49 protein-coding genes are annotated in these 51,262 nt (G+C 32.1%); 19 read left to right on the top strand and 30 right to left on the bottom strand.

Annotated features, from left to right (window positions below):
• Positions 1-516 precede the first annotated feature (516 nt).
• Complete coding sequence (locus tag CD111_RS08460; protein ID WP_095086171.1) at positions 517-1,278, top strand: CHAP domain-containing protein; 762 nt, start codon at positions 517-519, stop codon at positions 1,276-1,278.
• Between the two features lie 76 nt (positions 1,279-1,354).
• On the opposite strand, the gene nhaC is transcribed toward CD111_RS08460, so the two are convergent.
• Complete coding sequence (nhaC, locus tag CD111_RS08465) at positions 1,355-2,749, bottom strand: Na+/H+ antiporter NhaC (RefSeq protein WP_095086168.1); 1,395 nt, start codon at positions 2,747-2,749, stop codon at positions 1,355-1,357.
• 368 nt (positions 2,750-3,117) lie between these two features.
• Between nhaC and CD111_RS08470 the strand changes: the two genes are divergently transcribed.
• The 3 genes from CD111_RS08470 (at position 3,118) to CD111_RS08480 (ending at position 6,041) form a co-directional block, all read left to right on the top strand.
• Positions 3,118-3,678, top strand: a complete 561-nt coding sequence (locus CD111_RS08470) for a CHAP domain-containing protein (RefSeq protein ID WP_095086163.1) — start codon at positions 3,118-3,120, stop codon at positions 3,676-3,678.
• Positions 3,679-4,121: 443 nt separating this feature from the next.
• On the top strand, positions 4,122-4,514 hold the full coding sequence (locus tag CD111_RS08475) for a DUF4870 domain-containing protein (RefSeq protein ID WP_095086159.1): 393 nt from the start codon (positions 4,122-4,124) through the stop codon (positions 4,512-4,514).
• A gap of 225 nt (positions 4,515-4,739) precedes the next feature.
• Entirely contained in the window at positions 4,740-6,041 is a 1,302-nt protein-coding gene (locus tag CD111_RS08480; RefSeq protein ID WP_240610496.1) for a cation:dicarboxylate symporter family transporter, read from the top strand.
• Between the two features lie 33 nt (positions 6,042-6,074).
• Here the strand turns inward: CD111_RS08480 and gmpC are convergent, their stop codons facing one another.
• The 3 genes from gmpC to CD111_RS08495 are packed head-to-tail and all read right to left on the bottom strand — an operon-like array spanning position 6,075 to position 8,631.
• Positions 6,075-6,917, bottom strand: coding sequence for a dipeptide ABC transporter glycylmethionine-binding lipoprotein (gene gmpC, locus CD111_RS08485; protein ID WP_095086156.1), 843 nt, complete (start codon positions 6,915-6,917; stop codon positions 6,075-6,077).
• A gap of 35 nt (positions 6,918-6,952) precedes the next feature.
• Positions 6,953-7,612 carry a methionine ABC transporter permease gene (locus CD111_RS08490; protein WP_095086155.1) on the bottom strand — a complete coding sequence of 220 codons (660 nt, stop codon included), beginning with the start codon at positions 7,610-7,612 and terminating at the stop codon, positions 6,953-6,955.
• Complete coding sequence (locus tag CD111_RS08495) at positions 7,612-8,631, bottom strand: methionine ABC transporter ATP-binding protein (RefSeq protein WP_095086153.1); 1,020 nt, start codon at positions 8,629-8,631, stop codon at positions 7,612-7,614. The genes CD111_RS08490 and CD111_RS08495 overlap by 1 nt, the downstream gene beginning before the upstream one ends.
• Positions 8,632-8,871: 240 nt before the next feature.
• On the opposite strand from CD111_RS08495, the gene CD111_RS08500 reads away from it, so the two are divergent.
• Together CD111_RS08500 and CD111_RS08505 are read left to right on the top strand one after the other, a co-directional pair.
• On the top strand, positions 8,872-9,183 hold the full coding sequence (locus CD111_RS08500) for a DUF485 domain-containing protein (protein ID WP_095086152.1): 312 nt from the start codon (positions 8,872-8,874) through the stop codon (positions 9,181-9,183).
• On the top strand, positions 9,180-10,727 hold the full coding sequence (locus CD111_RS08505) for a solute symporter family protein (RefSeq protein ID WP_095086150.1): 1,548 nt from the start codon (positions 9,180-9,182) through the stop codon (positions 10,725-10,727). The genes CD111_RS08500 and CD111_RS08505 overlap by 4 nt, the downstream gene beginning before the upstream one ends.
• Positions 10,728-10,856: 129 nt before the next feature.
• Here the strand turns inward: CD111_RS08505 and CD111_RS08510 are convergent, their stop codons facing one another.
• From CD111_RS08510 to fdhF, 4 genes are all read right to left on the bottom strand, one after another.
• Positions 10,857-11,984, bottom strand: coding sequence for an FAD-dependent monooxygenase (locus CD111_RS08510; RefSeq protein ID WP_095086148.1), 1,128 nt, complete (start codon positions 11,982-11,984; stop codon positions 10,857-10,859).
• Between the two features lie 179 nt (positions 11,985-12,163).
• Positions 12,164-12,943, bottom strand: coding sequence for an N-acetylglucosaminidase (locus CD111_RS08515; protein ID WP_371868729.1), 780 nt, complete (start codon positions 12,941-12,943; stop codon positions 12,164-12,166).
• A 624-nt stretch (positions 12,944-13,567) separates the two neighbouring features.
• Entirely contained in the window at positions 13,568-14,035 is a 468-nt protein-coding gene (locus CD111_RS08520) for a helical membrane plugin domain-containing protein (protein ID WP_095086144.1), read from the bottom strand.
• Positions 14,035-16,974, bottom strand: a complete 2,940-nt coding sequence (fdhF, locus tag CD111_RS08525) for a formate dehydrogenase subunit alpha (protein WP_095086141.1) — start codon at positions 16,972-16,974, stop codon at positions 14,035-14,037. The genes CD111_RS08520 and fdhF overlap by 1 nt, the downstream gene beginning before the upstream one ends.
• Positions 16,975-17,218: 244 nt before the next feature.
• Between fdhF and CD111_RS08530 the strand changes: the two genes are divergently transcribed.
• From CD111_RS08530 to CD111_RS08550, 5 genes are all read left to right on the top strand, one after another.
• Positions 17,219-18,661, top strand: coding sequence for a carbon starvation CstA family protein (locus CD111_RS08530; protein ID WP_095086138.1), 1,443 nt, complete (start codon positions 17,219-17,221; stop codon positions 18,659-18,661).
• A gap of 180 nt (positions 18,662-18,841) precedes the next feature.
• Positions 18,842-20,131, top strand: a complete 1,290-nt coding sequence (locus tag CD111_RS08535; protein WP_095086135.1) for a D-serine ammonia-lyase — start codon at positions 18,842-18,844, stop codon at positions 20,129-20,131.
• 6 nt (positions 20,132-20,137) lie between these two features.
• Positions 20,138-21,070: a DMT family transporter gene (locus CD111_RS08540; protein ID WP_095086132.1), complete on the top strand. Its 933-nt coding sequence runs from the start codon at positions 20,138-20,140 to the stop codon at positions 21,068-21,070.
• 26 nt (positions 21,071-21,096) lie between these two features.
• Positions 21,097-21,555 (top strand): NUDIX hydrolase, encoded by a 459-nt coding sequence (locus CD111_RS08545; protein WP_095086129.1) that lies wholly within the window; start codon positions 21,097-21,099, stop codon positions 21,553-21,555.
• Between the two features lie 365 nt (positions 21,556-21,920).
• Positions 21,921-23,399 carry a catalase gene (locus tag CD111_RS08550; protein ID WP_095086125.1) on the top strand — a complete coding sequence of 493 codons (1,479 nt, stop codon included), beginning with the start codon at positions 21,921-21,923 and terminating at the stop codon, positions 23,397-23,399.
• Between the two features lie 113 nt (positions 23,400-23,512).
• On the opposite strand, the gene CD111_RS08555 is transcribed toward CD111_RS08550, so the two are convergent.
• Positions 23,513-24,694, bottom strand: a complete 1,182-nt coding sequence (locus CD111_RS08555; protein ID WP_095086122.1) for an MFS transporter — start codon at positions 24,692-24,694, stop codon at positions 23,513-23,515.
• Complete coding sequence (locus CD111_RS08560; RefSeq protein ID WP_095086120.1) at positions 24,684-25,124, bottom strand: MarR family winged helix-turn-helix transcriptional regulator; 441 nt, start codon at positions 25,122-25,124, stop codon at positions 24,684-24,686. Before CD111_RS08560 ends, CD111_RS08555 begins: the two co-directional genes overlap by 11 nt.
• 156 nt (positions 25,125-25,280) lie before the next feature.
• Here CD111_RS08560 and CD111_RS08565 point away from each other — a divergent pair, with 156 nt between their 5' ends.
• Positions 25,281-26,474: an amidohydrolase gene (locus CD111_RS08565; protein WP_095086117.1), complete on the top strand. Its 1,194-nt coding sequence runs from the start codon at positions 25,281-25,283 to the stop codon at positions 26,472-26,474.
• A 134-nt stretch (positions 26,475-26,608) separates the two neighbouring features.
• On the opposite strand, the gene CD111_RS08570 is transcribed toward CD111_RS08565, so the two are convergent.
• Entirely contained in the window at positions 26,609-27,913 is a 1,305-nt protein-coding gene (locus CD111_RS08570) for a Na+/H+ antiporter NhaC family protein (protein WP_095086116.1), read from the bottom strand.
• Between the two features lie 157 nt (positions 27,914-28,070).
• Between CD111_RS08570 and CD111_RS08575 the strand changes: the two genes are divergently transcribed.
• Positions 28,071-28,589, top strand: coding sequence for a hypothetical protein (locus tag CD111_RS08575; RefSeq protein ID WP_095086114.1), 519 nt, complete (start codon positions 28,071-28,073; stop codon positions 28,587-28,589).
• A 170-nt stretch (positions 28,590-28,759) separates the two neighbouring features.
• Here the strand turns inward: CD111_RS08575 and CD111_RS08580 are convergent, their stop codons facing one another.
• The 4 genes from CD111_RS08580 to CD111_RS08590 all read right to left on the bottom strand — a co-directional run bounded on the left by CD111_RS08580 (position 28,760) and on the right by CD111_RS08590 (position 31,920).
• Positions 28,760-29,605: a helix-turn-helix domain-containing protein gene (locus CD111_RS08580; RefSeq protein ID WP_095086113.1), complete on the bottom strand. Its 846-nt coding sequence runs from the start codon at positions 29,603-29,605 to the stop codon at positions 28,760-28,762.
• A 23-nt stretch (positions 29,606-29,628) separates the two neighbouring features.
• A complete protein-coding gene (locus CD111_RS12465) occupies positions 29,629-29,769 on the bottom strand; it encodes a hypothetical protein (RefSeq protein ID WP_158245689.1) in 141 nt (46 codons plus the stop codon).
• Between the two features lie 58 nt (positions 29,770-29,827).
• Complete coding sequence (locus tag CD111_RS08585) at positions 29,828-31,378, bottom strand: M4 family metallopeptidase (protein WP_095086111.1); 1,551 nt, start codon at positions 31,376-31,378, stop codon at positions 29,828-29,830.
• Between the two features lie 170 nt (positions 31,379-31,548).
• The gene (locus CD111_RS08590) at positions 31,549-31,920 is read right to left on the bottom strand and encodes a winged helix-turn-helix transcriptional regulator (protein ID WP_095086110.1); all 372 of its coding nucleotides are present in this window, start codon (positions 31,918-31,920) and stop codon (positions 31,549-31,551) included.
• A gap of 119 nt (positions 31,921-32,039) precedes the next feature.
• On the opposite strand from CD111_RS08590, the gene CD111_RS08595 reads away from it, so the two are divergent.
• Positions 32,040-33,230 carry an MFS transporter gene (locus CD111_RS08595; protein WP_095086108.1) on the top strand — a complete coding sequence of 397 codons (1,191 nt, stop codon included), beginning with the start codon at positions 32,040-32,042 and terminating at the stop codon, positions 33,228-33,230.
• Positions 33,231-33,338: 108 nt separating this feature from the next.
• Here the strand turns inward: CD111_RS08595 and CD111_RS08600 are convergent, their stop codons facing one another.
• Positions 33,339-34,061, bottom strand: coding sequence for a tyrosine-protein phosphatase (locus CD111_RS08600; protein ID WP_095086106.1), 723 nt, complete (start codon positions 34,059-34,061; stop codon positions 33,339-33,341).
• 182 nt (positions 34,062-34,243) lie between these two features.
• On the opposite strand from CD111_RS08600, the gene CD111_RS08605 reads away from it, so the two are divergent.
• On the top strand, positions 34,244-34,846 hold the full coding sequence (locus CD111_RS08605) for a nitroreductase family protein (protein ID WP_095086103.1): 603 nt from the start codon (positions 34,244-34,246) through the stop codon (positions 34,844-34,846).
• 26 nt (positions 34,847-34,872) lie between these two features.
• Here CD111_RS08605 and CD111_RS08610 read toward each other — a convergent pair whose 3' ends face one another.
• From CD111_RS08610 to CD111_RS08640, 7 genes are all read right to left on the bottom strand, one after another.
• Positions 34,873-35,439, bottom strand: coding sequence for a GNAT family N-acetyltransferase (locus CD111_RS08610; protein WP_095086100.1), 567 nt, complete (start codon positions 35,437-35,439; stop codon positions 34,873-34,875).
• An 18-nt stretch (positions 35,440-35,457) separates the two neighbouring features.
• Entirely contained in the window at positions 35,458-36,321 is an 864-nt protein-coding gene (locus CD111_RS08615) for an ROK family protein (protein WP_095086097.1), read from the bottom strand.
• Positions 36,322-36,369: 48 nt separating this feature from the next.
• On the bottom strand, positions 36,370-37,314 hold the full coding sequence (corA, locus tag CD111_RS08620) for a magnesium/cobalt transporter CorA (protein ID WP_095086094.1): 945 nt from the start codon (positions 37,312-37,314) through the stop codon (positions 36,370-36,372).
• Positions 37,315-37,417: 103 nt separating this feature from the next.
• Entirely contained in the window at positions 37,418-38,275 is an 858-nt protein-coding gene (locus tag CD111_RS08625) for an SDR family NAD(P)-dependent oxidoreductase (protein WP_095086091.1), read from the bottom strand.
• A 34-nt stretch (positions 38,276-38,309) separates the two neighbouring features.
• A complete protein-coding gene (locus CD111_RS08630; protein ID WP_095086088.1) occupies positions 38,310-38,624 on the bottom strand; it encodes a PTS sugar transporter subunit IIA in 315 nt (104 codons plus the stop codon).
• 9 nt (positions 38,625-38,633) lie between these two features.
• Positions 38,634-38,936 (bottom strand): PTS sugar transporter subunit IIB, encoded by a 303-nt coding sequence (locus tag CD111_RS08635; protein WP_095086086.1) that lies wholly within the window; start codon positions 38,934-38,936, stop codon positions 38,634-38,636.
• A 2-nt stretch (positions 38,937-38,938) separates the two neighbouring features.
• Positions 38,939-40,033, bottom strand: a complete 1,095-nt coding sequence (locus CD111_RS08640; protein WP_095086083.1) for a DUF871 domain-containing protein — start codon at positions 40,031-40,033, stop codon at positions 38,939-38,941.
• Between the two features lie 110 nt (positions 40,034-40,143).
• Here CD111_RS08640 and CD111_RS08645 point away from each other — a divergent pair, with 110 nt between their 5' ends.
• Positions 40,144-41,445, top strand: a complete 1,302-nt coding sequence (locus tag CD111_RS08645) for a PTS sugar transporter subunit IIC (RefSeq protein ID WP_095086080.1) — start codon at positions 40,144-40,146, stop codon at positions 41,443-41,445.
• Between the two features lie 572 nt (positions 41,446-42,017).
• On the opposite strand, the gene CD111_RS08650 is transcribed toward CD111_RS08645, so the two are convergent.
• Both CD111_RS08650 and CD111_RS08655 read right to left on the bottom strand, forming a co-directional pair.
• Positions 42,018-42,500 (bottom strand): DUF456 domain-containing protein, encoded by a 483-nt coding sequence (locus CD111_RS08650; protein ID WP_095086077.1) that lies wholly within the window; start codon positions 42,498-42,500, stop codon positions 42,018-42,020.
• 14 nt (positions 42,501-42,514) lie between these two features.
• Positions 42,515-43,720: a sugar efflux transporter gene (locus tag CD111_RS08655; protein ID WP_095086074.1), complete on the bottom strand. Its 1,206-nt coding sequence runs from the start codon at positions 43,718-43,720 to the stop codon at positions 42,515-42,517.
• A gap of 133 nt (positions 43,721-43,853) precedes the next feature.
• Here CD111_RS08655 and CD111_RS08660 point away from each other — a divergent pair, with 133 nt between their 5' ends.
• Entirely contained in the window at positions 43,854-44,501 is a 648-nt protein-coding gene (locus tag CD111_RS08660) for an MOSC domain-containing protein (protein WP_095086071.1), read from the top strand.
• 41 nt (positions 44,502-44,542) lie between these two features.
• Here the strand turns inward: CD111_RS08660 and CD111_RS08665 are convergent, their stop codons facing one another.
• A complete protein-coding gene (locus tag CD111_RS08665; protein WP_095086068.1) occupies positions 44,543-45,418 on the bottom strand; it encodes a LysR family transcriptional regulator in 876 nt (291 codons plus the stop codon).
• Between the two features lie 170 nt (positions 45,419-45,588).
• On the opposite strand from CD111_RS08665, the gene CD111_RS08670 reads away from it, so the two are divergent.
• Entirely contained in the window at positions 45,589-46,410 is an 822-nt protein-coding gene (locus CD111_RS08670; protein ID WP_095086065.1) for an undecaprenyl-diphosphate phosphatase, read from the top strand.
• Positions 46,411-46,495: 85 nt separating this feature from the next.
• Here the strand turns inward: CD111_RS08670 and CD111_RS08675 are convergent, their stop codons facing one another.
• The 3 genes from CD111_RS08675 to CD111_RS08685 form a co-directional block, all read right to left on the bottom strand.
• A complete protein-coding gene (locus CD111_RS08675; RefSeq protein WP_095086063.1) occupies positions 46,496-47,044 on the bottom strand; it encodes a ribonuclease FAU-1 family protein in 549 nt (182 codons plus the stop codon).
• Between the two features lie 148 nt (positions 47,045-47,192).
• Positions 47,193-49,085: a DHA2 family efflux MFS transporter permease subunit gene (locus CD111_RS08680; protein WP_095086060.1), complete on the bottom strand. Its 1,893-nt coding sequence runs from the start codon at positions 49,083-49,085 to the stop codon at positions 47,193-47,195.
• A gap of 12 nt (positions 49,086-49,097) precedes the next feature.
• Positions 49,098-49,745, bottom strand: a complete 648-nt coding sequence (locus CD111_RS08685; protein ID WP_095086057.1) for an HlyD family secretion protein — start codon at positions 49,743-49,745, stop codon at positions 49,098-49,100.
• A 206-nt stretch (positions 49,746-49,951) separates the two neighbouring features.
• Here CD111_RS08685 and CD111_RS08690 point away from each other — a divergent pair, with 206 nt between their 5' ends.
• Positions 49,952-50,503 carry a TetR/AcrR family transcriptional regulator gene (locus CD111_RS08690; protein ID WP_095086055.1) on the top strand — a complete coding sequence of 184 codons (552 nt, stop codon included), beginning with the start codon at positions 49,952-49,954 and terminating at the stop codon, positions 50,501-50,503.
• Positions 50,504-50,621: 118 nt separating this feature from the next.
• Here the strand turns inward: CD111_RS08690 and CD111_RS12755 are convergent.
• The coding region (locus CD111_RS12755) for a phospholipase D-like domain-containing protein (RefSeq protein WP_240610497.1) at positions 50,622-51,262 on the bottom strand (641 nt) is incomplete at its 5' end.

A 51,262-nucleotide genomic window follows, 5' to 3' on the forward strand; every position in this document is an offset into this window, starting at 1 on the left:
GAATTGTAAATCTTTAAATTACAGTCATATAGCATGTAAAAACACCTCTATTCATTCTGAAATATCTTATTTAATAGATATGGATAATTATAATTTAGTAATAAAGAACAAAAATACTTGATTCTTGACTTTTTATTATGAAATTTTGTACTTATTTATATTTTTAAAAGCATTTATTTCAAAAACTACGCCAAATGTATTTGCAAAAATTATTGTTATCAAACATTTTATTATGTCTTAAATATTACAGATGTGTAACAATAAAAAACTATTTTAGTAAATAAACAACAAAATAGCCCGTCATATAAGGTTTTTCTTTATTTGGCTTTAAGTTCAGAATTATTACATGAAATCATGTGATATTTAAATTGAATTACAAAGCCTTAACATTCAACACAAAGTAGATCATTTCTGATAAAGTAGATTTTGTTGAGAAAACAGCGGAGAAATTACATTCAATAAATAAAACATATACGAAAAAATTATTTTTAAAAATTCTAGGAGGATTTACACATTATGAAGAAAATAGCAACAGCAGCAATCGTAACAGCAGGAGTAGCAACATTTATGGCACATGACGCAGACGCGGCAGAAAATACACAAGGATATAATCCTAACGACGCTTCATCATATTCATACAGCTACACTATCGATGCAAATGGTAACTATCACTATACTTGGGAAGGTAACTGGAATCCATCAACACAAGATTACGGAAACCAAGCACAACAACAAGTTTCATATAACACAAATAATTCAAACAATACAAATTATTCACAACCTGCATTCAATGCAGCACCAAATGGTGGAGGTTTAGGAGATTCACATACTGCTTCTTCAAACCAAAATAATGTTCGTGTAACTACTACACAAGCACCATCAAACAATAACCAAGCTACACAATCAAATAATAATTCAAACTATAGTACTTCAACTACATCATCTCGTCCATCAAATGGCGGAGGATCTAACCTTTATACATCAGGTCAATGTACTTACTTTGCATTCAGTAAACGTCCTGACTTAGGTAATACTTGGGGAAATGCTAATAACTGGGCAAATGCAGCAGCACAATCTGGTTATACAGTAAACAACTCTCCAAAATCAGGTGCTATCTTACAATCAACAGCTGGTGGTTACGGTCACGTAGCATATGTTGACAAAGTAAACTCTGACGGTTCAGTACAAGTATCAGAAATGAACTACCAAGGTGTTGGTGTTGTTTCATCACGTACTATCTCAGCTTCAGCAGCTAAATCATACAACTACATTCACTAAGAATTAAGAATATAGTAAAAAACTCAAACGGTTAAACCGTTTGAGTTTTTTTGTATTATATATGATTTTGCGATTCTTATGCTTTCACTTTTTTAATTCCAATACCTGTTATTCCGTAAAATGCTGCAAATATCACACATAAATAACATGGTACTGCCCACCAGAAGAAATCTCCCAATGAAACATGTAATAAATCTCTATAATATATACCAGAAGTACCCCATGGAATAAAAGGTAATACCATCGTACCACAGTCCTCTAAAGTTCTTGATAAATTGACTCTATCTAATCCTCTTTCATTATACATATCCATCAATAATACGCCTATCATAATAATAACTACAGATGCTACCCCTGCAGCAAATACTAATAGTAAACTTCCTGCAATCGTAACTAATATTAAATGAGAATCTTTAGAAACTTTATTCGAAATTGTCTTTAATATCACCTCTAAACTTCCAGAAGTTTCTACAATTCCTGCAAATGCGTAACCACAGAAAATAGTAACGACAATTTCAGTCATACTCATGATTCCACCGCGCTTAACTAATTCTGTCATTGATTTAGATGCTTCATCACTAGATAACGTAGTCATATTTAAATCAAAGCCATTCATCGTTACATTAAAAGCATCTACTATTCCAAATCCATTGTTCAATACACCGATAAACATAGCGACTAAACTTGAAAGTAACATCATTGGAACCGTCGGCTTACCTATACTTATACCAGCTACAATGACTATAACCGGTAGCCACACCCAAAAATCAAGATTAAATGCATGATCTATATTACTTAATAACGAATTAATACGTTTACTTTCAACGTCTTTTGCATCAAATTGTAAGCCTGCTATAAACCAAACGACTAAACCGATTAATGAAGCTGGTACTGTTGTCCACATCATATGTTTAATATGTTTGAAAATATTAACTTTTGTTACGAGTGCAGCTAAATTGGTCGTATCTGATAAAGGTGACATTTTATCACCAAACACACCACCAGCAATAACAACACCAGCTACCATCCCCATTGGTATACCCATTTCATTTGCAATTGCCATCAAAGCTATCCCAGCAGTACCTACCGATCCCCATGCTGTTCCAGTTGCAACAGACGTAACAGCTGTAATGATAAATGCAGTAACTAAAAAATAAGTAGGATTTATTAATTCTAATCCATAATATATCAACGCCGGTACTGTTCCAGAAAACATCCATGTCCCGATTAATATACCTACAGCAAAAATTATGTATATGGCTGGCATAGCAGTCGCTAACCTTTTAGTGATACCATCTTGCAAATCTTCCCATGTAAGCCCTACTCTTAATGCAATAAAACTCGCGTATACTGCTGCTAAAATCAACAATGGTTGAATTGGAAAGTTCAGTATACCAAACCCTATAAATACGATTAAACCCATTACAATAATAGTTGAAAATGCTTCAAACAATGAAGGTAATCGTTTCATAAAATCCCCCTTTAAACTAAAAATGTAATAATATTTATAATAAAAAAGTAGTCGCATATAAAGACAACTACTAAATTTATAATATTTATTTTGTAAATGAATATTACAAAAAAATGACATGGATAAAACTATAAAAACACTAAAATACATCAACGGTGCATTTTTCAAATATTACAAGATGTCATAATCCACTCTAAATATTACCAAAATATTGTATACCATTATGATTAAGTAACAACTAGATGAAAATGCACACAAACATAAATTCATCTGTTAAAGTATTACTTGTCGTCGGAAAACGACTCAAACAAAAATTAATTCAATTAATAATATAAAACATATACGAAATTTATGGAGGAATATTTAAAATGAAAAAACTAACTACAATTGCAGTATTAACTACGGGATTAGCATCATCTATGATAGGAAGTGGTCAAGAAGCATCTGCCGATACTTTCGACCAAAACCAAGCACCTCAACAAACACAAACACAGAATTTTAATTATACTAGTAACTATAACCAAATTGGAAACACTTCAAACATGAGTCAATCATTTACAACATCAGTAAGTCAAACAGCAACACAAACTACAGGTTCATCTTCAGCTAATTTATATACAGCTGGACAATGTACTTACTATGTATTCGACAAAAAAATGCAAGATGGTGATCCAATAAGCGGTTCATGGGGTAATGCGAATCAATGGGCATCAAATGCTGCTGCTGACGGACACTCAGTAGATAATACACCTAAAAAAGGTTCTATTCTACAATCATCAGCTGGTGCATTCGGACACGTAGCATATGTTGAAAATGTTAATTCAGACGGAAGCATTGAAGTATCAGAAATGAACTATCAAGGTGAAGGTGTCGTATCAAATCGTTCAATTTCTGCATCAGAAGCTAGTTCTTATAACTACATTCACTAAGAATTAAATAAATAGTAGAACACCAAAATGTTCTTACTCAAAAAACGATCCCACATAACGTCTGTTATGTGGGATCATTTTATTGTTATGAAATATGATATTATAGATTTCTATACAAATACTATTTTTAACTAGAAGTTTATGCTAAATCATATTACAAAGAAGAAATGAGGATGATGTATGTTTGACTTATTATTAAAAATTATCAACTTTCTTTTCACTACATTTTCTGTATGGATTGGAACACCTTTTAAAAGAATTTTTTCAAAAAATAATTTAAAGGATAATATTAAAGAAAAAGATGACAAACAACAATCTTAGACAACATTTTAGTAATGGTATTACCTTAAATCTATATCTCTAATGTAATCAGTCGTTCTAATTGGTTAATTTTGACGCTCATTGTATAATAGAAGTAATACGTCTATTAAGGAGGATTTATGATGAGTCATGATGATCACAATCCATTTCAAGAATCTACAGTAAATGATAATCAATTCTATACACATAAACAAACAAGTGATGATGAACGTTTATACGGGATGTTAATTTACGTCACATCAATTTTTACAACACTACTTGCTCCACTATTAATATGGTTACTTAAAAGAGAACATTCGACATTTATTGATCGTATTGGTAAAGATTATTTAAATTTCTTTATTTCTTATTTTATTTGGGTAGGTATTTCTACATTATTATGTTTAGTTCTAATCGGTTTTATACTTATACCAATATTAAGTATTATGATACTTATATTCACAATTATTGGAGCTATAAAGGCTTTCAACGGAGAAACTTATTTACCACCTCTTTCTATCCGTTTCATAAAATAAATGTTTTAAAGAACACATTTTACTATAAATGTGTTCTCTTTACTTTTTATGGTAAAATATCAACGTTACTATTTAACATTAAGATGATAAAATGAAATATACTTTTAAACTCTAAGAGAAATACAAAGTATGCATCCCCTTTCTAAAAAATAGTTTGTGCAATTCCAAATGGAATCGCATTATTTTTTTATTTTTTTGCATCAACACTTTAAAGGAGGCATTTCTTTGAACGAAAAAATTAAGAAGCCAAGAAGAAGATATATAAGTCTACCTACACAAATTTTAATTGCTTTAGTATTAGGTGTAGTTGTAGGCTATTTTTTAAACGGTCAAGATCATTTAATTAAATTTATACAGCCAGTTGGAGATATATTTTTAAATCTTATTAAAATGATTGTTATTCCTATTGTATTCTGCTCATTAGCTTTATCTATTTCTAATGTAGGTGATATGCACACAGTTGGTAGATATGGTTGGAAAACAATTTTGTACTTTGAAATTATCACTACAATTGCAATTGGTTTAGGTATTATATTCGGAAACTTATTCAAACCTGGATTAGGTTTAGATCCAGACAAATTACCTAAAGGTGATATTTCTAAATATGAACAAACAGCAGATGCTGCTGAAAAATCGACTTACGGCAATCATGTGATTGATACGATTGTAAGCATCATACCTACGAATATATTTGAAGCATTAACTGCTGGTGAACTGTTACCCATTATATTCTTTGCAGTATTCTTTGGATTAGCTATAGCAGCAATCGGTGAGAAAGGACAACCTGTGAAAGATGTTTTAGGTGGTGTACTAGAAGCAGTATTCTGGATGATACATAGAATATTACGCTTAGCGCCTTATGGTGTGTTTGCATTTATTTGTGTAACAATTATGACGTTTGGTCTATCTGCACTCATTCCATTATTAAAACTATTACTTGTTGTCGTTGGGGCGATGGTATTCTTTATTGTAGTTGTATTAGGAATCGTAGCTAAAATTTGTGGTATCAATATATTCTCAATTGTACGCATACTTAAAGATGAATTATTGCTTGCGTTCTCTACATCTAGCTCTGAAACCGTTTTACCTTCAGTTATGGAGAAAATGGAAAAATTCGGTGCACCTAAAGATATCGTTTCTTTCGTTATTCCAACTGGGTATACATTCAATCTGGATGGTTCTGCATTGTATCAATCTATCGCAGCACTATTTGTAGCTCAAATGTATGGCGTCCATTTATCATTAACTCAGCAGCTCATACTTATGTTCACGTTAATGATTACCTCAAAAGGTATGGCAGCAGTTCCTGGAACATCTATTGTTGTATTAATTACTACTTTAGGTTCTATGGGATTAAACCCAGAAGGCTTAGCATTAATTATCGGTATAGATAGATTACTTGATATGTCTAGAACTTGCGTAAATGTTGTTGGTAATGCATTATCAACAGTCGTTGTTTCCAAATGGGAGAACAAATACGATTATGAAAAAGGCCAACAATATTTAGAAACCTATAAAAAAGCATAAAAAAAGATTCGGCTAAGGGGAGCCGAATCTTTTTTATTTTAATGAATCTTGTATTTCTTTAATTTCTTGTTCTTTTAAATCTACTACTATTTCTCCATCTTTAGTATCTTCTTTCAATGCTTCTTTGGCATCCTCTGAATGATATAAATCCGCTATTTTTTTATATGTTTTATTGTCTTTATCTTTAGTATTAGCAGCTATGAAATTAATATACGGTTTTGCAGCTTTCGCATCTTCATCCTCTAAATAGATTGGATCTTTCTTAGGATCTAATCCAGCTTTTGAAGCTACCCCATTGTTAATAATTGCAATATCGACCTCATCTAATGCTCTAGCAGTTTGTTGTGCATCAACAGCTTTTATATCTAAATTCTTGTTGTTCTTAATGATGTCTTTAGGTCCACCATTTAAACCGAAGTTTTTAGAAAGTTTAATGTAACCTGCCTTTTCTAATAATTTTAATGCTCTAGCTTGATTTGATACATCGTTAGGAATAACAACCTTTGCACCCTCTTTTAATTTTTTTATATCTTTTAAATTTTTAGAGTATATCCCTAACGGTGCAAATACAGTTGTTCTAATAGGTGTAATATCTGTACCTTTATTAGCTTTTTCAAATTGATCTAAAAATGCAAAGTGTTGGAAGCTATTTAAATCGATATCTCCATCTGACAATGCTTTATTTGGTACGTTATAATCAGAGAATTGTTTAATTTCTACATCAATGCCATCTTTCTTTGCTAGTTCCTTTACTTTATCCCACACTTTAGTATCATTCGATGCAATTCCTACCGTCACTTTCTTATCGTCTTTCTTGTCCCCACATGCAGCTAACAGTAACACAAGTGCCGCTAATAATGTTATTAATTTTTTCATATTTATAACTCCTTCTCTATATTCTGTTTTATTTATTAACTTCTTCTTACTAATTTTGATAATACATTACCTAATGACTGAATAACTTGAACCATTATGACCAATATAATAACGGTAATGATAATGACAATCGTATCAAAGCGTTGGTATCCATAAGCAAGTGCCAAGTCACCTATACCGCCGCCACCAACAGCACCAGCCATAGCTGTTGCACCAATCAATCCAATTATTGACGTCGTTAAAGCTAATATAAGTGAGCCTAATGCTTCAGGTAATAAGAAATAGCGTATAATTTGTATAGGTGAAGCACCCATCGCATGTGCCGCTTCTATAACACCTGAATTGACCTCTAACAATGAATTTTCAACTAGTCTAGCAATGTAAGGGGCTACATAAACTGTTAGTGGGACGATTGCAGCAGATGTCCCAATTGATGTGCCTACAATTAACTTTGTAAAAGGTACAATCGCTATTAATAAAATGATGAACGGTAGTGATCGGAATATATTTATAATAGGATTTAGCAAATAATAAATGATACTATTTGGCCAAATTCCATTTTTTCTTGTAATGACGAGTAAAATGCCTAACGGTATACCAATTAACGCACCTAATAATAATGACACTGTTACCATATATAATGTTTGATAAACAGAATCTATAAGTTGAGATGAATCTAATGACGATCCAAACATTATGCGCTCACCTCCTCAAATTCAATATTTAATTCAGTTAAATATTGATAACAGTTTTGAATTGATTGTTCCTCGCCTTGTATTCTTAATGTGAGATACCCTACAGGAATACCTTGAATATCAGACATAGATGCAAATAGTATATTTACTTTCACAGTATAGCGTGTAATTAAATCATAAATAATGGCATGAGTTACTTTGTTTCCATCTATGTATAGTTTGATATCGGTCGCTTCTTTATCTTCAGGAATTAATTTTTGTAAATGGGTAGATATATCCGTTGTAATGACAGTGGACACAAAGTTCTTGGCAGTAGTTGTTTGTGGATGACTAAAAACGTCAAGAACTGGTCCCATTTCGATAACTCTCCCTTGTTCCATAACTGCAACTTTATTACATATTTTTTGGATAACACTCATTTCATGTGTTATGAGTAATATCGTTACGCCAAACTGTTCATTTACTCTTTTTAATAATTTTAATATCGAGTCAGTTGTTGCTGGATCTAGTGCGCTCGTTGCCTCATCACATAATAATATTTTGGGATCTGTAACTAATGCTCTTGCTATTGCGACCCTTTGTTTCTGCCCGCCTGAGAGTTCATTAGGATATTGATTCCCTTTATCTTCTAAACCAACAAATTCTAAAAGTTCATTTACTTTCGATTTAATGTTTGCCTTACTTTTCCCTTGTAGTATTAATGGCATTGCTACATTATTAAAAACTGTTTTTGAATTTAATAAATTAAAATGTTGAAAAATCATCCCAATATTTTTCTTTACATTTTGCAATTTTTTCTTAGAATATTGATTGATATCATGTCCATCAACTATAATTTCGCCTGATGTTTTCTCTTCTAATACATTTACAAGTCTAATTAATGTACTCTTTCCAGCACCACTATACCCAATTACGCCAAATATATCTTGAGCCTCCACTTTAAAACTTACATCTTGAAGAGCTAATATATCTGATTTCTTTTGTTTGAATATTTTATTAACGTTTTTAAATTCAATCATAATTATTTCACTTCCGAATTCTTATTAATATGATAAGAATTATATTGATATTTTTCATTATCGTCAATACAAATAAACGAATTTTTCTAAATATTCTAATAAAATATTGTATTTTTTTCATAAATAACACCTATTCTTTATTGTAAGCGTTTCCAAATAAATATTGACAATTATGTGACAAATGAATAAGATGTTAATTAAGTTGTATATTTACGCATCTATTATTAAGGGGGAGTTTTTATGGGGGAACATGATTACAAACGAATTGCACAAGATCCACAGTTTAAAGAGCTTGTAAAAAGCAGAAATCGATTTATTTTATCAGTTTCAATATTTTTTATTTTCGCTACGCTTTTATTTCCAGTATTAACGGGTTATACAACAATACTGAATAATATTGCATTTTGGAATATTTCTTGGGCTTGGATTTATGCACTTTTACTATTTGTTATGGTTTGGACACTTGTAATGTTGTATATGCAAAAAGCCAAATCGTTTGATAAAGCATCTGATGAAATATTAAAAACATATAGAGAGGAGCAACATAGATGAACCCATTAGTAGTTATTATGTTTTTAATATTCGTGAGCATTACACTACTCATTACATATTTCGCATCAAAGAGAACACAATCAGCAAATGATTTTTATACAGCAGGCGGAGGGTTATCAGGTTGGCAAAATGGCTTAGCTATCGCGGGGGACTATTTATCTGCTGCTTCATTTCTAGGTATTGCTGGAGCAATTGCATTATGGGGATTTGATGGTTTCTTCTATAGTATTGGTTATTTAACTGCATACTTAATAGTACTTTATATTGTTGCTGAACCTTTAAGAAATCTTGGTAAATATACATTAGCGGATATGATTGCGGCCAGATTTGAACTTAAAAAAGTACGCGCAATGGCTGCTATTTCTTCCATAACTATTGTTATATTTTACATGCTTGCACAATTAGTTGGTGCTGGTGCGTTAATTCAACTACTATTTGGTATTCCTTATACGGTTGCTGTTATTTTAGTTGGTATTATGATGACCATATACGTATTATTCGGCGGGATGACTGCTACAAGTTGGGTACAAATGGTTAAGGCGGTACTACTCATGATAGGTATCGTTATTATTACATTTTTAGTATTGTTACATTTTAATTTCAACATCTCGACGATGTTTGGTGAAATGAAAAACATTACATCATCCGATTTCAAAGGTGAATTCATAAACCCTGGTTCACAAGGTAAACCACCTTTAGATAACATTTCACTCATTATTGCCTTACTATTTGGAACAGCGGGCTTACCACACATTCTTATGAGATTCTTTACAGTTAAAAATGCCAAAACCGCACGTTCCTCTGTAATGTGGGCAACTTGGATTATAGGTATATTCTACGTGTTAACTATTTTCTTAGGATTTGGAGCTGCAGCTTTATTAACACGTGAAGAAATCATTTCAGCAAACCCTGCTGGTAATATGGCTGCACCTTTGCTTGCTGCTAAACTTGGTGGAGATTTGTTAATGTCATTTGTATCGGCAGTCGCTTTTGCTACAATTTTAGCTGTAGTCGCTGGCCTAGTATTAACTGGGGCCTCAGCATTTGCTCATGATATTTATGGGCAAGTCATTAAGAAAGGACAAGTTACAGAAAAAGAACAAATGAAAGCAGCTAAATTTGCTTCATTGGCAGTATCGGTTTTATCAATTATCTTAGCGTTGTTTGCTCAAAATTTAAATGTTGCCTTTCTCGTATCATTAGCGTTCTGTGTCGCTGCAAGCGCAAATTTACCAGTCATCGTCTTCACTATTTTTTGGAAGAGATTTAATACGCAAGGCGCCATTACTGGCATAGCTGTTGGATTAATCGTATCACTCGTTCTAGTGATTCTTAGTCCAAATGTAATGAATCCTGCTGGCACTGCTTTTATAACAATGGATCCGATTTTCCCGCTTTCTAACCCAGCTATTATTTCAGTTCCAGCTGGATTTATAGGAGCTTTCTTAGGTACATTCCTAGGGAAAACAGAATCCCTTGATAAATTTAGAGAAGTTCAAGTTAAATCGGCAACGGGTATTACCACTTCCGATATAACACATTAAGCTGACAAGTTCAGATAATGAATTCTTATTCTCAAAATAAAAAACACGTTCTGAGGTCGTATTCATCCTCGGAACGTGTTCTTTTTTCTTATAAAACATTACGCTATTCACATGTTTCTTCTTATTTGATTATTTTAGTTTTGCTTTTTGAAGAAATTTAACTTTTTTACTTAGTGATTTAGAAGACTTTGTTTTCAATGCTTTATTTCTTAATTTAATTTTTAGTGTGCTAGAAACTTGTCCTGATTTGCCAATTTTTCTTGATTTAAGTATTACTTTTTTAGTGTGTTTTACTCTTAATTTATCATATCTATTAAGAGCAGCATCAATTGGTTTTTCATTCATTAAATTTGTTAACGTTACTGCATCTTCTATTGCTTGTCCTGCACCTTGCCCCATATTAGGCGTTGTTGCATGGGCTGCATCACCGAGTAAGACTACTCTCCCTGATACGAATGATTTAAGTGGGTTTATATCATATATATCATGATGCAAAATACCCGTTTCTTCTTGTGCATCTAATATTTTTCTAACCTCTTCAGGAAATTGGTTAAAGTATGCTTGAAGGTGTGGTTTTTCAAATGATTTATATTGCAAATCATTCTCTTTTGCCGTCATTGTACAAAACCAATAAATTTCATCGTCTTTCAATGGCACGATTCCAAATCGCCCTTTATGTCCCCAATATTCTAATGCGGTATGTTTATCTATTGGAAGACTTTCTTTAACAACACCTCTAAAACATGTGTAACCTGCATATTTCGGTGTTGATTTAGGATAAATTTGCTTTCTTAAAGTAGAGTTCAATCCATCAGCAGCAATGACTAAATCGAATTGTTCCTCTACTCCATTTTCAAAATAAAGTCTGACAGAGTCAGCATTTTGCTTAGTTTCTTTAAGTTTGTGATCTAAATGAATGCGCTCATAAGGAACATGCGTTTTCAAAATTTCATGCAAAACATTTCTATGAATTGTGATATTTTCTTCGTCATTTTGGTCCATTTTCAACGTATTTAAAAACTCATTTAAATTGCTTCTTAGCTCCATTTTTCTTAATGGTTGGCCTTCTTGTTCAATTGCATAAGCCATTTTATATGGTTTAAGTGCTTTTAGAACATTACTTCCTATACCTAAACCAGAACCTACTTGATCAAGATTATTTCTTTTCTCATAAACTTTGACATCGTGGCCAGTTTGATAAAGTAATCCGGCAGTTGTTAATCCACCAATACCTGCACCAATTACTGCAATTTTCATCTTTTTCACTACTTTCCTTAAAATAAAAAATTTAGATATACTTAATATATAACATTATTTTAACATGAACTTTACTATAACTTGACTATTTCACGTATAAATCTTAAATATTATAAGATTAAAAAAACAAATCTGACATAATATCTCTATTAGTCAAATTTGTTTTTACATTCATAGGTTTATTTATAATAATTTTTATTAATATCTGCTTTCTTCAAGTCATATTTATCGTAATAATGTTCCATTATCTTACCAATACTCGTAGCCCAATTTACATCCGTAGCATATAAATGTTGTCCTGGGTTATATGGATTCCATCTCATCTTATATAATGTATTTTGGTCATTATTAAGGTAGTCTTTTTTTACAAATTTTGCACCGCCGTGAATTGCCTTCTCAGGTGAGGTCCAATCTTGTTTTCGTGCAAAACTACTGCCTGTTTCAACAGCATCTTGATCAAAAGCACCGATTCCATAAAAATTATAAAATGTTTTGCCGTTCGACATTTTTACACCACTAGCAAGTTCTGAATTTCCATTACCTGTTTCAATAAAAGCGTGACTCATTAAATAAATAACATTTACCCCATGCTTTTCTTGCGCATCTAAAAATGCCTTCTCTTTCCCTTTTAAAACACCTTTATCTTTTAAAATTTCCTTAACGTCTTTTTCTGATATATTCACTTTTTTTGATATATCCATGAATTGTAAATCAGTTTGACTTTTTTCGATATCCATATATTTATCAATATCTTCTTTTTTAGCATACACAAATTTATTGTCTTTTTGTGTTACAGCAGGAGAATCACTCTTAGTTTGGATTTGTAATGCTTCTTCATAAGTGTGAGTTTGATAATTTTTAAAAAAAGGTGACTCAAATATGATTAATAAAATTACAAAAACAATAATTATCGTGAGTCCTAATATGAAGGCAAATCTATCTTTCAAAAACTTAATAATGATCACACCTTTGTCTTTTTATATATGAAATGTTACTGTTTAAACTTATCTTAAATTACATCTAATTTCAAATAGAATCGAGGATTCAGTTCATAATTAATTGTTTGATTAAATTTAATATCAATCAACTCGAACTCAAACCCCCTTATAATTAGCGATAATTCAAACGTTTAAAGACAGTAACGTCTTGGTACTTTATGTTATTCCATGACTTCGCCCATCTCGTGGATTAACTTCTGAGTTATTCCATGACTTGCTGCATTTCGTGGATTAACTTCTGAGTTATTCCATGACTTACTCCATTTCGTGGATTAACTTCTGAGTTATTCCATGACTTTGCCTATTTCCTGGATTAACTATCGAGTTATTCCATGACTTTGCCCATTTCGTGGATTAACTATCGAGTTATTCCATGACTTTGCCCATTTCCTGGATTAACTATCGAGTTATTCCATGACTTCGCCCATTTCGTGGATTAAATGATGAGTTATTCCAGGAGAAGCATCTAACCATAAATAAAAAAACGAGAAAATCACTTTTAAACATGATTTTCTCGTTTTAATTATGGTTGTACCAATGATACCTCAGGATTTCCACTAATAATAAAATATTTATATCAATAATCTATTCTCTTCCCATTCCTTTTAAGAAACTAAGTAATAATGTCAAACTTCTGTTTATCTCTGGATCTTTGAGTGCGCCTAATAGTTCTGGTATTGTTGTTTTTTTATTTAAGTTTGCTCTATTCGCAACTTTCATACCATTATTAATTCTGTTTAAAAATACTGACGCTTCTTCTAAGTCAACGTCGCCTAATAAAAACAACAATTGACCTAAATTCCCTAAAATACCATCATATTGCTCTTTATTTAGTTCCGTGACAAAGTTTCCTGTAATTACTTTTCTTTGTACAATTGCAGCATGAACTGCGTCTAGTGCTTGCGCTTTCTCAAGTTCATTTAATATGTCCATACCTTTTTCAATGGCTAGTTTATTTTCACTAAATTTACCTTGTAGTGCTTTCATGTTTTGTTCAATCTTGTATTCTTTACTTTCATGCATACGTCTTATTACTTTTACTCTTTCGGCCATTACAGATTACCTCCTTTATTAGGGAACGTATAATCTGGTTTATCCCATTTATCTTGAACTCTAACACTAATTTGTGGTTGTCTATTTCCAAACCTTGAATTATGTTTTGGTATTGGGGATTTACCTTTTTTCGTTACAACTTCTAGTTTGGCATAGTTATCTTTATATGCTGGTGTATTCGTGTCTTTGTCTACATCGCTATCTGTTACAAAGTTAGGTGCACCTTCGTTTTGATCATTTAATGGAATATAGATGTAGTTTCCAGTAACTCTATCTGTAACTTGAACATTTACTTCAGCTGTACCAACTTTGGATGTAATTTTAACTCGTGCACCATTTTCAATGCCATGTTCATCTGCTAATTCTTGAGAAATTTCACAGAAATTATTTGGTAGTTTATAAGCTAGACCTGGAACTTGATAAGTCATATTACCTTCATGGAAATGTTCTAATACACGACCATTATTAACGTGTAATGACATTTCTTTCGTTTTCTTAGATTTAACATTAAATTCTAGTGGATACAGTCTTGCTTTACCATCTGGGAAGTTAAATCTTTCCGTGTAAAGTAATGGTGTATCTGTACCATCATCATTCATTGGCCACTGTAAACTATTAAATCCTTCTAACCTATCATAAGTAATTCCTTTAACAAGAGGCATTAATGATTGTGCTTCATACCAAATTTCACTTGGGTGTTTATAGTTCCAATCTGCACCAAGTGATTTTGCTATTAATTGAATAATTTCCCAGTCAGGCTTAGATTCACCTAAAGGATCTAATGCTTTGTTTATTCTTTGAACACGTCTTTCGGTATTTGTAAATGTTCCATCTTTTTCAAGAGATGGTGATGCAGGTAAAATCACATCAGCAAACTCTGCAGTTTTTGACATAAACAAATCTTGTACAACGAAGAAATCTAGTTTTTCAAATGCTGATCTTACAAAGTTTAAGTTTGCATCAACTATACCTGTATCTTCTCCTTTAATATATAAAGAACGAAGATTGCCTTCATGTATGCTGTCTATCATCTGATGATTGTCTAGTCCACGCTCACTATCTAATGAAACATTCCATGCCTGTTCAAATTTACGACGTGCTACATCATCTGATACTTTTTGGTATCCTGGTAACGTGTCAGGCATACTTCCCATATCACTACAACCTTGCACGTTATTGTGACCTCTTAATGGGTACGCGCCTGTTCCTGGTCTCATATAATTACCAGTAACTAATAATAAATTTGAAATTGCTGTACTTGTATCGCTACCAATTCTATGTTGTGTTACGCCCATTGCCCAACAAATCGCAACGCCTGATGATTTATGAATCTCTTCAGCAATGTGTTTGAGTTCAGACTGGCTGATTCCAGTTGTTTCTTCAGCATATTCTAATGTAAATGGTTTTAAACTTTCGTAGTACGTATCAAAATCATTAACATGTTTAGTAATAAATTCTTCGTTATGCCAATTTTGATCGATAATATACTTGGTAACAGCAGATAACCAAACTAAGTCAGTTCCTGGTGTTGGTAAATAATATTTATCTGCACGTTCTGCCATTTCATGTTTTCTAATATCAAATACATATAATTTTTGTCCAAGTAATTTATGTGCACGTTTAATTCTACTCGCAATAACTGGGTGTGCTTCTGCCGTATTCGTACCGATTGTGATCACCATGTCTGCTTTTTCTAAATCTTCTATTGAACCAGAATCTCCACCATATCCAACTGTTCTAAATAATCCTTGTGTTGCTGGTGACTGACAATATCTAGAGCAGTTATCAACATTATTCGTTCCGATAACTTGTCTAGCTAATTTTTGCATTAAATAGGATTCTTCGTTAGTACATTTTGAAGATGAAATAAAAGCTAGAGCATCTTTACCGTGTTCATGTTTAATACTTGAAAACTTTTCAGAAATTAAATTTATTGCTTCTTCCCATTCAACTTCTTGGAAATAGCCATCTTTTCTAACTAATGGTTTCGTTATACGTTCCTCAGAATTCACATAATCCCAAGCAAATTTACCTTTCACACATGTAGAAATGTGGTTTGCCGGAGAATCTTCATGTGGTAATACTCTAAGGATTTCTCTATCTTTTGTCCACACATCAAATGAACAACCAACACCACAATATGTACATACTGTTTTCGTCTTCTTAATCGTTTCTTCTCTCATTGCCGCTTCAGAATCAGATATTGCAAACAATGGTCCATATCCAGTTTCAGCCTTCTTAGTTAGTTCAATCATAGAACGCAGTAAACCTGGTTTTTGATCAGTCATGTAGCCTGCTTTACCGAGCATGTTATTCTCCATTAAAGCATTACATGGACATACAGTTACACATTGCCCACAGTTTACACAACTTGATTCATCTATTGCTTTATCATTGTCCCAAATCACTCTAGGCTGATTACGTTTCCAATCAATAGTTAATGTCTCGTTAACTTGAACATCTTGGCAAACTTCCACACATCTACCACACAATATACATTGATCAGGATCATAACGATAAAATGCTCCGAAATCTTTCTCATATCCTTTAGATTTAAAAGGAACAGATTGATGTTCTAAACCAAATTCACCCATAGTATTGTGGATTTCACAATTACCATTATTATAATCACAAACTGTACAATACAATTCATGGTGTTCTAGTATTCTGTCCAAAGCTTGTTTTTGTCTAGATTTTACGTTTTCATTTTGAGTGTTAACTACCATTCCATTTTCAATCATCGTGCTACATGCCCGTTGAAATTGCCCATTTACTTCAACGATACATGAATCACAAGTCTCAATTGGTCCTAAAGATTCGTTATAACAAATTGAAGGAACGAAAGAAATGTCTTCAGCTTTAATAAAATCTAACAGCCTCATTCCTTCTTCAACAAGGTAATCTGTTCCATCAATTGTTATGATTTGATGCTTTTGCATATTAAATTCCCCCTTTATTTAGTAATACCCATAAAAGTTATAATCACTTGTTTTATCCATTAGTATCTACAACTTCTATTTAATTATAAATTTACACTTATATAAATACAAATGATTGTCTAATAAAAATTGTAAAAATGCTCTAAATTAAATAAATGTTTTCAGAAATTTCTAATAACTTATTGTAACCTTTATGTTTCTTTGCTACTCTATTGTTATTATATTTTGAAGGAAGGTCTTTATAATGGTCACATTTATCGTCTGTATCGTCTTATTAATTTTCGGTTATATGTTTTATGGTAAATTCATTGAACGTGTATTTGAAATATATCCAAACAAAGAAACACCTGCTTATAGTAAACAAGATGGCATGGATTTTGTTCCAATGCCTGCATGGAAAGGTTGGATGATTCAATTATTAAATATTGCAGGTCTAGGACCAATATTTGGTGCCGTTGCAGGTGCGCTTTACGGACCTGTAGCATTTATTTGGATTGTCGTAGGCTGCATTGTTGCTGGTGGCGTACATGATTATTTTTCAGGTATGCTTAGCTTAAGACATGGTGGCGCGCAATTTCCTAAACTTGTTCAACATTATCTGGGAAAATACATAAGAGTCTTTACTGATATCGTATCTGTTGTGTTGATGGTATTAGTGGCTGCCGCTTTCGTTGCCGGTCCAGCACAATTAATTTCATCTAAAACACCTATATCATTCATTGTCGCGCTTATCATTATCTTTGCTTATTTCATATTAGCTGCAATTCTGCCAATCAATAAAGTTATAGGTCGCATTTATCCAATTTTTGGTGCAATCTTAATTATTATGGCAGTCAGTGTAGCCGTTGCACTTATATTTAGTGGTAAAGAAATCCCTGAAATTACCGTTCAAAATTTACACCCAAGTGGAATACCCGTTTGGCCATTATTAATGGTAACAATTTCATGTGGTGCGATTTCTGGGTTTCATTGTACACAAAGCCCTATTATTTCTAGAACAGTAAAACATGAATCCGAAGGTAGAAAAGTATTTTATGGTGCTATGATAGCTGAAGGGATTATTGCATTAATTTGGGCAGCAGCCGGTATGACATTTTTCGGAGGAACAGAAGGTCTTGCATCTAAATTACAATCAGTTGGCCCAGCCGGTGTAGTTGATCAAATTTCAATTCAGTTGCTCGGTCCAGTCGGAGGTATTTTAGCTTTATTAGGTGTTATCATCTTACCAATAACAACGGGAGATACTGCATTGAGAAGTTCAAGAATGATTATTGAAGACTTTATGAAAGATAAAGTAAACATTAAATCTAAAACACTCATGATATTAGCGAGTTTCGCTGTTGGCATCCCAGCATTTTTCCTTTCTACAATAGACTATACATTCTTATGGAGATATGTAGGCTTTACTAATCAAATTGTTGCAACCGTTATGTTATGGGTAGCAGTAAGTTACTTGCTAAGATACAATAAATCACATTTAGTAGCAGGTATTCCTGCATTGTTCATGACTGGCGCAGTTAGTGTTTATGTACTATATGCACCAGAAGGATTGTCATTACCATATCAAACCTCCATTATTGGTGGTGCTATAGTATTTGTTATTATTGCATTGTTATATGTGAGAGCAATACTGAAACAGAATAATACAACTGTAATTGGACAACCAACACAAGACTTATATAGTTGATTTAACTATGTATAGTATCGAATAAATTTTAAGGAGAGCTAAGACTATTATCGTCTTGGCTCTTTATGATGTTTTCTTACATCCAAAACACATTGGGATGATAGCGTGTAACTATCAATAATATATGATTATCTGTATAATATTTATAGTATATAAAGAGATTGAGAGGAGTTTATTAAATTGAAAATTAACGTAAATGAACTTACAACAAAACACCCAATAATTAAAGACATGAAACAAGGCAATGAAGTTTTTTGGAAAAATCCAAACTATCAAACTCAAAAGGATCTCCCCTTTTCCCTTGAAGATATTAAAGATGCTGAACAAAGATTAACGCGTTTTTCTTCTTACATTGAATATGTATTCCCTGAAACAAAAGCAAACAACGGGAAAATAGAATCTGAAATCATTAATATTCCTCATTTCAAAGCAGAAGAATTTCCTCATATGAAAGGTTCACTTTATTTAAAAGGTGATCATGCACTACCGATATCTGGATCAATTAAAGCTCGAGGCGGCATTTACGAAGTACTTAAGTTTGCTGAAGAAACAGCAATTAAAAATACTGATTTTACAACAGAAAGTGATTATAAAATTCTAGCTTCTGAACCATATAAAGAATTATTTTCTAAATATCGAATCGCTGTAGGTTCAACTGGTAATTTAGGTTTAAGTATTGGAATTATGAGTGCTAAATTAGGATTTAAAGTGACAGTGCATATGTCACAAGACGCTAAAGAGTGGAAGAAATCATTGCTAAAATCAAAAGGCGTAGAAGTAGTAGAACACGTTCAAGATTATGGGTATGCCGTTAAAGAAGGAAGATTGCTCGCTGAGAATGACCCATACTGTCACTTTATAGATGATGAGTCATCTAGCGACTTATTCTTAGGTTATAGCGTAAGTGCTTTAAGACTAAAAAATCAATTACAAGCTGAACAGATTATCGTAAACAAAGATCACCCACTATTTGTATATTTACCTTGTGGCGTTGGAGGTGGTCCTGGAGGCGTTGCATTTGGATTGAAAACTATTTTTGGTGATAACGTACATCCAATATTTATTGAACCAACGGAAGCTCCTTGTATGACGTTAGGTATGATTACAGATTTGCATGACAAAATTTGCGTGCAAGATATTGGCTTAACAGGTAAAACTGTCGCAGATGGATTAGCAGTCAGTCGCCCTTCTAAATTAGTTGGCAGTATTATGACTTCTCTACTTTATGGATCGAGTACAGTTAAAGATAATCAATTGTATAAATATTTAAAAACATTACAAGATACGGAAAGTATCTTTGTGGAGCCTTCTGCTACTTCAGGATTTCATGGTTTGAAGTCTATTATAGATGCTAACTTAGCTTCCGAAAATGCTACACATTTAGTATGGTCAACTGGTGGCAATATGGTGCCTGAAGAAGAAAAAACAAAATATTACGAGCAAGCTAAGCGTATAGCAGAAACGGAGTAGTTTTTATTGATATTACTTATTATATTAGGTGTTGTAGCAGGACTATGTGTTCCGCTACAAACATCTATAAATACAAAGTTAGGCAGTTTTACAAAGTCACCTATTCTAGCTTCATTTTATTCATTTTTAGTTGGTACGATTGTACTCATCTTTATTAATTTAATGATGAATCCACAAAAGCTATCACCGACTTTCATATTAAATCAGGATTTTTCATATATTTGGTTTACTGGTGGTTTATTAGGTGTCATATTCTTAACCGGCAATTTATTATTATTGCCTAGAATTGGTGCAGCACTAACGGTAGTCATGACAGTTACTGGACAAATTATAATGGGTTTAATCATTGATCAATTTGGACTTTTCAATGCTGAAATACATACTATTAACATTGGTAGAATTTCAGGCGTCATAATCATGTTGATTGGTATATTACTTATGAATTATAAGAAGAAATCTTCAAGAATTATTACAAACAAGTCCAATCACACAAACCTTTGGATGATGCTCGGCATGTTAACAGGATGTCTTCCACCAATTCAAACGGCTATTAACAGCGCATTAAGATATGAAGTTCATTCATTTTATTTATCTGCACTTATATCTTTTGTAATTGGTACTTCTGCATTATTTATATTATCTTTAATAATAGTAAGAAGATTAAAATTTAGCTTTATTAATTCATCTCAAGATAGAATAAAGCCCATTTATTTCATCGGTGGCGCTTTAGGTGTGATTTTTGTTACGACAAACATCTTACTTATGCCAGAACTTGGTGCAGCATTAACGTTAATGGTCGTAATATTCGGGCAGATGGTAATGGCATTGCTAATAGATCAATTTGGATGGTTTAATACACCAATGTATAAGATAACCACACGACGATTGATAGGTGCAATACTTGTATTTATAGGCATCGTTATCTTGAAATTATATTAATTTGTTAAATAAAGGAGGATATATTTATGGATTTAACACTCAAATCAGGTGAAGGTATGTTAAATATTAGAGTCGGAGCTATTGTCAAAGCTAAGGATCAATATATATTTCATCATGACAAACATGATCATTACTACGCACTTATAGGTGGTCGTGTGAAATATTTTGAAAGCTCTGATTCTGCAATAAAAAGAGAACTCAAAGAAGAAATTGGCATTGATATAGATAACTTTAAATTTCTTACAACAATTCAAAATTTCTTTGAATTTAAAGGTACTTCTTACCATGAAATATTATTCGTTTATGAAGTGAATATCGAGAATTCTATCGAGCAATTAAATTTATTAGACGATCCAAACATTTCTTACGCATCATGCTCTATTGAAGAAATTCCTGATTTAATTATAAAACCATACAAAGCTAAAGAAATCATATTAAGACATACTGATGTATTGCCTTTATTTATTTCGAAAGATGAAGATTAATAATACTGATTCTAAAGAATCAATTAAAAATCAAATTAACCAAAATGTTTTTGGCTAATTTGATTAATTTTTTTATCTGAATTTCAATACTTATAATCAATTACAAATAAATATTCTCATCTTATACAAAAATACCATATTACATCTTTATTTATATTTCATATCATAATGAACTTAATTCCTCATAATATAATGTAAAAAGTATATTTTATTTACTTTTAAACTATTATTCAACACTGTCATCATCATATTCACCACCTTAAATCTCTATTTTTAAATTCTTTTACTTGTCACTGACGATAGTTTAAATTATAATTAATATGAAATTAGAATTATTATAATTAAGAATCTCAAGGAGGATAATTATGACTAACAAATCATTTAGAGGTATATTTGGAGCACCTGTATCAGATCGTGAAAACTCAATGACAGCTGGCCGTCGTGGTCCGTTAGTGATGCAAGATATTTATTTCTTAGAACAATTAGCGCATTTTGATAGAGAAGTAATTCCTGAAAGACGTATGCACGCTAAAGGTTCTGGAGCATTCGGTACTTTTACTGTGACACATGACATTACAAAATATACATCTGCAAAAATATTCTCAGAAGTTGGTAAACAAACAGAAATGTTCGCACGTTTTTCAACTGTTGCAGGTGAACGTGGTGCAGCAGATGCAGAAAGAGACATCCGTGGATTTGCACTTAAATTCTATACTGAAGAAGGTAACTGGGATTTAGTTGGTAACAACACACCTGTATTCTTCTTCCGTGATCCTAAATTATTCCCAAGTTTAAATCGCGCTGTAAAACGTGATCCAAGAACAAACATGAGAAGTTCACAAAACAACTGGGATTTCTGGACTTCATTACCAGAAGCACTACATCAAGTAACTATTTTAATGACAGATAGAGGTATTCCAAAAGGTTTCCGTAATATGCACGGATTCGGTTCTCATACGTACTCTATGTATAATGATGCTGGAGAAAGAGTTTGGGTTAAATTCCATTTCAGAACTCAACAAGGTATCGAAAATTTACAACCTGAAGAAGCTGAAGCTATTGTAGCTAAAGATAGAGAATCTTCACAAAGAGACTTATATGATGCAATCGAAAGAGGCGACTTCCCTAAATGGAAGATGTACATTCAAGTTATGACCGAAGAACAAGCTAAAAATCACCCAGACAACCCATTTGATTTAACAAAAGTTTGGTACAAAGGTGATTACCCATTAATCGAAGTTGGGGAATTTGAGCTTAACCGAAATCCAAATAACTATTTCCAAGATGTAGAACAAGCTGCATTTGCACCTACAAATATCGTACCTGGCTTAGATTTCTCACCAGATAAGATGTTACAAGGTCGTCTATTCTCATACGGAGATACACAACGTTACCGTTTAGGTGTAAACCATTGGCAAATTCCTGTTAACCAACCAAAAGGTGTTGGCGTTGAAAACATGTGCCCATTTGCTAGAGATGGTCAAATGCGTGTAATTGACGATAATCAAGGTAGTTCAACAAACTACTATCCAAACAGTGAAGGTGCATTTGAAGACTCACCAGAATTCAAGAAACCTGGCTTAGATATTGAAGGTCAAGTTTATGAATATGATTTCCGTGAAGACGATAGCAATTACTATGAACAACCTGGTAAATTATTCAGACTTCAATCTCCTGAACAACAAGAACGTATGTTTATTAATACTGCAAATGAAATGGAAGGCACTACTGACGAAGTTAAACATCGTCATATCCGTAACTGTTACAAAGCAGATCCAAATTACGGTAAAGGTGTAGCTAAAGCACTAGGTATTGATATTAATTCAGTAGATTTAGAAGGATAATGACATTCAACGTGTCTCATCGTAATGCTTAACTCAAAAACAAGCATATCACGTAACTGATACTTTCAGTTTCATCCGTGATATGCTTGTTTTTTATGCTTATTTTTAATATTTTATGCTTTTTTCATTCTGATTACGTGTAGGAAATAATATGCGACTAATCCTATTAATGCAACAACTGCCATTGCTAAATACAATCCAGAGTACCCAATTGTATGTGTAAAGTTTCCTAATACATAAGGACCAAAACCTAATCCAAAATCTAAACCTATAAAGTAAGTTGATGTTGCAAGTCCCATTTTTTCAATTGGTGACACTTTAACGACTAGCGCTTGGAATATAGATTGTAAGTTACCAAATCCTAGTCCTACAAATGCACCTGCTAATAATAATACAACACCATTATGTGCAATACTTATTAAGAATAATCCTAATATCAAACTTATGAAGGCTGGTATCGTCACGATATTTTCTCCACGTTGATCCATAATTCTACCTGTAAATGGACGTGTTAGTAATATTGCAATTGCGTATACAACGAAGAAGAAACTCGCTGCATCTACAAGTTGGTTCTCTTCAGCAAAGAATTGAATAAAGGATAATACTGAAGAATAAGCAATACTTACGATAATAACTACTATAGCTATTGGTAATGCATGTACAGAGAAGAAATCTGTAATTTTGAAACCTTGTTTGCTTGATGTTTTAGGCATTACAGGTGTTTCAACTTTCATAAATAATGACATCACAAAAGCAACCACGATTAATACTGTACAAATAAAGAATAACACTGACATTGGCATATGTTGATATAGTAATAATCCGATGAATGGCCCAATTGCAGTACCTAATACCATACTTAAACTATACATACTTATACCTTCACTACGACGTTCAGCTGGTGTAATGAATGCAGCAATCGTACCTGTTGCCGTACTTGCCACACCACTAGCCACACCATTTAATATACGAACGATTAATAGCAATGTAAATGATGAAGCTGAAACTAAATATAATCCGTTTGTAATAACTAATAATATTCCACCAAAGATTAAGATTCTCTTCGTACCTAATATATTAATGTATTTACCTGTCATAAATCGTCCGAGTAATGACCCTACTATAAAGAGACCTGACGCTAATCCAGCTAAACTGTCTGGTACATGAAACGTCTCTTTACTATATCCACCTACTGTTACTAATAATAAATACATCGATAAAAATATAAAAAAGCTGATGACAAAGTTAAAAATAAAATCCTTTGTCCAAATCGGCTTTTTAATTTTATTTTCCATTATGATTTGCCTCCTCAATTAAATGTGTTCTAAGTTTTTCTAGTACGCGTTCCGCTACTTCCATTTCATGTAATTCAATATCCATTGATTTAAAACATGATTCTTGGAATTGTTTAATTTTCTCGAAAGTTTCTACATACTGTTTACTACCTAACTCGGTTAAAGTTAAGAATTTCTCTCGTTTATCTTCATCACTATTCTGAGCATGAACTAAATCGTGGTCTATGAGCTTTTTGATCATTTTTCGTGCAGTTGGTTTCTCAATAAACGAACGTTTAGATACTTGTACTAATGTTGTTGGTTGATGTTCACTTATATCCCTCAATATTTTGTATTGTGCTGCATAAAGGTCATACGGTTCTAAAATCATATTGATATGATGGATATAAGGTCTGTAAACATTTGTGTATGCATTAAAAAATTTATTCATTTAAACTAGCTCCCGTCCGATGCGAAAATGGTTAGCTTTGCTAACTAATACTACGCAATTCTACTCCCCTTTTACATGTATGTCAACACTATTAGCATTTAAACTACAACATTTTTTCCCAATTTGCTTTATAATTTAATAAAAGGAGGTATTATGATGATTAATCGTTTTTACGAAGCTCTATCTAATAAAGAAAATAAAATGATAGAAATCAGAAGATATTTACATGCACATCCAGAATTATCTTTTGAAGAAGAAAAAACTGCACAATATATTAGTGATTTTTACAAAGATAAAGATGTAGAAATTAAAACACATATAGGTGGTAAAGGTATATACGGCATTAAAGTGACCATTGATTCTGGGAAACCTGGCAAAACTCTTGCGCTAAGAGCTGACTTTGATGCATTACCTATTAAAGAAGATACAGGATTAGCATTTACATCGAAAAATGAAGGTGTCATGCATGCATGTGGTCACGATGCACATACAGCCTACTTAATGGTTTTAGCAGAAACGTTAATTGAATTTAAAGACCATTTACAAGGAAAAATCATCATCATACATCAACCCGCAGAAGAAAAACCACCAGGTGGTGCACAAGCCCTAATTAAAGATGGCATCCTTGATGGTGTGGATAATGTAATAGGTGTTCATGTTATTAGCAACTTAGAAAGTAATCGCGTTTACTACCGAGAAGGCAACGTACAATCTGGACGAAACATATTTAAACTAAAAATAATTGGTCAAGGTGGACATGGTTCTTCACCTCATTTAGCAAATGATCCAATTGTTGCTGCCAGCAGTTTTGTTATGTCTGTTCAAACAATCGTATCAAGAAAATTAAATCCATTCGATATGGGTGTCATTTCAATTGGTTCATTTGATGGTAAAGGTCAATTTAATATCATCAAAAATGAAGTTGAACTTGAAGGTGATGTTCGAGGAATGAATGAAGAAACGATGCAGCTGATTGAAGATGAAATAAAACGTATTTCCCATGGCTTAGAAACAATGTATGGCGTCAAGTGTGATCTTGAATATCATAGAGACTATCCAGTATTATATAATGATCCAACTTTAACTAAACAAGTTGCAAATGCAATTAGAACATCTAATATTAAAGAAATAAATAGCGTGGAACGTACAGAACCATTACCACCTTCAGAAGACTTTGCATATTACGCCAAAGAGCTGCCATGTACATTCTTCTATGTTGGAGCTAGTCCGAAAGATAAACAAACATACCCGCACCATCATCCAAAGTTCGATATAGATGAAAGTTCATTGCTTATCGCTGCTAAATCAGTTGCAGCTGCAACTTTTGATTATTTAGGTGTTAAATCATAATAAAGAATCGACTTTGACATAAATATAAAGAAAACTAAAAAAATCGTAAAATTTCTTCCATTAACAAAGAAATTTTACGATTTTTGTCTTTATTTATAATTTGAAAAGCTTCATGACTTAAATTGAAGTCTCACTTACATTTTTTTAGTTTTATTGCTTTTCGGATATCCAATCAATATAGAAACTATGCCACAAATTCCTAATAAATATGGATAAAAAGAATACGGTAATAATGAAACTGTAGAAATACCTGCCACACTTGTAGCAGCTAAAACTTGTGCACCATATGGAATAATACCTTGGACTGTACTAGCAAATATATCTAATATACTCGCTGATTTTCGAGAATCTATATCATAATCTTCTGAGATTTCTTTAGCTAAAGGACCTGCAGTAATAATTGCGATTGTATTATTAGCTGTCGCAAGGTTCGTTAAACTTACTAAACTTGCAATACCAAATTCGGCCCCTCTTTTAGATTTGACTCGGCGTGTTAACGTATTAAGCAACCATCTTATTCCACCAAAGTACTCAATGATCCCAATCATACCTCCGATAAATAGTGCTACCATCGAGATATCTTGCATACCAATCATACCATCTGAAATAGCTTTAAGGTTTTCAGCAATAGAATATGAACCATCTGACAAGCCAATTACACTTGCAATTAACGTACCGAAGACAAGTACCATTAGCACGTTCATCCCACTTAGTGCAGCAATCAGTACGAATAAATATGGTATAACTTTTATGATTGAATATCCACCTTGACTTGCATCAGTCATGCCCATATCTTTCGTTATTAACCATAAGATAATGACTGTAATTAATGCACCAGGCAATACAATTAAAAAGTTCATTTTAAATTTATCGCTCATTTTCGTTTTTTGAGTTCTGACTGCTGCAATCGTTGTATCAGAAATCATAGATAGATTATCACCAAACATTGCACCACCTACAACAGTTGCAATTGTTAATGTTAGTGAAATATTAGTCGCTTCCGCAATACCAACTCCAACGGGTGCTAATGCAGCAACTGTGCCCATTGATGTCCCCATGGCTACAGATATAAACGCTCCTACAATAAACAAACCAGATAATAAAAATGGCCCCGGTATTAATGATAAACTTAAATTAACTGTTGAGCTAACTGCTCCCATTCCTTTTGCTGTTTCACTAAAAGCACCAGCTAATAGAAATACAAATACCATTAATAATATATTCGGATGACCTGCACCTTTTGTGAATATATCTAACTTTTTGACAAGTGATGTTTTAGGATACATCATACATGCAAATATTGCTGCTATTAAAATCGCTACATTTAGCGGTAAAAATTCAAAATTTTTTGTTGTAATACCTGTTCCAATAAATAGCGCTACAAACACAATCAATGGTGATAATGCCCAAAAAGATGTTTGTTTATTATTTTGTTCCATCTGTTTCTCCTTATTATAAATCTTCAATACTTTAAAAGGTTACATGACAAAGAACCGAACGTCAAATTATTTTCTTCTATATTTAGATTATTTATTTTTGGAAATTTAATATATAATGAGTCATAATAAGGAAATATGTTGTTGAAGGAGATTCGATATGATAATTAGCAATACAGTAAATGATTTTACAAATAATTTCCCATTATCTATCCCATTCATAGAATTATATTACGAAAAAAATCATAAAGAATTCTCAGATGCTGGTATACGCCAAGATAACCTAATGAAGCGCGCGTCTTATACAATGAATCAATTACAATTTGATATGCCTATGATTTTGAAACTTAACACGAAGTTCGTTCATATTATTTTTGATATTAGGTTGAAGTTTTTAAAACAATACAATACTTATTTAACACCTGAAATTTATTTATTAATTGGTTCTTATGAAACGCAGGCTATTTTACCTCATAACAAAATACCTAGTATATATTTCTTTATGGAAGCTATTTCCCAAAATGCGGACTATGTTTATGAAATCGTAGCGTATTATTTTGCCAAACTCTATTTACAAATAACGCACTTAAATGAAGACACGCTCAAACAAGAAGATGAAATGATTTATCAAATCTTAAATGAGATGAATATTGATTTTCCATATAACATGAATAACTAAATAAGTTTTATCTTACATTTTCAATTCATTGAACGCTTATACATATATAAGCACTGCACGCCTAAAACGGCATTCATTAAAAAAACGAGAAAATCATTTTTTATCATGATTTTCTCGTTTTGATTATGTCTGAATCAAATTATGTTTCAAGCTATTTCTGTTTATGAATACTAGTGATCTAATTTTTTCATCAAATCTCTAATCAAAATTGATATACTATGTTTCTTTGATAAATCACTTAAATATAAAGCTATTTCTAATTGCTTTATATCTGTTCCATCATGAATTCCTAATTGTAATCGTGATTGAACAATATTATAAACTAACTCACTATAAAGCATATATTTATATGATTTAATCGTTACATCAAATGCTGATTGTGCATATTGAAGACATCGATCAAATGCTAACTCACTAGCGTATATATTAGATAATGTATATAACAATTTAATCATATAATGGTTTTCAATATTGTTACGCTTAGCAATTTGCAAGCCTTTTGTTAATGAAGCCTTGGCTGTGCTATTTTCATTTTGTCTATAATAAAAAATCGCACGCGTATTACAAATCGACAACTGTAACTTTACATTCATTTCATTATCAATTAAATTCATTGCTTCTTCTATTAATAATATTGCTTGTTCAAAATCTTCATACTTATAAAAGGCAATAATCGATCTTATCCATTTTGAAGCGGCCCTTTCATCAGTAGAACCGTTAGATAAATACTTACCATCTATTATCGGTATTAATGCTTCATAATCTCGGTCCTCTAATAATCTTTCTATAACTATTAGTTTTTGTTCAAGTTGAGAATCCAACTCATCACCTTTATATAAGAAATCCATACTACAATTGAGTCTCCTCGAAATATTAAAAAGAAGCTGCGATCCCGGTTGCAATTCATTCTTTTCAATTTTAGAAATTTGACTTTGTGTAGCAATTCCTTTCGCAAGAGATTGCTGTGACAAATTCATATCTAACCTTCGCTGTTTTACACGTTCACCTAATTTCATTCATAACGCTCCCCGATATTAAATTAAAGATTTAACATAGTTAACGTACTTGTTATGTGCATATCATCCGGTACAGATACTAATGAAAATATACACCCCATCAAATATAATCCAGCACCAACGCACAATAAACTTCTCTTTGTACGCAATTGATTCGTTATCATAGTTTAATCCTCCCTTATATTTTAATATCCATCGTGTGAAAATACAATTTTTTTATCTTTAAACGCCAACAGAATTCCATGCATTCACTACTGCTTGTACTTCAGCAGAATTTGAACCGTATAAATCTTCAGCAGATTGTCTTAATGCTGCTTTAGCATCTTGGAATGAAGAATTAGAACTTAAATATTCAGTTAATGCTCTATAATAAATTTGTTCTGATTTTTCTACACCTAATTTAGAAATAGTTAAATATCCTGCTTTATTTGGGATACCACTATTTATATGCACCCCACCAAAATCACCATCTTCTGTATTAGGTAAATCTTGATAATCTCTCATATGTGAAGGTTGGTCATATTGTTCTGGGTTAGATAAACTTCTTAAACCATCACCTTCTACTCCTGGCGTATATACATCTTCACCCATTAACCAATCTTCAGGGTCAACAAAGTAACCAAAGATATCTGACATTGATTCATTTAACGCACCTGGTTGATATTGATACACTAGACCTGCACTATGTCCTGTTACAGCGTGTGTTAATTCATGTGCAACTATATCATCTGCGCCTGATAATGATGTGAATTGTCTTCCATCTCCATCACCATATAACATCATTTGACCGTTCCAATAAGCATTGTTTAAGTTTCTCTTGTAATGAACTACTGATTTAATTGGAGCACCATTACCATCAAAACTATCTCTATTATGTTCACTTAGAAAATAATCATAAACTTTTGATGCATTATAATGTGCATCAACACCTGCAGCTTGATGTTCATCATTAAAGTTTCTATCTCTATCTGTCATTAATGTTGAATTATATGCTGAGCCATTACCATCATAAGTGTAGATTGTTCCATTATGTGTTTCATCTTGTAAACCATATCCATTTGATACTTCTGTTAAATTCAATGGTCTCTTCGTATCTCCATTAACACCAACACCACTTCCTTCAATATGTTCGATAATATTTTTCTTACTCAATACCTTACCTGTTTCAGCATCAACTTTAATTTCCCATCTTGCTGAAGTTGGCTCTAAATAAATAAGTTCAATATTATATATAAGTTTTTTCTCATCAGCATTGACTACTAATTCATTCTTGTTTACTATTTTTTGTCCAGGTGCATTTTTAACTTCGCTTTCTTTTTTACCTATACTTGAAAACGCTTTCTCGACAGCCTGTTCTTTAGTTAAGCTTTGTTTATTGGTATATGTAACTTTTTCCGTATTAACATCACCGTTGACTAGTTGTACTTCATTATTTTTATTCGTATGGACCTTAACTTCTTTATCTTCAACTGTGTATTGATCTACTTTTGGCTTTAAAGTGTAGTGGCTAAAACCTAAATTATCTTTATAATCGTTTGTTACTTCGAACTGTTTATAACTTTCTTTAATATTCGGATTACCTGGTAATTGCTTTAAAACTTCCTGTACTTGTGACTTATTGTCAATTTCTTTTTTGGCTAAAGTCTTTAATTCTTTTTGAGTTACCGGTTTACTTTCCTCTTCATTTGCAGCATTCACTGAATTCGGCAAACATAAAGATAACGTGATTGCTGTAGCAAACCCTGCTGTTAAAAATTTTTTGTTATTGTACATCAAAATCATCTCCTATATATTTTATGAATAATTACATGTTTATTATATATAAATATCCAAAAAAAGTCATTACAGAAAGTGTAATTTTATATTACAATTTTGTTACATATCATTTTTATAAAAAAAACAAACAAGAAAATAAAATCTTTTCTTGTTTGTTTTCGATATTATTATGGGAGATTAATAAATTCTGCAGCATCTAGTCTTATATCTTCTCCGTCTTCAGTTCGTTTTTTTATATGAAATTCTCCCCATTTACATAAATTTTCTAGTAATTCATTTAATGAGCGTCCATATTCAGAAATTTCATATTCAACTTTTGGTGGAACTTGTTCATATACAATTCTATTTATAATGCCATCTTTCTCTAACTCTCTTAATTGTTGAGTTAACATTTTTTGTGTTATTTGTGGTATTGCTTTCTTTAGTTCTGATGTTCTGAGCTTTCCGTGTTTTAAATGACATAAAATAACAGGTTTCCATTTCCCACCTATAACTTCAATCGTTGCTTCTACACCAATATTATATTGTGCTACTACCATTTAAATTCCTCCTTAAGGCACTTATTAGTACCTATATGACTTTAAAGTGCGTACTTCCTTTTTAGTAATATAAGTCTTAAACTAACACATATCTTGAATGAAAGAAAGGAACTTAAAATTTGAACAAACAATTTAGAAATCAATTCGCTCTACTTTCACTTGCAATATCAGCTTTTGCTATCGGTTCAACAGAATTTATCAGTGTTGGACTATTGCCACTGATTAAGGATGCATTCGATGTTACGATACCTTTAGCTGGTTTAACTGTATCACTGTATGCAATTGGTGTAACAATTGGTGCGCCATTATTGACACCATTAACAAATAATTTGAGAAGAAAAACAGTCTTAATATTGATTATGATTGTTTTTATCATCGCGAATTTATTTGCAGGATTTGCTAGCACATTCGTATTTCTATTATCTATGAGAATACTAAGTGCTTTTGCTCATGGTGTATTCATGTCAATTGCTACAACGATCGCAGCAGATTTAGTACCACCACACAAAAGATCAAGTGCCATTGCTATGATGTTTACCGGCCTCACTGTTGCTACAATTACAGGGGTCCCATTTGGAACATGGATTGGACAAAACTTCGGATACGAGATGTCATTTTATACGATTGCTATTATTGGTATTTTGAGTCTTATTGCCAATATTGTCTTCGTTCCAAAACATTTAACTGAAAATAAACAAGCACCATTAATTAAACAATTAGCTGTGTTTAAGAACAAACCACTATTAACTATTTATTTAATTACTGTATTAGGATACGGTGGTACTTTCGTAGTTTACACTTATTTAACTGAAATTTTGACGCATCTATTAGGTTATGGCACAAATAGTATCGTGCTTATATTGATTTTGTATGGCGTAATGGTCGCGATTGGAAATACACTTGGTGGAAAATTAACTAATCATAATCCCACAAGATCACTTACGATTATATTTTTATTACAATCACTCACTTTAATTCTTGTTGGTTTAACCATACATTTACACATTTTTGGGTTAGTTAGTATATTATTAATGGGACTATTCGCATTTATGAACGTTCCAGGTTTACAGTTAATCGTTGTCATATTCGCTGAAAGACATAATAAAGAAACGGTTAATTTTGCTTCTAGTTTAAACATTTCTGCATTCAATGTTGGTATCACATTAGGCTCCGTTATCGGTGGATATATCTTAAATCACTTTAATTTGAGTATGACACCTTACTTTGCTTTTTTAATGGTTATACTAGCAACTCTATTAATGAACTTAATCAATAAAAAAGAAAGCTCAAATGCAGTTATACAATATTAGAATAATCTACCTTTAAGTAAACCATTACTTCATAATAAAACCTCTACAAGTCGCTATAATGATTGTTAAGCAACTTGTAGAGGTTTTTACCTTACATAATCTCATATTTTATTGTGATATATCTTCATTATTTAATATCTTTCTTGCATTTTCTTGTAGTTCATTTACTTTATCTATGCCTTTAGTTTGTTCAATATAGTCATATGCTTCTTGTAAATGAAAATTCCGATTATTTGTATTATGTGCATCACTACCAATTATATGAATTGCATTTTGATTTAATAAATAATCTGCTGCAACTTTAGCATCTTCTCCGTATTTATTGACTAATGACCCAGCTGTTACTTGGCAAAGTGCACCTCTTTTAATGAGATTAAATAAAATTTGAGGATCATCTTGAATTGGAATAATACGTTCGGGATGTGCTAATAATGGTCTATATCCAGCGTTGAATAATTTATCAAATGTTTCTTCAGCATAGTCAGGAATGTCAAAGAACGGAAATTCTATAAGGACGTATCGAGAACCTTCAGTAATCGGCATTAACTCACCTGAATTTAAACCTTCTAATTCTCCACCAAACATATGAATTTCTTGGCTTGGATATACTGTTATATTGATATTATTGTTATTTAATAGGTTTTGTACATCTGCAGTTCTTTGTTTAACAACTTCTGCATTGTTTCTAAATCGATGTTCAATATAATGTGGAGACGCTACAATATCTGTTATGCCTATTTTTTCAGCTTCTTTCGCCAACTCTAGCATGCTTTCTGAATCAATAGGACCATCATCTAGTCCATAAAGTAGGTGATTATGAATATCTATCATATAAATCGCTCCCTTTAGTGAATTAACAGTTATGACACTTTTATTTTATTATTACCCTTATTATATCAAATAATGACCAACTAAACTTATTTAACGGGTTTTGTTTATAAAAAACAAATAAATTGAATAATGACGTAGATTATATTATTTTATGGTATAGCATATTAAAGGAGTGGAACAAGATGGATTTAATGAAAACAATAGAAGAAAGACGCTCAGTAAAAAACTATCATCAACATGAAATTAGCCGCGAAATACTCACTTCACTTCTAGATAAAGCAGCATTATCACCATCAGCATGGAATTTACAACAATGGAAAGTAATGGTTGTAGATACAGATGAAGCAAAAGAAAAATTATATCAAGCAGCAAACAAACAAATTAAAATTAAAGACGCAAGTGCTACTTTTATTATTTTAGGTGATTTAAATGCACACGATGCAATTGATAATATTGCAGATGATTGGATTAAACATGGTCATTTACCTCAAGAAAATCGAGATGGTCTAATCAAAAGTGTAAACAATTTCTTTGAAGATGATATGAACAAAAGAGATGAGGCGGTAAGAGGTGCTTCATTATTTGCGATGAATTTAATGTTAATTAGTCAAGACGCAGGTTATGCAACATGCCCTATGATTGGCTTTGACAAAGCATTAGTTAAAGAAGCGTTTGATATCCCTGACAACTTAGTTCCTACGATGCTCATTACGATTGGTAAAGGACAAGTAAACAATGATCGTGCGTCACGATATCCAGCATCAACATTTGCAAAGTTTGTTTAAATTATATTCATTAAAAAAAGCAGCTTCTAATCAGCTGCTTTTTTTATTTCTGCATATTGATCATTCGTAATGGCATACGTAATATCATCTACAATTTGGTCTTTGTGCACCCTATTTTTAGGGAGAATGCCTATTTGTTTCATGCCTAGTCTTTGCATGACTTTTCCTGATTTAGGGTTAATTGTACTATGTCTAGCATATATTTGATTTAACTTCATTTCTTGAAAAGCAAATTCAAGAATTTTATTTCCCGCTTCTGTCATATAACCTTGTCCAGAATATTTTTGATTCATAGCATAACCTAGTTCAGCTTTTTTATCATGCTCTTCAACTCTTATATCAATCGTACCAATTAATTTGTCTTCTTCTTTTAATATTATGCCGTATTTGCCTAACGGTGCAGCCATATAGAATCTAGCAATGACTTTTCTTGTCTCGTCGGTTGTAGGATGTGCTGGAAAGACATGAGCCGTATTCTCTAAATCAGACGCATATTCAAATAAAGCGTCTACATCTTCTAACCTTACAGGTCTTAATTTCAATCGCTCTGTTTCTAAGTATTGATTTTCTGCTAATGCTACAATGATATCCATCTAAATCACCAACTTTTATTATTTATGTTCTTCTTTAGCCAATGCTAAGCATCCTATAATACCTTGCTTATCTTCCAAACTCGGTTCAGCAATGTATTGATCTATTGGAGGTAAATTTATATAACTATTATTAATTTCTACAAATTGATCCCGAATTTTATCGAGCAGATGATGTTGATGCATTACACCTCCACCTAAGATGATTAATTCAGGTGATAGCAATAAAGTCGTATTAAAAGCAGCTTGTGCTATATAATATGCAATGATATCCCATACTTCATCATCTTCTTGAATAAATTTGCCTTCTGTTCCTACTCTTTTCTCAATTGCTGGACCAGATGCCATGCCTTCTAGACAGTTTTGATGATATGGACAACTTCCTTCAAATTGATCATCTTTATGCAATGAAATGTTCATATGACCCATTTCTGGATGACTCAGGCCTTCAACAAATCTTCCTTTTAACATCGCTCCTCCACCAATACCCGTTCCAATTGTATAATATACTGCAGAGTCTACATTTTTAGCGATTCCAGCTTTATATTCACCGTATAATGAAGCATTCACGTCTGTTGTAAAAGCAATAGGAACATCATAGTACGCTTTCAAAGTTCCTACAAAATCAAAATTTTTCCAAGCTGTTTTAGGTGTTGACGTGATAAAACCATATGTCTTCGATTCCTTGTTAATATCGATTGGTCCAAATGAACCTATTCCAATTGTTAATATTTCATATTTATCAAAGAATGATTGAACTTTTACCATTGTTTCTTCTGGTGTAGTTGTTGGTATAGTTATCGTTTCAATAATGTTTAATTGTGCATCTCCAATCGCGCACACAAACTTCGTTCCACCCGCTTCAATTGCGCCATATAATGCCACTTTAAGCACCTTCTTTTCAATATTTATAAAAATCTTTCATGAATATGTTTAGAACCATTTTTTGCGTTTGAAAAATACCATCATGATTAAGGCAATAATTAACATGACGACCAGTACAATATAGTATCCATCATGCCATTGTAATTCTGGCATATTCGTAAAATTCATACCATAAATTCCGGCAATAAGCGTTAAAGGCATAAATACAACAGAATAAATCGTTAAAATTTTCATAATGTTATTCATCTTAAATGAATTTAACGATATATAATTATCTCGTATATCACTCGTCATTTCTCTCGATGAGTCTACCATTTCCATTTGTTTCATCAGATGATCATTTATATGTGTGATATAGAACAATTGTTGCTCATTGAGATGTAATACTTTACCCTCTCTAATACGATATACTAAGTCTCTCATAGGTTGTACCGTTCGTTTAATCAATAGTAGTTCTTGCCTTAAATCAAATGTGTCATCTATCAATGCTTTAGTCGATATATCTACATTATGTCTATTTTCAAAGTTAAATACTTTATCTTCAATATCATAAATAAACGGAAAATAATTATCTACAATTTCATCTAAAATATTTAATAGTATATCTTTCGGTTCAACATAATCCGAAGGTTCCTTTACAAATTTACGTATCATCGTATCAATTTCTTCAAATCGTTCTTTATGAAATGTCACAATAAAGTCGTCTCCAATAAAAACATCCAGTTCTTCAGACTCTAAAGTTTCTAAATCTAATGCTTGTAATACTAAAAATTGGTATCCATCATATTGTTTAAATTTCGGTCTTTGTTGTACTAAAGTAGCATCTTCTATAGAAAGTGCATGAAAATCAAAGTAATCAACTAATATTTTAGATTCTTCTTTAGTTGGTTCATTCATATCTACCCAAATCCATTTTTTATCTTCAGTAATATCATATGGTGTCGTCGTTTCTTTTACTTCATTGTATTCATTTACATAATATGTTTTTATCATTTTTCTCACCATTTATTTTTTGTTAATACCATTATACAATAAAATGCAGTGAACAATTCGTCCACTGCTGTTTTAATACTTACTTTCTTGTAAATATGTCTTATTAAGTCCGTGACATAAATTGATTTAATTGCAATGCTTCTAATGTCTCTCTAATCATTCTCTTCCTATCAAAGTAATTTAAACCATATGATTCAATTGCTTTCCTCTTACCTTTATATACATATTCACCACGATAAAGTCGTCCTTCTCTGGCAACTTTAATCGTAGATAATGCACCTTCTTTAGGAGAAATAAACAATGGATCTAACAACTTATATATAGCATCGCCTATCGTCTTATTATATTTAGTTTTTCCTAAATTTGTTGATACTGCACCAGGGTGAATTGCAGCTACATTCAATCCCATCTTGCTAAACTGTTCATTTAATTCTTGCATAAAATATAATGTCGCAAGTTTGGACCTAGCATATGCTTTCATTGGATTATATGTTAAAGGATATTCAAAATTCCGATTCCCAACACTTGTGAATTTGTATGCTCCAGACGAAACAATAATAATTTGCTTGTCTGCACTTTTCATTATTAAATCAAATAACAAATGCGTCAACAAGAAGTGACCTAAATAATTTGTTCCAAACATAAGCTCATACCCATCTTCAGTTCGTTGTCTAGTTAATGAAAAGACACCTGCATTATTAATAAGACAGTCTACATACTTATATTCTGTCATAAGTTCAGTAGCCGCCTTCATCACGCTTGCTAAATCTGATAAGTCACACTTTATGATTGCTACTTGTTTATTAGGATATTCTGATAATATTTGATTTTTCACAGTGTTACCTTTAGCAAAGTTACGACATAATAATATGATAATGTCGTAATCTTGTGCTAGTTCTGTCACAGTGTATTTCCCTATTCCTGATGTAGGTCCTGTAATAGCAAGTATCTTTTCAGACATGACGTATACTCCTTTATCTCATCCATATTTCAATTTAATTATTTTTATAATGCTTATGAATATAAATCAATTCCTTTGCCATTTCTTTAATTATTTCACTAGACATAAGTTGATCTTCTGCATGAACAAGCAATAAATTCATAGGTATACTTTCACCTTTAGCTTCTTCTTGTATTAAATCTTTATGTACTTTATGTCCATCTATTAAATATTGATTACCTTCTTTCAAAAGGTTGTCTGCATCTGTATAGTTGCCTTCTTTACTTTTACTTATAGCTTCCATAAACGTACTTTTAGCCATGCCTACATTAGAAATAATTTGAAATGCGATTTGTTCATATTTCTCCATATTATCACCTTATTCCATTAAACTTTCTGCTTGTCTCAATACACCTTCACCATCCATCATGCCATATTGCTGCATATTTATAACGTCAACTGGTACTTTCCCTTGTGCTACTTTCTCAACTTGAGCTTTTTGAAAACGTACTTGTGGACCTAATAATATAACATTTACTTCATCTATTTTTGTTTCTGCTTCAGACAATGCTAATGCTTCAACTTCATAATCTTTGTTTTCCTTCTGTGCTACTTCTTGCATTTTTTTTACTAACATACTTGTAGACATACCTGCTGAACAAACTAATAATATTTTCTTCATTATTATTTCCCCTTTTTATTAAATTTAAAGATTTCCCATGGCTTAAGATAATCAAGTAACTGTACATCATGATGTACAATTTTTCCAACTACGTTGACTTTCCCAGTATTAATCATAGGTTTTAAAGCAATTTGAAGCTCCCCTTTATATTGACCATATTCTTCATTATCTATCAATACATCTCCTCTCTTAATCGCAACTGTATCGTGAGGTGGAAATGATTCATCTTTATATTTAACTCTACTTTGAGTTGAGCGTACGATATAATCACTTACATCTCCTCTATAAAAATGAGGCTCCTCAAGTACTATCTTTCTTTCTAAATCCGTAATATTTTCATCTAAGTTTATATCAAAAGTCAGCGATTCATTCTTCAAACGATTTAAGGATTCTAATTCTTCATCTGATGGGTAACAATTACTTATAATAACGTCGTCTATCAATCCAGTTGACCATAAATATTTTGCTTGAGTTGTAACGGGCATACCTCTATGCTGTTCTAACGTAGGTAATCCTTCCGTAATTGGCCACGGTCCAAATTCTGCTTTTTCACTTGAAACAAATGCTGCAGTTCTCAGTCCATATTTCTTATATTTTTTACTTCCTTCTATGAAGAAGTCCTCTGAAATACCGGCATATCGGTGTGGATAAAAATTATGACATCCTACTAATTGATCTCTATTCGGTTCAAAATCAATGACATTATCTAAATAGTGATTCATGACACTCATATTTAACTCTATTTTTATTCCATACTGATTATATGTCATATCACTCGTTTCTTTCGCCCCGACACCTTCATCTAATCGGATACCATCTATTCCAAGTTTATGAAAGAATGATAAATCATGATGTTCAATGTTCAACAGTTTAAAAGTTCTCGGTGCGACATCAATAAATATTTCATATCGATATTTTTTAGCGTGCTTTATTATGCTCTCGATAGATGGCAAGATTGATTCTTTATTATCTTCGGTAAGTTGTAATAAATTTGTAAAGATTCTTGTGAATCCATATTTACTTGCTCTTTCTATGTAAGCTTTATCTTCTGTTTCTGTAGATTTTCCCGGATATATTGAAATACCAAGTTGTTTCATCGTTAATCCCCTCATTTCTTAAATAATTTTTTTATTATTTTGAATAATTTAACTATTTGGTTTATACTATAACACAATTGTAACGCTTACAAACAAAGGGGGAATAAATTTTGAATAACTTTGCAACGTGGTTAGAAAACAAACTTTCTGGCCCGATGACCAAGCTTTCAAATCAACGGCATTTACTTGCAATACGGGACGGGGTTATTTCTGCACTTCCATTTATTATTTTCGGTTCGTTTTTCTTAATATTTGCGACGCCACCATTGCCAGAATCATGGGCAATTACGAAATGGGCAACCGAGCATGCTGAAGAAATATTAGTACCTTATAGAATGACAATGTTTATAATGAGTTTGTATATTGTTTTTGGTATTGGATATAATTTAGCCAAATCCTATAATTTAGATCCACTCTCAGCAGGACAACTTTCAACTGCAGCATTCTTATTAACGATAGCACCAACCATGGACAAGAAATTAGGATTTGTTTTACCTATGACGAATCTAGGTGGTCATGGACTATTCGTTGCGATGTTTGTCGCTATATTCTCGGTTGAAATTTATAGGTTATGTAAAAATAAGAACATCACCATTAAGATGCCACCACAAGTACCACCTTCCGTTAGTCGTTCATTTGAGTCCCTAATCCCAGTAGTTTTTGTGCTTGGATTTATGACTGTCATTACCGTTATATTCCAATTAGACTTACATACGCTTGTCGATAAAATTGTGGGTCCTCTCGTATTTGCTGGTGATACATTGCCAGGCGTGTTAGTGCCAGTATTTTTAACTACTTTCTTCTGGGCATTCGGTATACATGGTATGTCAATTGTCGGTACAATAGAACGCCCATTATGGGAAGTCTATTTAGCTAAAAATGCTGAGGCACATGCAGCGGGAGAATCATTACCACATATTGCACCGGAGACTTTCTTCCAATGGTTCGTATGGATTGGCGGTGCTGGTGCAACATTAGGTCTCGTTATATGTATATTATTATTTGCAAAATCACAATTTCTCAAAAAATTTGGTAAAGCAGTTTCAATCCCTTCATTATTTAATATTAATGAACCTGTAATTTTCGGCTTGCCAATCGTGTTAAATCCAATAATGGTGATACCATTTATCTTAATACCCATTGTACTTACAATCATTACGTATATCGCGACTATACTTGGTTTTGTTAATGCTACTAGCGTTATGGCTCCGTGGACCTTACCGGCTCCTATAGGCGCATATTTAGCTACTGGAGGGGATTGGAGAGCTATCGTATTAGTTCTTATCAATATTACCGTTTCAGTAATTATTTACTTCCCGTTCTTCAAAATTTATGATCGTAAAATGGTCCTTGAAGAAAGTGGAGAATCTAAAGAACAAATCGAAGAAGACATGAAACAAGATATATCATGATGTTATTTACGATTCAAACATGAGGTTGAGGATTCGTTTATTTCTTGCCTTATCAAAACGAGAAAATCATGATTCTACAACATTTATAGTTAAACTTTGGTACAACTTTTGATAGGTATTACAAAGTCTTGGATTAACTCAGTAGTTATTCCATAAGATGGGGCATGTCTTGGATTAACTCTTCAGTTATTCCACGATATGGGTAATGTCTTGGATTAACTCAATAGTTATTCCATAAGATGAGGCATGTCTTGGATTAACTCAATAGTTATTCCATAAGATGAGGCATGTCTTGGATTAACTCGTCAGTTATTCCATAAGATGAGGCATGTCTTGGATTAACTCAGTAATTATTCCATAAGATGAGACATATCCTACATAAGCATGCACGAACAAAATCGTAAGCTATAAAAAACACCTCATTTTTTACTGAATAAATCAGCAATATGAGATGTTTTTTAATTTGTTTTAAACTATTGTTTCATTATCATATCTCTATAAATAATTTCTACATTTATTAATGTCTACTTTGAAGGAGATATATCTAACATCTCCTCTGACTCTTTTCGTGGTTATATTAAGATATCAATAAAGAACCATATTACCATAACAACCATAATGAATGCTTTTGCAATCGAACTTGTTAAGAATCCAAGTAATGAACCCAAACTTGCATTTAGAGCTGAAGGTAAATTGTTTTTTTGAACCATTTCTGTAATCAATACTAATACAAATGGGACAATGATGATACCAAACGGTGGGAATACGAAACACCCAATTAGTACACCAATTGCAGCTACTAATTCCCCAGTTTTTGAACCACCAAATTTTTTAACGAAATAACTATTCATTATAATATCTGAAAGTATCATGAAGACTGTAAATAAAATCATGACCGTCCAGAATACCCAAGATAATTTTGAAGCATCAATTGCAAAATGATAAATGAAAAATCCAATCCATAAAAATAATACAGACGGAATGATTGGTTTAATAAGCCCAATAAACGCTACAACAAACATGATGATAATAAGAAACCAACTAATAGCTGACATGATATACTCCTAACTTAATTTATTTCTGTTTGTACATTATGTTCTTTCGTAAATATAAGTAATATAAACGCTAATGCTATCGCAAGACTTGATACAAAGAACACATTTCCTAAGCCAACTATATCACTCATAATACCCCCAAGTAAATTCCCTCCGAGTTGCCCAATTACCATCGCATTAGCAAAAAGTGTCGACGCATAGCCCGGAAATTCTGGTAATATATCTTGAAAGTAACTAATACCAAGCCCTAATAATATAGCTAAGAAAAATGCTAATGCAAGTTGTCCAATTAACATTGCAACAAAATCATCAAATACACCGATACTAAAGTAATATCCAAAGCCAAAGATTGATCCTATCATAAGTAATGACTTTGTTTTAAAACGACTTGCAATGATGCCAAGGATAATCATAAAAGGCACTTCTAATCCTGCACATAAACTAGCTAAATATCCGACATGTGATTCATCATCCTTTAAATATTCAGTTACATATAATGGCATGTTCAATGTATACATCCATTGTCCAACATGTAACAAGATAAATGCTAAAAATGGAATAAGTAATGTTGGTTCTTTCATTAAATTTGGCGCTTTATTTTCTGTGAAATTACCAACTATATTGTGTATGACTTTCTTAGGCTCTTTATAGAAAATAATCAATAATACTAAAACTGTTAGAAATAGTATGACTGTACCACCAAACAAGCCATCATAACCAAATATAGTAAGGAGTAATGTCCCAATTAACGGACCGAATAAGAAACCTAATGAAAATGTAGATCTCAATACTGTATTTGCAAAAATACTTCTGTCTTTATATGAAGATTCATTAATTGATTCACGTGCTGAGGCATACATTTGTGGCATAGCTGGCGCACCAAGACCTTGAAACATAGCATATAGAACAATAAATATCCAAATTGTATGGATGTAGAAATAAATTGAAAAACAAAGCGCACCCATGATGAGTGCAGTAATAATTAAATATTTACGATTTATCTTTCCACTATCTGAAAATCTTGCGACGATTGAATTAACTGTGAATGAGGCACTTGCTGCTAAAGCCATCAATAATCCATATTGTCCTTTAGTCATTCCCAATTGTTGGGTGGCATATAATACAAGAAAAGGCACTGTTATTGCAATGGCCATACCTAACAAACCCATATTAACAGTAAAGAGTTTATAATTCTTAATTTGAAAAAGTTTCAAAAACATGCATTCACAACTTCCTATTATTTGTTATTATGTATGTACTTTAATGCTAAACACATAGAACGTCAATCGTTATTTGTCATATTTATAACTTAAATGTAATATTATAAATATAAAAGAAAAAGGAGCTATTTATATGGAATATAAAGTAGATCATATTTCAGTAGGTAAAGTGACACATGTTACTTTTGAAAATAGTAAATCTAAACACACTGCCATCTTCAAAAAACCTTTCAAAGATAGTATGTTCCTTTCCGAAGTAGGGTTCATTGAAGATGAACAAGAATATAAAGGTCATGGCGGGCCAGAGAAAGCACTTTGTTTCTATAGTAAGGATAACTATGAATATTGGAATGATATTATTCATTTATTACCTCCTTACGCCATTTTCGGTGAAAATCTAACAGTTTCCGGACTTGATGAGCAATCTCTTCATATCGGTGATACATATCAACTTGGTGAAGCCATCATACAAGTATCTTGCCCTAGACAACCATGTGCTACAATTGCTCAAAGATACGACATTAAGGACTTAGTTAAACGTATGGCCGATAGTTGTAAAACAGGTTGTTACTTTAGAGTTTTAGAAGAAGGTATTGTCTCACAAGATGACAATTTAATCTTAATTTCAAAATATGAACCCTCTTTATCTATTTATGAATTAAATGATACACGTTATCATGATAGTAAAAACAAACAACGTATTCAAAACATATTAAACCATAGTGGCATAAATGAAGAAACGAGAAATATATTTACAAAACTACTCAATAAAGCAAAATAAAAAAGGATTTTAGCATCTAATCACGTTGCTAAAATCCTTTTTTATTTTGCTTTTATGTCCATCTTGTTGATGTAACTTTTCAAAACTTCTATAAATGAGTTTACTTGTGGTAACTGTAGAACATTATGTTCGTAACAAATATATGTAGAGCGTGTTAACGGTTTTCTCATGATATTTAGTTTTTTAATTTCGAATAAATCTTTATCTATGTCACCAATGACCATTTCAGGTAGAACTGTAACGCCTACTCCATTCAGCAATAACGCTTTACATGTTGCAATTTGATCAACTTTAATGAGTGCATGGTATTCTTTTTGAAAATAGTCTGCATACCATTCTTCGATTTGTTTTAAATAAATTGGTTCTGCTTGAAATTCAATCATTGGTAATAAATGCAGTTCTTGTTTGCGATTTTTAGGATAAATGAAATAATGTTGTTCGTTTAACAATAAATCATTTTGAACATTCATAACCTCATTACCTCTTACAACCATGACATGGAAATCATTTTGGAATGATTTGATATGTTCACTGGAACCAATTTGAAGTTGTATATCAACATTTGGATATAGTTCGGTATATTGTCCAAGTACTTGTGGCAGAATTGTTTGACCAATTAATGAAGAAACGCCAATTGAAATACTCCCGTTGACTTCTCCCATTTTTGAATTGATTTTGTCTAATAACAACCGCTCTTCTTTAATCATTTTACGTGCATGTTCAATGACAAGTGAGCCTTCATTAGTTGTTATGAGTTGTTTTTTCGTTCTAATGAATATATCAATTCCAAAAAAATTCTCTATAGATTTCAACCTTTGACTAACCGCTGGCTGTGATATGTATAGAATGTCTGCAGCTTTTCTTAACGTTTTTACATCTTCTAATGTTACGAGTAATTTATAGTCATCTACTTTCAATCGACACACTCCTTATTTCTTATATTATATCATGTTTTCAACGAACAATGGATGATTGATATCTCTACAACTTTAGACTGAAATGTGATGAATTTTTCGATATAGAATTGAAACCAATTGCGTATTTCGTTATAGTTGACCATGTAATTTAAAATAGGAAGGATTATATTATGGTCATTATAGAAATTATTAAGTATATTTTTCTTGGTCTATTACAAGGTATAACTGAACCAATACCCATTTCTTCAAGTGGACACCTTGTTATGGCACAAGAGTTTCTAGGATTACATACAGATGGGCTAACATTTGAAATTGTTGTAAACACCGCTTCATTAGTCGCAGTTCTCTTCTTATTTAGAAAAGATATCATTGAATTAATTATAGACACCTTAAAATACTTAAAAGGTGAACGAACTGAAGCAGTTACAAAAAATTTCCAACTCGTGATTTATTTAATCATTGCGACGATCCCTGCAGGTATTTTAGGCGTTATATTTAAAGATATCATCGGCGATACTAAGAGTGTCATTATGGTTGGTATTATGTTAATTGTGACAGGTATTGCACTTTGGTTTATTAAAAACAAACGCGGCCAAAAATTAGAACGTGATTTAACTCTGAAAGACGCAATTATTGTTGGTCTATTTCAAGCAATAGCATTAATACCTGGTATAAGCCGAAGTGGCGCTACAATTGTAGGCGCATTAGGCGTAGGTATGAATCAAAAAACAGCATTTAAATTCTCATTCTTACTATATATACCAGTCAGTTTAGGAACAGCATTATTAGGTGTAAAAGACATGATTGACACACCTATTGATTCTACACTTATGATTTCTTACGTATTTGCCTTTATTGCTTCACTTATTGCGAGTTATTTCTCATTAAAATGGCTTAAAGGTATCATGGAACGTGGTCAATTAGGTATATTTAGCATTTACTGTTTCATAGTTGGACCACTCGCAATTATTCTCGCATTAATCTTCTTATAAAATCGCATGACACATTTATACAACTAAAAAATAAGGACAAAGCTGAACAAAATGATTTAATTTTGTTTCACCTTTGTCCTTATTTTTATTTAGGTTTATCTGCATTCATGATTTCGTGGAAGCAATAACGAATTCTCTTCTCTATTCCTTTAAAATCTGTTTCTAATTTGAACATAATTTCATGTGCTGTCACATAAGCTTTATGATATTGTGCTTTTGAAATTTTACGTTCTTTAAGCATTCTTTCTAAATCATCTTCATCGACAAGTTCGTATTCACCTGTCTTCGGTATAACTAATACATCCAAACATAAATCTAGTGTTCTAGCATTCCCGAGTTGTGTGATGTTCCTCAAATTTACATCGAAATAATATTGCACTGGCTGATTCTGCTTATTGTACATGACTGTTATGCTGTATGGTTTCTTTTCTGGCAAAATTTGCATCCATTTATAACCATTCTCTGCAACAGTAATATCTTTACCTACTACATTCACAATTAAAGGTTCTTTAACTTCTACCATCGAAACAAGTCCTATAAGACCTTTAAAATGTGTTGTATTCAGCGCAACTTCTTTATACTCACGTTTAAGGAGACGTCGCCAATGACGTTTGTCAATATACTTTACTTTCAAAAGTTACCAACTCCTTTTGTACATTATATAAAAAACGCGAACTTATTCAAAGTATAATACTTATGTTTTCGGAATTTCATTTAAAAATTCAAAAGAGAGCCTGTGACATATGCGATGTCTCAGACTCTCTTCAAAAAATAATATTTAATTATTCGTGTGATATATAATGTGATTTTCCTTTTAAGAATAAACTTAAAATTAATGCAACTACACTAAAGAATGTAGCAACCCAGAAAGCATCATTAATACCTTGAACTGTTGCTAATTTATTTAAGAAACCAAATAGTGCTGATGTTCCTTGTTCTTTTCCGCCCATTGATTCAGATAATGCTTTTATTTGTTCTTTAACAATTGGACTTGTTGAATCTAAGTTATCAGACATATTTGCTAAGTGCGTTGTTGTATTTTGAGTCATAACAGTTACAAGAATAGCTGTTCCGATAGAACCGGCTAATTGTCTCGCTGTATTACTAATTGCATTACCATGCGGAATTAATCTTTGAGGTAATGAATTCATACCTGCAGTCATAATAGGCATCATGATAAAACTCATACCAAATGATCTGATGATATAAATAATGAGTATTGTTGAATATGGAGTATCCATATTTAACTGTGTAAGTTCCCAAGTAGCAATAGTCATAATAATAAGACCTGTTATAGCTAAAGGTTTAATACCGATTGTATCTAATAATTTACCTGCCACAGGACCCATGAAGCCCATTATTAAAGAACCTGGCAATAGTAATAGACCTGAATCTAATGGTGAAAAACCTCTTAAGTTTTGTAAATATATAGGTAGTAAAATCATACCACCAAATAAACTCATCGTAACAATTACATTAATCAGTGATGTCAATGTAAATCCTGAATATTTCAATGCTGACATATCTAACATCGGATTTTTCATTCTAATTTCATGTACTACAAATAGTGTCGTGAAAATGATACCTAAGATTAATGTAATGCTCACAGTTGCTGAAGTCCAACCGTCATTACCAGCTTCACTAAATCCGTATAACAACATACCGAAACCTAGTGTACTGAATATAATACCTTGGACGTCTGGTTTTGGATTAGAAGTTTTTTGATAAATTCTAAACCAGAAGTAACTAACAAGTATTGATACAACACCGATTAAGAACATACCATAGAACATAATATTCCAATGATAGTTTTGCACGACCCAACCTGATAACGTTGGACCAATTGCAGGTGCTAATATAAATGCAATACCTAACGTACCCATTGCTGCCCCACGTTTTTCTGGTGGGAATATTGTCATGAATACATTTGAGCCAAGAGGCATTAATACACCTGCACCAACGGCTTGTATAACACGACCTGTCATCATCATTGGGAAGTTAAATGAAATCGCACATAGTAATGATCCGATTGTGAATAAGAACATTGCAATAAGGAATAATCGTCTATATGAATATTTACTTATTAAGAATGCACTTATCGGAATCAAAATACCATTAACTAACATGAAACCTGTCATTAACCATTGTCCTGTTGAAGCGGTAATACTAAATTCATTATTAATTACGGGCAAAGCCACATTTAATAACGTTTGATTTAAGATTGCAATAAACATACCAAACATCATCGCAAGTAAAATTTTGTTTCTTGATATACCTTTACCATAAACAAAATTCACGTAATTTTTTTTGATTTGTTCATTAATTGGTTCATCTTCATGAATTTCCATACCACGTTCTGACAAACCACCTTCGTCATCATCATGGTCTTGATTTGACTCTTGGTCAGATTGTTTAACATCTTCAGTAGAAGTTGTTGTTACGTGATCTTGTTTAGAATGTTCACGAATGGATTCACTCTTCTTATTTAACTCTTCGTCTTTCGACTTTACTTCATCATCTTTAGATTTCAATTGAATATCTTTCTCTTGTTTTTCTACATTTGATGAAGTACGAGGAGCTTTCGTGCTCTTTTTTCGCTTTAATACTAATGCGTTAATTCCAACCCATAAAAGGATTGCAATAATTATATAAGCCACCGTAAAGGTTGATGTCATATTGCACCCTCCTTAATTCTTGTGGATTCGAACTTCAACATTCATTCCTGGAACAACATTTGTTGATGGCTTAGAATCAAATGTGATTTTCACTGGAACAACTTGTGTCACCTTTGTATAGTTTCCATTACTATTTGATGATGGCATCAATGAGAAACTTGATGCAGTTGCTAATCCAACTTGAGACACTTTACCTTTAACACTAGCTTCTTGACCATCGATGTATACGTCAACAGCCTGTCCTTCTTCGACATCTTCTACATCTTTATCGTCAATATTTGCAGTTACATATAAATCATCAAAGTTATATGCATAAGCAATTGGTGAACCTGCTTGGACTAAACTACCTTCAGATTCTGATTTTTTAACGATTGTGCTTTTATCTGGTGCATCGATATCCATTTTTTGTGGTTGACCATCTTCGCCTTTACCACTTACTTCACCGATATTGTCACCTTTGTCATAAGTTTTACCTTCTTTAGCAGTGAACTTATCTAATTTACCTGAAACTGGGCTAGCGATTTTGATTTGCTCTCCATCCACCTTAGCATTTTCAGTTTTAACATAATTTGTTGCTTCACTATAGTAGTGGAATCCGACGAGTCCAATCGCCACTAAAACTACTATCGTGATGACATTTACTAACACGATTTTTTTCATTACAATTTTTCCTCCAAATTTAAGTGATTTAACAATTATAATCCTCCTATGTAGCAATTTAAACCAACAATTAGAATAAGTTTGTTGGGTAAAATTGTCAGAAAACAAAGATTTTTAATCGATATTCTGTTTAAAAGAATGTTTATAATGTCTATTTGATTATAATTTTGTTAAAATATAGGGTATGCAACAAGTCGAGGTGAATCATGAAAAAACATGCTAGACAACTTATCATCAATAATATGGTGTATTTATTAGAGCAATATCACTTTGATGAAATCACAATAAAAATGCTTTGTGCAGAATGCGGTATTAATCGATCTACATTTTATGCACACTTTAAAGATAAATATGAAACGTATGAAGAGATTAAACGATTCCACATGGCAAATTATAATAGTTTAATGGATAACATAGAACGGTCTATCATAAATGATCCAGAGAACAGAAAAATATATATTCAACAATACTTCACAAATATGTTTCATTACATCTATACGTACCAAAAATTCTTCACAAGTGTATTAGTACTACATCCACAAAGAGACTTTGTTGTCGATTTAATCAAATTAAAAAAAGTAAGATTCGAAATTCTTATTTCAAAAGCAGCTTCATTACAAGATGTTAATTTTTTCTTAGATTATACAATTGGTGGCCAAATAGCTTCTATATATAGTTGGCTTAAAGATGGTTGTCAAGAAGACCCTAAGAAAATGGCAGATATTATGTATAGAAATATCATTAAAATTAACAGATAAAAAAGCTAATCCATATTTTTGGATTAGCTTTTTTTCATTCTATTTTGCTAGATTTATCAATCTGGCTACTTAGCGCGCTTCTACTCTATCATTACCTAAATCGACTGTGTTCCATTATTTAAAAACTACTCGCTCCAGTTTTCTCTTGAATTCTGTACAACACTTTTTTCCAAAGTGCTTCATCTTTATATTCATCATATTGAGCCGTTAAATTATGCTCATCATTATTCCAATAATGATTAAATGTAGTTGATAATTTTTTAAATGGAGGATCAGTTTGTTTACCTTTAATGATAATATCAGCTTCTCCGTTATAGTCTTGGATGTTTCTTCTCGTTAAGTTAGCTGAACCTAATATCATAACGGCATTTTTATTTTCATATTGTTCAAACAACAAATATTTAGAATGAAATTGTTCGCCATTGCTTAATGCCCATCTTAATTTGATGTTATTGTTTGACCGATTTATTAATTCACTTGCTACTGGTTTATTTGGAACGCCTGGCTTTTCTTTACCAAAAGCTTCTTTATTTATATCAAGAATTATCTTAATATCTACATTTCGTTTTGATGCTTTTACGAGTTCATTTATGATATCCCTGTCTGATAAATAAAACATGCCTATTGATATTCTATCTTTTGATTGAGATTTTTTAATATGTTCGATTATTTTTTCTTTAATTTTTCCTTCTGTAGCTAATTGTACAGTATACGGTGCATTATCTTCCCAACTGTTATTTTTTATTTTAAAATCATGTG

Source organism: Mammaliicoccus stepanovicii, assembly GCF_002902525.1.
GTDB classification, from domain to species: domain Bacteria; phylum Bacillota; class Bacilli; order Staphylococcales; family Staphylococcaceae; genus Mammaliicoccus; species Mammaliicoccus stepanovicii.

Excerpts from the sequence above, each read along its gene's own strand:
- CD111_RS08685 (WP_095086057.1), bottom strand. The coding sequence starts at position 49,745 with ATGAAAAAAATCGTGTTAGTAAATGTCATCACGATAGTAGTTTTAGTG.
- CD111_RS08505 (WP_095086150.1), top strand. The coding sequence starts at position 9,180 with ATGAACCCATTAGTAGTTATTATGTTTTTAATATTCGTGAGCATTACA.
- CD111_RS08625 (WP_095086091.1), bottom strand. The coding sequence starts at position 38,275 with ATGTCTGAAAAGATACTTGCTATTACAGGACCTACATCAGGAATAGGG.
- CD111_RS08600 (WP_095086106.1), bottom strand. The coding sequence starts at position 34,061 with ATGATAGATATTCATAATCACCTACTTTATGGACTAGATGATGGTCCT.
- CD111_RS08470 (WP_095086163.1), top strand. The coding sequence starts at position 3,118 with ATGAAAAAACTAACTACAATTGCAGTATTAACTACGGGATTAGCATCA.
- CD111_RS08590 (WP_095086110.1), bottom strand. The coding sequence starts at position 31,920 with ATGGTAGTAGCACAATATAATATTGGTGTAGAAGCAACGATTGAAGTT.
- CD111_RS12465 (WP_158245689.1), bottom strand. The coding sequence starts at position 29,769 with ATGATAACGAATCAATTGCGTACAAAGAGAAGTTTATTGTGCGTTGGT.
- CD111_RS08565 (WP_095086117.1), top strand. The coding sequence starts at position 25,281 with ATGATTAATCGTTTTTACGAAGCTCTATCTAATAAAGAAAATAAAATG.
- CD111_RS08500 (WP_095086152.1), top strand. The coding sequence starts at position 8,872 with ATGGGGGAACATGATTACAAACGAATTGCACAAGATCCACAGTTTAAA.
- CD111_RS08495 (WP_095086153.1), bottom strand. The coding sequence starts at position 8,631 with ATGATTGAATTTAAAAACGTTAATAAAATATTCAAACAAAAGAAATCA.
- CD111_RS08510 (WP_095086148.1), bottom strand. The coding sequence starts at position 11,984 with ATGAAAATTGCAGTAATTGGTGCAGGTATTGGTGGATTAACAACTGCC.
- CD111_RS08550 (WP_095086125.1), top strand. The coding sequence starts at position 21,921 with ATGACTAACAAATCATTTAGAGGTATATTTGGAGCACCTGTATCAGAT.
- CD111_RS08680 (WP_095086060.1), bottom strand. The coding sequence starts at position 49,085 with ATGACATCAACCTTTACGGTGGCTTATATAATTATTGCAATCCTTTTA.
- CD111_RS08650 (WP_095086077.1), bottom strand. The coding sequence starts at position 42,500 with ATGTCAGCTATTAGTTGGTTTCTTATTATCATCATGTTTGTTGTAGCG.
- CD111_RS08585 (WP_095086111.1), bottom strand. The coding sequence starts at position 31,378 with ATGTACAATAACAAAAAATTTTTAACAGCAGGGTTTGCTACAGCAATC.
- CD111_RS08660 (WP_095086071.1), top strand. The coding sequence starts at position 43,854 with ATGGAATATAAAGTAGATCATATTTCAGTAGGTAAAGTGACACATGTT.
- CD111_RS08520 (WP_095086144.1), bottom strand. The coding sequence starts at position 14,035 with ATGGCCGAAAGAGTAAAAGTAATAAGACGTATGCATGAAAGTAAAGAA.
- CD111_RS08530 (WP_095086138.1), top strand. The coding sequence starts at position 17,219 with ATGGTCACATTTATCGTCTGTATCGTCTTATTAATTTTCGGTTATATG.
- CD111_RS08640 (WP_095086083.1), bottom strand. The coding sequence starts at position 40,033 with ATGAAACAACTTGGTATTTCAATATATCCGGGAAAATCTACAGAAACA.
- CD111_RS08605 (WP_095086103.1), top strand. The coding sequence starts at position 34,244 with ATGGATTTAATGAAAACAATAGAAGAAAGACGCTCAGTAAAAAACTAT.
- CD111_RS08690 (WP_095086055.1), top strand. The coding sequence starts at position 49,952 with ATGAAAAAACATGCTAGACAACTTATCATCAATAATATGGTGTATTTA.
- CD111_RS08490 (WP_095086155.1), bottom strand. The coding sequence starts at position 7,612 with ATGTTTGGATCGTCATTAGATTCATCTCAACTTATAGATTCTGTTTAT.
- CD111_RS08555 (WP_095086122.1), bottom strand. The coding sequence starts at position 24,694 with ATGGAAAATAAAATTAAAAAGCCGATTTGGACAAAGGATTTTATTTTT.
- gmpC (WP_095086156.1), bottom strand. The coding sequence starts at position 6,917 with ATGAAAAAATTAATAACATTATTAGCGGCACTTGTGTTACTGTTAGCT.
- CD111_RS08575 (WP_095086114.1), top strand. The coding sequence starts at position 28,071 with ATGATAATTAGCAATACAGTAAATGATTTTACAAATAATTTCCCATTA.
- CD111_RS08630 (WP_095086088.1), bottom strand. The coding sequence starts at position 38,624 with ATGGAGAAATATGAACAAATCGCATTTCAAATTATTTCTAATGTAGGC.
- corA (WP_095086094.1), bottom strand. The coding sequence starts at position 37,314 with ATGATAAAAACATATTATGTAAATGAATACAATGAAGTAAAAGAAACG.
- CD111_RS08655 (WP_095086074.1), bottom strand. The coding sequence starts at position 43,720 with ATGTTTTTGAAACTTTTTCAAATTAAGAATTATAAACTCTTTACTGTT.
- CD111_RS08635 (WP_095086086.1), bottom strand. The coding sequence starts at position 38,936 with ATGAAGAAAATATTATTAGTTTGTTCAGCAGGTATGTCTACAAGTATG.
- CD111_RS08460 (WP_095086171.1), top strand. The coding sequence starts at position 517 with ATGAAGAAAATAGCAACAGCAGCAATCGTAACAGCAGGAGTAGCAACA.
- fdhF (WP_095086141.1), bottom strand. The coding sequence starts at position 16,974 with ATGCAAAAGCATCAAATCATAACAATTGATGGAACAGATTACCTTGTT.
- CD111_RS08570 (WP_095086116.1), bottom strand. The coding sequence starts at position 27,913 with ATGGAACAAAATAATAAACAAACATCTTTTTGGGCATTATCACCATTG.
- CD111_RS08545 (WP_095086129.1), top strand. The coding sequence starts at position 21,097 with ATGGATTTAACACTCAAATCAGGTGAAGGTATGTTAAATATTAGAGTC.
- CD111_RS08610 (WP_095086100.1), bottom strand. The coding sequence starts at position 35,439 with ATGGATATCATTGTAGCATTAGCAGAAAATCAATACTTAGAAACAGAG.
- CD111_RS08475 (WP_095086159.1), top strand. The coding sequence starts at position 4,122 with ATGAGTCATGATGATCACAATCCATTTCAAGAATCTACAGTAAATGAT.
- CD111_RS08670 (WP_095086065.1), top strand. The coding sequence starts at position 45,589 with ATGGTCATTATAGAAATTATTAAGTATATTTTTCTTGGTCTATTACAA.
- CD111_RS08560 (WP_095086120.1), bottom strand. The coding sequence starts at position 25,124 with ATGAATAAATTTTTTAATGCATACACAAATGTTTACAGACCTTATATC.
- nhaC (WP_095086168.1), bottom strand. The coding sequence starts at position 2,749 with ATGAAACGATTACCTTCATTGTTTGAAGCATTTTCAACTATTATTGTA.
- CD111_RS08580 (WP_095086113.1), bottom strand. The coding sequence starts at position 29,605 with ATGAAATTAGGTGAACGTGTAAAACAGCGAAGGTTAGATATGAATTTG.